At 25.6% G+C, this 57,671-nt stretch carries 46 protein-coding genes, 10 tRNA genes, 3 rRNA genes and 1 other RNA gene (1 of these 60 cut by a window edge); 58 read left to right on the top strand and 2 right to left on the bottom strand.

The features are described 5' to 3' along the window. From ACQH25_RS05995 to ACQH25_RS05780, 44 genes are all read left to right on the top strand, one after another. Nucleotides 1-7, top strand: the 3' portion of a protein-coding gene (locus ACQH25_RS05995) for a hypothetical protein (RefSeq protein WP_425381099.1). 272 nt of this gene lie to the left of the window's left edge; only the last 7 of its 279 coding nucleotides appear in the window; the start codon falls outside the window, past its left edge; it ends in the stop codon at nucleotides 5-7. Nucleotides 8-52: 45 nt separating this feature from the next. Next, a complete protein-coding gene (locus ACQH25_RS05990; RefSeq protein ID WP_425381098.1) occupies nucleotides 53-328 on the top strand; it encodes a BspA family leucine-rich repeat surface protein in 276 nt (91 codons plus the stop codon). A gap of 729 nt (nucleotides 329-1,057) precedes the next feature. Continuing rightward, nucleotides 1,058-1,825 (top strand): hypothetical protein, encoded by a 768-nt coding sequence (locus ACQH25_RS05985; RefSeq protein WP_425381097.1) that lies wholly within the window; start codon nucleotides 1,058-1,060, stop codon nucleotides 1,823-1,825. A 2-nt stretch (nucleotides 1,826-1,827) separates the two neighbouring features. After that, a complete protein-coding gene (locus ACQH25_RS05980) occupies nucleotides 1,828-2,589 on the top strand; it encodes a DEAD/DEAH box helicase (RefSeq protein ID WP_425381096.1) in 762 nt (253 codons plus the stop codon). Nucleotides 2,590-2,882: 293 nt separating this feature from the next. Beyond that, entirely contained in the window at nucleotides 2,883-4,229 is a 1,347-nt protein-coding gene (locus ACQH25_RS05975; protein ID WP_425381095.1) for a hypothetical protein, read from the top strand. A 280-nt stretch (nucleotides 4,230-4,509) separates the two neighbouring features. After that, a complete protein-coding gene (locus ACQH25_RS05970; RefSeq protein ID WP_425381094.1) occupies nucleotides 4,510-4,644 on the top strand; it encodes a hypothetical protein in 135 nt (44 codons plus the stop codon). Nucleotides 4,645-5,438: 794 nt separating this feature from the next. After that, nucleotides 5,439-5,678: a hypothetical protein gene (locus ACQH25_RS05965; RefSeq protein ID WP_425381093.1), complete on the top strand. Its 240-nt coding sequence runs from the start codon at nucleotides 5,439-5,441 to the stop codon at nucleotides 5,676-5,678. A 279-nt stretch (nucleotides 5,679-5,957) separates the two neighbouring features. Then, nucleotides 5,958-6,373, top strand: a transfer-messenger RNA (tmRNA) gene (gene ssrA, locus ACQH25_RS05960). 244 nt (nucleotides 6,374-6,617) lie between these two features. Further along, nucleotides 6,618-6,773 carry a lipoprotein gene (locus ACQH25_RS05955; protein ID WP_425381092.1) on the top strand — a complete coding sequence of 52 codons (156 nt, stop codon included), beginning with the start codon at nucleotides 6,618-6,620 and terminating at the stop codon, nucleotides 6,771-6,773. Nucleotides 6,774-7,055: 282 nt separating this feature from the next. After that, the gene (locus ACQH25_RS05950; RefSeq protein ID WP_425381091.1) at nucleotides 7,056-7,346 is read left to right on the top strand and encodes a hypothetical protein; all 291 of its coding nucleotides are present in this window, start codon (nucleotides 7,056-7,058) and stop codon (nucleotides 7,344-7,346) included. Nucleotides 7,347-8,433: 1,087 nt separating this feature from the next. Beyond that, nucleotides 8,434-9,174 (top strand): hypothetical protein, encoded by a 741-nt coding sequence (locus ACQH25_RS05945; protein WP_425381090.1) that lies wholly within the window; start codon nucleotides 8,434-8,436, stop codon nucleotides 9,172-9,174. A gap of 292 nt (nucleotides 9,175-9,466) precedes the next feature. Continuing rightward, nucleotides 9,467-9,542 (top strand) — tRNA-Cys (locus tag ACQH25_RS05940). A 100-nt stretch (nucleotides 9,543-9,642) separates the two neighbouring features. Beyond that, a tRNA-Arg gene (locus ACQH25_RS05935) sits at nucleotides 9,643-9,719 on the top strand. 1 nt (nucleotide 9,720) lies between these two features. Continuing rightward, nucleotides 9,721-9,797, top strand: a tRNA-Pro gene (locus tag ACQH25_RS05930). A 14-nt stretch (nucleotides 9,798-9,811) separates the two neighbouring features. Further along, nucleotides 9,812-9,887, top strand: a tRNA-Ala gene (locus ACQH25_RS05925). Between the two features lie 22 nt (nucleotides 9,888-9,909). Then, nucleotides 9,910-9,986 (top strand) — tRNA-Met (locus tag ACQH25_RS05920). 7 nt (nucleotides 9,987-9,993) lie between these two features. Next, nucleotides 9,994-10,070, top strand: a tRNA-Ile gene (locus ACQH25_RS05915). A 13-nt stretch (nucleotides 10,071-10,083) separates the two neighbouring features. After that, a tRNA-Ser gene (locus ACQH25_RS05910) sits at nucleotides 10,084-10,171 on the top strand. Between the two features lie 19 nt (nucleotides 10,172-10,190). After that, nucleotides 10,191-10,265: transfer RNA gene (locus tag ACQH25_RS05905), tRNA-Met, on the top strand. A gap of 1 nt (nucleotide 10,266) precedes the next feature. Further along, nucleotides 10,267-10,342, top strand: a tRNA-Asp gene (locus ACQH25_RS05900). 193 nt (nucleotides 10,343-10,535) lie between these two features. Further along, the gene (locus ACQH25_RS05895; RefSeq protein ID WP_425381089.1) at nucleotides 10,536-11,144 is read left to right on the top strand and encodes a hypothetical protein; all 609 of its coding nucleotides are present in this window, start codon (nucleotides 10,536-10,538) and stop codon (nucleotides 11,142-11,144) included. 21 nt (nucleotides 11,145-11,165) lie between these two features. After that, complete coding sequence (locus ACQH25_RS05890) at nucleotides 11,166-12,794, top strand: hypothetical protein (protein ID WP_425381088.1); 1,629 nt, start codon at nucleotides 11,166-11,168, stop codon at nucleotides 12,792-12,794. Nucleotides 12,795-13,034: 240 nt separating this feature from the next. Continuing rightward, nucleotides 13,035-13,490, top strand: a complete 456-nt coding sequence (locus ACQH25_RS05885; RefSeq protein ID WP_425381087.1) for a hypothetical protein — start codon at nucleotides 13,035-13,037, stop codon at nucleotides 13,488-13,490. Nucleotides 13,491-13,707: 217 nt separating this feature from the next. After that, the gene (locus ACQH25_RS05880) at nucleotides 13,708-14,328 is read left to right on the top strand and encodes a hypothetical protein (protein WP_425381086.1); all 621 of its coding nucleotides are present in this window, start codon (nucleotides 13,708-13,710) and stop codon (nucleotides 14,326-14,328) included. A gap of 16 nt (nucleotides 14,329-14,344) precedes the next feature. Further along, entirely contained in the window at nucleotides 14,345-15,922 is a 1,578-nt protein-coding gene (locus tag ACQH25_RS05875) for an AAA family ATPase (RefSeq protein ID WP_425381085.1), read from the top strand. 11 nt (nucleotides 15,923-15,933) lie between these two features. After that, nucleotides 15,934-17,427 (top strand): VWA domain-containing protein, encoded by a 1,494-nt coding sequence (locus ACQH25_RS05870; protein ID WP_425381084.1) that lies wholly within the window; start codon nucleotides 15,934-15,936, stop codon nucleotides 17,425-17,427. 79 nt (nucleotides 17,428-17,506) lie between these two features. After that, nucleotides 17,507-18,136: a hypothetical protein gene (locus ACQH25_RS05865; protein WP_425381083.1), complete on the top strand. Its 630-nt coding sequence runs from the start codon at nucleotides 17,507-17,509 to the stop codon at nucleotides 18,134-18,136. A gap of 289 nt (nucleotides 18,137-18,425) precedes the next feature. After that, on the top strand, nucleotides 18,426-19,613 hold the full coding sequence (locus tag ACQH25_RS05860) for a hypothetical protein (RefSeq protein WP_425381082.1): 1,188 nt from the start codon (nucleotides 18,426-18,428) through the stop codon (nucleotides 19,611-19,613). Between the two features lie 386 nt (nucleotides 19,614-19,999). Continuing rightward, a tRNA-Phe gene (locus ACQH25_RS05855) sits at nucleotides 20,000-20,075 on the top strand. Nucleotides 20,076-20,208: 133 nt separating this feature from the next. Continuing rightward, the gene (gene nagA / locus ACQH25_RS05850) at nucleotides 20,209-21,402 is read left to right on the top strand and encodes an N-acetylglucosamine-6-phosphate deacetylase (protein ID WP_425381081.1); all 1,194 of its coding nucleotides are present in this window, start codon (nucleotides 20,209-20,211) and stop codon (nucleotides 21,400-21,402) included. An 18-nt stretch (nucleotides 21,403-21,420) separates the two neighbouring features. Then, nucleotides 21,421-22,170: a glucosamine-6-phosphate deaminase gene (gene nagB / locus ACQH25_RS05845; RefSeq protein ID WP_425381080.1), complete on the top strand. Its 750-nt coding sequence runs from the start codon at nucleotides 21,421-21,423 to the stop codon at nucleotides 22,168-22,170. Nucleotides 22,171-22,186: 16 nt separating this feature from the next. Then, nucleotides 22,187-22,936 (top strand): triose-phosphate isomerase, encoded by a 750-nt coding sequence (gene tpiA, locus ACQH25_RS05840; protein ID WP_425381079.1) that lies wholly within the window; start codon nucleotides 22,187-22,189, stop codon nucleotides 22,934-22,936. 42 nt (nucleotides 22,937-22,978) lie between these two features. Next, nucleotides 22,979-24,355 (top strand): hypothetical protein, encoded by a 1,377-nt coding sequence (locus ACQH25_RS05835; RefSeq protein ID WP_425381078.1) that lies wholly within the window; start codon nucleotides 22,979-22,981, stop codon nucleotides 24,353-24,355. 17 nt (nucleotides 24,356-24,372) lie between these two features. Continuing rightward, nucleotides 24,373-25,908, top strand: coding sequence for a 2,3-bisphosphoglycerate-independent phosphoglycerate mutase (gene gpmI / locus ACQH25_RS05830; protein ID WP_425381077.1), 1,536 nt, complete (start codon nucleotides 24,373-24,375; stop codon nucleotides 25,906-25,908). Between the two features lie 169 nt (nucleotides 25,909-26,077). Further along, nucleotides 26,078-27,031, top strand: coding sequence for a hypothetical protein (locus ACQH25_RS05825; RefSeq protein WP_425381076.1), 954 nt, complete (start codon nucleotides 26,078-26,080; stop codon nucleotides 27,029-27,031). Nucleotides 27,032-27,068: 37 nt separating this feature from the next. Then, entirely contained in the window at nucleotides 27,069-29,369 is a 2,301-nt protein-coding gene (locus ACQH25_RS05820; protein ID WP_425381075.1) for a hypothetical protein, read from the top strand. A gap of 126 nt (nucleotides 29,370-29,495) precedes the next feature. Then, the gene (gene eno, locus ACQH25_RS05815) at nucleotides 29,496-30,815 is read left to right on the top strand and encodes a phosphopyruvate hydratase (RefSeq protein WP_425381074.1); all 1,320 of its coding nucleotides are present in this window, start codon (nucleotides 29,496-29,498) and stop codon (nucleotides 30,813-30,815) included. A 129-nt stretch (nucleotides 30,816-30,944) separates the two neighbouring features. Beyond that, on the top strand, nucleotides 30,945-32,000 hold the full coding sequence (locus tag ACQH25_RS05810; RefSeq protein WP_425381073.1) for an ATP-dependent 6-phosphofructokinase: 1,056 nt from the start codon (nucleotides 30,945-30,947) through the stop codon (nucleotides 31,998-32,000). Nucleotides 32,001-32,019: 19 nt separating this feature from the next. Beyond that, the gene (pyk, locus tag ACQH25_RS05805; RefSeq protein WP_425381072.1) at nucleotides 32,020-33,429 is read left to right on the top strand and encodes a pyruvate kinase; all 1,410 of its coding nucleotides are present in this window, start codon (nucleotides 32,020-32,022) and stop codon (nucleotides 33,427-33,429) included. A 45-nt stretch (nucleotides 33,430-33,474) separates the two neighbouring features. Continuing rightward, a complete protein-coding gene (gene thrS, locus ACQH25_RS05800) occupies nucleotides 33,475-35,409 on the top strand; it encodes a threonine--tRNA ligase (RefSeq protein ID WP_425381071.1) in 1,935 nt (644 codons plus the stop codon). Between the two features lie 295 nt (nucleotides 35,410-35,704). Then, a 16S ribosomal RNA gene (locus ACQH25_RS05795) occupies nucleotides 35,705-37,226 on the top strand. A gap of 192 nt (nucleotides 37,227-37,418) precedes the next feature. Continuing rightward, nucleotides 37,419-40,362 (top strand): 23S ribosomal RNA (locus tag ACQH25_RS05790). Between the two features lie 82 nt (nucleotides 40,363-40,444). Further along, nucleotides 40,445-40,551, top strand: a 5S ribosomal RNA gene (gene rrf, locus ACQH25_RS05785). Together the 16S, 23S and 5S rRNA genes form the textbook arrangement of a ribosomal RNA operon. Before the next feature lie 184 nt (nucleotides 40,552-40,735). Then, nucleotides 40,736-40,858, top strand: a complete 123-nt coding sequence (locus tag ACQH25_RS05780) for a hypothetical protein (protein WP_425381070.1) — start codon at nucleotides 40,736-40,738, stop codon at nucleotides 40,856-40,858. 10 nt (nucleotides 40,859-40,868) lie between these two features. On the opposite strand, the gene ACQH25_RS05775 is transcribed toward ACQH25_RS05780, so the two are convergent. Further along, nucleotides 40,869-41,183, bottom strand: coding sequence for a hypothetical protein (locus ACQH25_RS05775; protein ID WP_425381069.1), 315 nt, complete (start codon nucleotides 41,181-41,183; stop codon nucleotides 40,869-40,871). Between the two features lie 331 nt (nucleotides 41,184-41,514). Between ACQH25_RS05775 and ACQH25_RS05770 the strand changes: the two genes are divergently transcribed. The 4 genes from ACQH25_RS05770 to rplT all read left to right on the top strand — a co-directional run bounded on the left by ACQH25_RS05770 (nucleotide 41,515) and on the right by rplT (nucleotide 43,487). After that, complete coding sequence (locus tag ACQH25_RS05770) at nucleotides 41,515-41,799, top strand: ankyrin repeat domain-containing protein (RefSeq protein WP_425381068.1); 285 nt, start codon at nucleotides 41,515-41,517, stop codon at nucleotides 41,797-41,799. Nucleotides 41,800-42,361: 562 nt separating this feature from the next. After that, the gene (gene infC, locus ACQH25_RS05765) at nucleotides 42,362-42,904 is read left to right on the top strand and encodes a translation initiation factor IF-3 (RefSeq protein ID WP_425381067.1); all 543 of its coding nucleotides are present in this window, start codon (nucleotides 42,362-42,364) and stop codon (nucleotides 42,902-42,904) included. Nucleotides 42,905-42,923: 19 nt separating this feature from the next. Further along, nucleotides 42,924-43,112: a 50S ribosomal protein L35 gene (gene rpmI / locus ACQH25_RS05760; protein ID WP_425381066.1), complete on the top strand. Its 189-nt coding sequence runs from the start codon at nucleotides 42,924-42,926 to the stop codon at nucleotides 43,110-43,112. Between the two features lie 15 nt (nucleotides 43,113-43,127). After that, the gene (rplT, locus tag ACQH25_RS05755; protein ID WP_425381065.1) at nucleotides 43,128-43,487 is read left to right on the top strand and encodes a 50S ribosomal protein L20; all 360 of its coding nucleotides are present in this window, start codon (nucleotides 43,128-43,130) and stop codon (nucleotides 43,485-43,487) included. Between the two features lie 500 nt (nucleotides 43,488-43,987). Here the strand turns inward: rplT and ACQH25_RS05750 are convergent, their stop codons facing one another. After that, entirely contained in the window at nucleotides 43,988-44,134 is a 147-nt protein-coding gene (locus tag ACQH25_RS05750; RefSeq protein WP_425381064.1) for a hypothetical protein, read from the bottom strand. A 497-nt stretch (nucleotides 44,135-44,631) separates the two neighbouring features. Between ACQH25_RS05750 and ACQH25_RS05745 the strand changes: the two genes are divergently transcribed. From ACQH25_RS05745 to ACQH25_RS05700, 10 genes are all read left to right on the top strand, one after another. Beyond that, nucleotides 44,632-44,916: an ankyrin repeat domain-containing protein gene (locus ACQH25_RS05745; RefSeq protein ID WP_425381856.1), complete on the top strand. Its 285-nt coding sequence runs from the start codon at nucleotides 44,632-44,634 to the stop codon at nucleotides 44,914-44,916. Nucleotides 44,917-45,213: 297 nt separating this feature from the next. Beyond that, a complete protein-coding gene (locus ACQH25_RS05740) occupies nucleotides 45,214-46,086 on the top strand; it encodes a hypothetical protein (RefSeq protein WP_425381063.1) in 873 nt (290 codons plus the stop codon). Between the two features lie 21 nt (nucleotides 46,087-46,107). Further along, a complete protein-coding gene (locus ACQH25_RS05735) occupies nucleotides 46,108-46,611 on the top strand; it encodes a dUTP diphosphatase (protein ID WP_425381062.1) in 504 nt (167 codons plus the stop codon). Nucleotides 46,612-46,647: 36 nt separating this feature from the next. Further along, a complete protein-coding gene (locus ACQH25_RS05730; RefSeq protein ID WP_425381061.1) occupies nucleotides 46,648-47,355 on the top strand; it encodes a M48 family metallopeptidase in 708 nt (235 codons plus the stop codon). Continuing rightward, on the top strand, nucleotides 47,333-48,112 hold the full coding sequence (locus ACQH25_RS05725; protein ID WP_425381060.1) for a TrmH family RNA methyltransferase: 780 nt from the start codon (nucleotides 47,333-47,335) through the stop codon (nucleotides 48,110-48,112). The genes ACQH25_RS05730 and ACQH25_RS05725 overlap by 23 nt, the downstream gene beginning before the upstream one ends. A gap of 62 nt (nucleotides 48,113-48,174) precedes the next feature. Next, nucleotides 48,175-49,239 (top strand): phenylalanine--tRNA ligase subunit alpha, encoded by a 1,065-nt coding sequence (gene pheS, locus ACQH25_RS05720; protein WP_425381059.1) that lies wholly within the window; start codon nucleotides 48,175-48,177, stop codon nucleotides 49,237-49,239. A 24-nt stretch (nucleotides 49,240-49,263) separates the two neighbouring features. Continuing rightward, nucleotides 49,264-51,669, top strand: coding sequence for a phenylalanine--tRNA ligase subunit beta (gene pheT / locus ACQH25_RS05715; protein ID WP_425381058.1), 2,406 nt, complete (start codon nucleotides 49,264-49,266; stop codon nucleotides 51,667-51,669). Nucleotides 51,670-51,745: 76 nt separating this feature from the next. Then, nucleotides 51,746-53,167, top strand: coding sequence for an MATE family efflux transporter (locus ACQH25_RS05710; RefSeq protein WP_425381057.1), 1,422 nt, complete (start codon nucleotides 51,746-51,748; stop codon nucleotides 53,165-53,167). A 1,870-nt stretch (nucleotides 53,168-55,037) separates the two neighbouring features. Then, a complete protein-coding gene (locus ACQH25_RS05705; protein WP_425381056.1) occupies nucleotides 55,038-56,498 on the top strand; it encodes an HsdM family class I SAM-dependent methyltransferase in 1,461 nt (486 codons plus the stop codon). A 101-nt stretch (nucleotides 56,499-56,599) separates the two neighbouring features. Next, nucleotides 56,600-57,040: a hypothetical protein gene (locus ACQH25_RS05700; RefSeq protein ID WP_425381055.1), complete on the top strand. Its 441-nt coding sequence runs from the start codon at nucleotides 56,600-56,602 to the stop codon at nucleotides 57,038-57,040. The last annotated feature ends 631 nt before the right edge of the window (nucleotides 57,041-57,671 follow it).

Raw genomic sequence — 57,671 nt, 5'->3', positions numbered from 1 at the left:
TGTGTAAATTGGCTTTTATCAAAATGGCGAAGGAGAAGTACAAACAATTAAAATGCCAAAAACAATTGAAAAAGTACCTAATAAATTACCACCAGAAATAACAAGTACAAAAGATATGTTTGCTGTTGCAGAATCATTTAATCAAGATATATCGCAATGAGACACTTCTAATGTAAAAGATATGAATAATATGTTTGCTGGTGCCTTATTATTTAATCAAGATTTATCAGGATGAAATGTATCAAATGTAATAAAACATGAAGGCTTTGCTACTAATTCAAAAATTAATAATAGTACTATTAGTTATTTACCAAGATTTAAAAGTTAAAGTATTAAATATTAAATTTTATTATTTATTATTAAGACTTGAAAAAAAGTATAATCTTAAGAAAGATTGAATAAAGTATTTGGAGCATAAAGATAAAAACAAGAATTTATTAAATGATAAATTGATCAACCCGTTAAGGATTAATTTTCTTTTTAAGTAAATTTAAAAATAAAAGAAAGTGATAAAACTAATTACTAAACTTTATAAACTTAAAAGTTTAAATTATGCTTTGAAAAAAGTTTTAATTATATATAACCTACTTTATTTTAAGAATCAGGGTGTAACTCCCGCTTTAGTATTGGTAGTATAGGGAGACAATTTACTTGAAGGGATTATGCTAATAGTTGAGATGAATTTAAAAATAATTACAATGATTTAAGTTTAATTCTTACTTATGGATATTGGATTTGATTGATATAACGTTAAATGATCAATAGTTTTAGCCTTTATATTTTCTTAAGTAATATTACCGTGGGTAGGTGGCACTAATTAAATTGAAATTCATGAAGAAGTTCAAACTATTACTCAGGGTGCTCGATGAGATGCTTGTCATCCTGGATTATCTTATGATTGTTGAATCAGTGGTGATAGTATTATTATTCATTTTCAGGTAAAGACTTGAATTATTAATAACTATGTTAATAATTCAAAACTAATGTATAATTAAAGATAATAGAGGTTATACTAGTAATTAATAAAAGTGATTTAAGGTTAAATATGGATTTAAATATGAATAGTATAGATTTTTTTAGAGAATATAAGGTAAAAGATACTGTATTTTATATTAGTATAATAGAAATTGAAGATATTAATTTTGACTTAAAAACTAAACTTGATGAATATCTTCCTATAATTTGTGAAGGAACTACCAACGGTAATCTAAAGTTACTTAAAATAACTTTAAAAAAACTTTTTGAAAAGCAAACTGATAATTGACTAATGGGTGCAATAGCTGAATTTTTTGTGCATTTATTTCTAAATTTGATGAATTATAAACAAAATTGTTTATTTTTAAATTTAGAAGAAGGACAAATAAAAAAAGGCTTTGATGGTTTATATGTAAAAAATGAAGAAAAATGAATTATGGAAAGTAAATCAGGTTCCATTAATACAAAAAATATAAGTCATAAAAATAAATTAAAAGAAGCAATAAAAGATTTAAATGAAAAATTTTCTGGCAAAACAACTAATAATCCATGAAAAAATGCTTATAATCATGCTGCTGTGATGCCAATTAGAAATGATAACTTATTAGAAAGTATAAAAAAAATATCAGCTGATTTTATTAGTAATAAATTTTATAATATAACTGATTTTAACATAATACCTTCTGCAACAATTTTTTTAGAAAATTTATGGATCCCAATTCAAAAGGATAAAATTTTTCAAGATATTAAAGATTTATTAAATGATTTTAATTTGAAAAAAGCACATATTATTTGCATTTCCCAAAAAAGTATTGATGTGTTTAAAAAATATATAGTAATAAAGGATTAAAAATGGAGATTATAAAACATTTAATAAAAATAGAACCATTTAATAAAGTTATAAAAAAAATAGTACTTAGTGATATTAAAATGGATGAAAAAGAAAGAGAATATTTATTAACTATCGCCATTATTTTTTTAAAAGAATTTGATTTTAATAAAAATAAAGGTATATATTTAGAATTTGCATATTTTATAATATTAAAATATTCTTTAATATATAAAGATTTTTTACCACTTTATGATTTTTCAGTTAATTTTGGATTTTATCCTATAGTTTCAACAATTGTTGAAAACAATTTAATTGAATTTAATTCTTTAATTAATTTTAATTTAAAAAATGGTATTCAAGAGAATTTTAAAAATAACAACAATATTATAGAAACTTTAGAACAAAATAAAATGAGAAAGTTTCTTTTTAATAATAAAATTAATAAAAATATAAGTATAATTGCTCCTACTTCATTTGGAAAAAGTAATTTAATAATTGAAAATATAAAAGAAAATTTAAAATTATATAAAAAAATTGCTATTATTGTGCCAACTAAATCACTACTGGCACAAATTTATAAAGATATAAAAATACAAAATTTAGATCGAAAAATAATTATTCATGACACAATGTATCAAAAGGAAAATGAATTTATTTCAATTTTAACTCAAGAAAGAGCTTTACGTCTTTTAAACCAAAATTTATTTTTTGATTGCTTATACATTGATGAAGCACATAAAATTTTAATAAAGACCCAAGAGCAATATTTTTATCAAGATTAATAAAAATAAATGGTTCTAAAAATAAAAATCAAAAAGTTATTTATTTTTCTCCTTTAATTTCTAATAGTAAAAATTTAAAATTAAATAAAAACGAAGAAATAAATGAAAATCGTATTTCTTTTAATATAAAAGAACCTGAATATTACGAATATAGACTAGATGAAAAAGTTTATAAATATAATAGATTTTTAAACAAATTTTATGAAATAAATTCTAGTTATAATGACTTTTTTGATTATATTTTTTCTACTAAAAAAAATAGAAATTTTATTTTTCTTAATTCCCAAAAAAAAATGCAATTATTTGCAAAAACTTTATATTCTAAAATTATTAGTGAAATAAATGATATAGAAATTAAAAAAACTATAAAAATTTTAACCAAATATGTAGATAAGTATTTTTTTGGAAATGACTATTTACAAAAAGGTATTATTTATTTGCATGGTCAGTTACCCGATAATATTAAAGAATATTTAGAATATAAATTTTTAAAATTAAAAAATATTGTTTATTTAATAGCTAATAATGTAATTTTAGAAGGAGTTAATCTTCCAATTGAAAATATTTATATATTAAATACTAGAGGACTTTATCAAAAAGATTTAACAAATCTCATTGGAAGAGCTAATAGATTAAAAGAAATTTTTAATGGTAAAAATAATTTAGATAAATTATTACCACAAATTCACTTTATTAACACAGAAATTTATAATAATAAAAATAGCAAAATGCAAAGTAAAATAAAATTACTTCACAAAAATATGGTTGATGATATTATTGAAAATCCTTTATTATATAAATTTGATGTGCTTAATGTAACTGAAGATAAAAAAATAAAAGTTAAAAAAATTATTGAAAATGAAAACATTATTCTTAAAGAATCAAAAGATAATATTTTTTTATTGAAAAAGAAAATGATTGAATTAGGTATTAATAATATATTTAATATCACTGAAGAATTATGCAATAGTTTATTTGAAAAATTAAAAAAAGTTAATGAAAACGAAATAAATTGTAATAATATCATGGATATGATTTATAAAATTTTTATTGAACATTTAGAAAGTTATATTATTGATCCTGATTTTAAAAGATTAAGGAATATTGTTGCGATTAATTATTATCAATTATTTTTAGATTATTCTAAAAATAATAATTTAAAGCAAAATGTACATTTTTTAGTAAAATATTTTGAAAAAAGAATTGCAGATAATAATAGTATATTTTATTTTGGAAACAAATTTGGAGAAATAATTGCTTATGAAGGTTCAAGTAAAGTTTATATAGATTTAAAAGAAAAAAGTAAAAAAGAATTAATTAATTTAGCAATTGTTAAATTAAAAATGGAAAATGATTTTGTTTCTTATAAACTAACTTTATTTTTTGATTTTCTATTTGAGTATAAAAAAGTTAATATTGAAGAGTATAATAAATTAGTTTTTGGAACTAATGATAAAGAAAAGTTAAATTTAATAAAACTAGGAGTAAATTTAAATATTATAAATAAACTTCAAAAAGATAAACAATTATCTAACATTTTTATTGATTCTAATAATAACATTAAACATAAAATTGAGTTTGAAGAATATAAAAATACTGTTGATGATTTTATTAGATTTGAATTAGAAAAAATATTTTAAATATTATTTTTCAAAAAATACTTTTTTATTTAATAACTTAAAAAATCTCCAATATTTTTATGCTGACTTATTTTCACTTAAAAGTTATAATATTAAATATTAAATTTTTAATTTAGGGGAAAATAATGTATGACAGAAAATATAAATAATTATCAATATAACTATCATAATTTTAATAAAATTAAATATTTTAACTATAGAATGTTACTCAAATCAAAGAATACTAGTTGAAATTAAAAAAGACTAAGAAAAACTAGATGAAGAAATTGGTAATTCAAAAATGTGGAAACAAAAAAGTTACCTTATTAAAGGTTATACTCAAAGAAAAATAATTACTATATTTGGTAAACTTAAGATTATTAAAACTAAATATCAGTATTATAATCAAGAAGAGCAAAAAAATAGATCAGTTTAATTTTTAGATAACTATGCTCAAATAGAACGTTATAAATAATGAACCTGCATTTAAGTTAGCGATTATGGAACAATTAGCTACAGGGAAAAGTCAACGTGATATTGTTGTTTAACTCAAAACAACAGGAATCACTAGAACTAGTATTTTAAATTTAACAAGAACAATTGATACTAAAGATTTAAAATGAAGAATCACTTTATTGAGAATATAAACACCCGAAAGCAGCAAAAGATAAAAAATATATTTATCTTAATGTTGATGATACCTTTACTAGGTTACGAGAAAATAAAGTTAAGGGTGAATATTGAATTCATTTAACAGTTAGTCACTTGGGACATATTAATTAGAGATACTAAGCGTAGAGAATTACTAGAAAAGCGAGCATTTTATTTAATTACTAAAGTTTCTATGAGAAACTCTATCCTAACAATTGAATACGTTGAACAAGTATATAAACAATTAACAATATTGATGGTGATATTAGTGATAAGAAAATTGTTGTTTGTGGTGATGGTACTACTTGAATACAAGAATTAGCTAATTGTTTAAGTGCTGATTATGTTTTAGATAAATTTCATATTGTTAGTTTAATTTATAAAATATTTTCACATCAAAGAAAAAATAAAACCAAAATTAATGAATTGATTACTTACGTTGAAAATCATAAGATTGAAATTGATAATTATCAAAAATCATATTATATTGGTTCATAAACTGAAGCTATGATTTCTCACTTGGTAAAATCAATTAAAGGTTAGGGTGCTAAAGTTTATAATTTTAAAACCTTTGTTAATTTGCTTAATTTAAGGTTAGGATATATTAATAAATTAAAACCAATTGATATTTATTGTGATCAAACATTCGAAAGTGTTGAAATTAAAAAAAGTTATTTTGCTGAAAATTTATGAATTAAAGGTAAAAATAATAATTGAACTGAACCAATTGAACAATATGACATCTCAATTATGAATGGTAAAAATTCAAGAATTAGTACAATATTTTATTATTTAGTTAATAACACTAAGTTTTTTTAAAGTAAAAAAATTAATAATCTTATTTATGATATTGAAAAATATCAAATTTTGTATTTCTTAAATTCTTGTCAATAATCAAATTCATTGTTAAATTATTAAAATTATGTTTTAATATAAATAACTTAAATAGGATAAGGATTATTTTAATTTAATAAGTTCAAAAAATTAACCTTTTTAATCGGTTATATTTCTTAAACAATCCTTATGCTCCAAAAAAATTACTCAATCAATAAGAAAAGCAATATTGTTTTATCATAGAAAATAATGTATAATACTAATGGGGATGTTCTGGTTTCGACAGGAGTGAACAACTAATTGTGGCAGTGGTTTGGTAGACCATAATACTACGAGGTTTCATAACCGGAAAACAAACTAAAACCGTAGTACCTAACTGATTTACAACAAAGTTAAACAACTTTGGATTTGGTTTAGGAAATCAAGCAGTTTTACCTGCTTAATTACTTAAAAAGTAAATACTACCGTTGCTAATAGCAAGTTTATCATTATTAGTAACGTATTATACGATAAACTAGAAAAAATGATGTTAATAATTTTTTTCGAATTCTCATTAACTAGCTATTTATAATTTCGTATAATTTATTATTTAATGGTGATTTTTCTAAATTATACTAAACTGTAGATGCAGTTTGTCAGTTAGCTTTTGGACGCGGGTTCAATCCCCGCCATCTCCACCATTAATTAAATGCACAATTGTGCTTTTTTTTATTATTAAAGTTCATTAAGGTGTAGCATTTTCAGTTATTATTTTAGTAAATTTTTTTATGTAATTCAACAAAATATGTCTTAATATATCTTAATTAACTTAATTAAATTAAGGTTTGTTTTATTTGAATGTTATTTATAATAGTTTTAAATTAATAATTAAAAATATTATATAATGATTTTTAAGTAATAATTAAAAGATTAGGGTATTAAATTATGAAAAAATTATTAAGTATTTTTACAATGACAGTTTTAACTATAACAACAAATCCAAATATTATTGCATGTAATAATAGTAATGTTCCAGCAGTAATAAATACTGTTAAATTTAAGTTAATGGATGGAATAAAAGAAGCAACTACTTTGCAGTAGATAACAAAGATCATCTTTATACTAGTGATAAAAAAGGAAATATTTATAAATGTTTAGCAAATGAAACTAATTTTAATGAAGTAAAAAATTTTCAAAGACCAATTTGATCAATAGTTATTGATAAAAATAATAATATTTTTTTAAGTACTTTAAAGTATAAAACAAGATAGTAGTAAAATTTATAAATATTTAGCAGGAGAAAGTACTTTCAATAAAATTAAAAGTATTAATGATGTTTATCTTGGTGGTAAATTAGCATTAAATAGTAATAATAATATTTATATGGGAATAATAAGAACAAATTTTAAAAGTAATTTTTATAAATGTTTAACAGGAAAAAATAGTTTCAATAAGATTGCAGAAATAGAAAAACCTTTTATTGATTTTACTTTGGATAAGAATAATAATATTTATGCTATTGATAATGCAAAAAGTATTTATCAAATGTTATCAAATGATAAAAATATTCATGTGATTAATAATCAAATTTTTGGTAGTAATATAATAATCACAGATCAAAAAAATAGAGTTTATATTTCTAATTTATATCGTGGAGTTTATGAAAGTGAATAAATGTTTTAGTTTATTAATCATTTTTATTTTTTCTATATACAGTATAAAAAATAACTAGATAGTTATTTTTTTGTGTTTTTTCATAATTATGATATTAAAATATTATATTATGAAAATACTCACTAGAAACTTTAGTTCCAAATTTTTATTAATAAAAATTTTTTTATTTTTTTAAAAAAAGATTGTAAAATATCCAAAATTTGTTAAAAGAATAAGAAGAACTAAATATAAGTTTTAACCCATTGCTTTGTTTTAAAGTAAATGGGTTTTATTAATCATTATTAAGGAGAAAACAAAATGGTTTAATTTGTAAAAGAAAAACAAGAAAAATTAAAACAAAAAGCATTTATATTAACAAAAGAAAATGATGAATTAATTCAAAAATATCATTGTCAACTGAAAAAGAATTTAGAACAAAAATAAAAGAAAATAATGAAAATTATCAAAAAAAATTAAAGAAACTGAATCAGAATTTAACAATAAAATTGATAGTTTAGAAAAAAATATTAAAAGAATAAATCAAAACATTACTACTATCAAGCATGATATAAGAATAATGGAACGTGAAATTAAATATTTTCAATCAGAAAAATTTGTAAATGAGTCAGAAATTAAAAAATTACATACTAAAAATAGTGACATTACAAAAAAATAATTATCTTGGAAAAAGAAAAAAATAAAAAATATATTTTTTAATATAATCAATTTAGGTTTTTATAATCAAAAAAATCTATTTCAAATCAAATTAACAAATTAGAAACAGAATTATTAAATAATGATTTCTTAATAAGAAGTTTAAATGAAAAAATAGAAACTAAAAATCAATCACCAATTAATCAATTAGTGACCAGTGCAAATAGTGAAAATCAATCTTTAACAAGTAAATATAAACCAAGTTCATCATAAATGTAAAAATAATAAGATATTGCAATTTGTAATATCTTTTATCTTTAAAATCAATTTTAAGTCACTAAATTTGCTCATAGACAAACTTTTTAAAATTTTATATGGTTTTTTTGTATTCAAAAATAAAGAAATTCACTTTTAAATTACAATATATCACAACACAAAAAGGAGATAATCACAAATGGACAACCAAATAGAAAAAATTAACGAGGCACTTTTAGCAAAACAAATGCATGAAGAGTTTGAACAAAACAATTATATTCCAAATAAAAAATCTAAAAGATTTGATGTTCTTAGTAAAATTAAAGTTTCAAGAGCCTTACTTTTTTGAACACCAATTGTACAAATTATTGCTGCTATTACTTTTCTAATATTATTGATAGTTGATGCTGCTGTTGGCAAAAAAATGGGATTTGAATTTACTAAATTGCAACTAGCTTGATCATTATCATATGTTGGCGTAACAATTTTAATTATTATTATTTGTTTTATGATACCTGCTAGAATACTTAAAAAGAAATCTTCATTTAGAATTACTGCTATTTCAACATTAATATTATCAACATTAATATTAAGTGGCAGTTTTGTTTTTTGAACAATACCAGTGTTATTATTTTTTTCATTAATATCATTAATTGTATGAATATGTGAAGTAATAGCGGCAATTATTTTAATTTTAGCAGTTGAAGAATTACCTAATGAAAAATTAATGAAAGTAAGAAAAGCACAAATTAACAAACTAAATGAAAGCATAAGACAAGAAAGATTAAATACATGTAAAAATCACCATATTACCGAAGACAAAGGTGAAAAATGAGTAGCTATTAGTCTTATTTTAATAGGTTTGTGTTTAATACCTGCTATTATTGGTATTCCTATGTTGATATGTGGCATTGTAAAAGTATCCTGCTCACAAAAGTAAAGATACTGAAATTAATGTAAATGATTTAGAATTAGAAATTAAGAATTTAATGTTTAATAAAGAAGTATTAAATAAAGCTGGATATAAATTGCTTTAACAAGAAATGAAAATTATTTAAATTTAAAAACTAAATATTAATTGTTGGTAAATAATTTTGTAAAATAGTCATTAGTTAAATAAATAAGATAATTAAATACTTAAATATTTTATACGAATATATTGTAAAACAAGTTGCAAATAATAATTACTCTTGGTAATATTGAAAAGTCTTTAAATTTTTTTGATTATACTTGGAGCCGTGGCCAAGTGGTTTAAGGCATAAGTCTGCAAAACTTTGATCGTCGGTTCGAATCCGATCGGCTCCTCCAAAATATTAAATAATATTTGCAAATATACTTGTAAATATTACTTTTGATAAGTTATAATTTATTAGGTTTAATGATTTACTATCAATTTTGGTAATTAAATGCGCCTGTAGATCAATCGGATAGATCGTTTGACTACGGATCAAAAGGTTGTGGGTTCAAGTCCTGCCAGGCGCGCCATCGGGATGTGGCTCAGTTTGGTAGAGTGCTCGGTTTGGGACCGAGAGGTCGCAGGTTCGAATCCTGTCTTCCCGACCATTATTAAAATAAAAGGGCCCTTAGCTCATTTGGTAGAGCGCCTGCCTTGCACGCAGGAGGTGGTCGGTTCGATCCCGATAGGGTCCACCATTTAAATGTTTAAACTAAAATTGGCGAGGTAGCTCAGTTGATTAGAGCGTTCGGTTCATACCCGAGAGGTCATGGGTTTGAGTCCCATCCCCGCTACCATAGTCTAGGACCCTTAGCTTAGTTGGTTAAAGCTCCCGGCTCATAACCGGGCGAGCATTGGTTCGAATCCGATAGGGTCCACCATTACTTAATACTCGGAGGCTTACCCAAGTGGTTGAAGGGAACAGTCTTGAAAACTGTCAGTGCGCAAGTGCTCGAGGGTTCGAATCCCTCAGCCTCCTCCATTATTAAAATTTTATACATCGCGGAGTGGGGAAGTGGTATCCCGTCGGGCTCATAATCCGAAGATCATTGGTTCAAATCCAGTCTCCGCAACCACGGTCTTGTGGTAAAGTGGTTAATACGCCTCCCTGTCACGGAGGAGATCGCGGGTTCGATCCCCGTCAAGACCGCCATTTAAAAATAAAAAATAAGTAGTATTGATTATTAGGGAGTAAGTAAAGAGCCTTACTCTTTTTTATTTTGTAAAAGATTAGTTAAATTATTGATAATTAGTTTATTTTGTTGATTTAAAATTACAATATAAGTTAACTACATAGTTTTTAAGTAAAATACATTATAATTAATTTATAGAAGTGGGTGATGAATATGGATTCATTAGTTCAACAATTGTTAACTATGAGTAATGATATTGGTCAACAAGAGTTAAATAAATTAAAAGCAACGCCTTTACCTTCATCATTAGATTTAAGTTTAACAAGAGTTTATTTTACTAGTTTTGGTGATAGTTTTTCACGAATGTTTATTTTAACTATTCAATTTTTTTGAATTGGCTTGATTTTCTTTAATGGTATTGGTATTGGTCAAATAGTTGCTAATCTTCCTAATATCCCAGCAACACCAGTTTTTCAAAGAATAGTATTACAAGTAATAGCAATGTTAGTTACTATTTTATTTGCATTTATAATTTTAATTATGCTATTACCTGTTTTTTTAGCTAAAACTATTAAGGGTATTAATTTAACATGTTTAGTTTTTTTAGTAATTGGTACCATTATCAATTTAATAATTATTGGCATTAGTTTTTATATGTTTTATTATAGTGATAGTCCTTATCGGATCACGGTGTTAATTTTATCAATAGTAACAATTTTATTATGATGATTTGCTATTTTGTATTGATGATTAAAAACTATTGAGAATAGAAGACATTTAATTAAAAGCATTATTAAGATGTATGAATTAAGTTTTAAGTAAATAAATTTAGGTGATGAAAATATGGCAAAAAAGAAAGATAATGATAACTGAACACAAGTAAATGATATGACTAACTATATTATTAGTAAAGTAAAAACATCAAGGATAAAAAAAATTTTTTTAACAACATTTATTTCTTTAATAATGGTAATTACTTTAGCAATTAGTATTTTTTTTATTGCGCTTGCTATGGAAAGTGCCTTTAATATCAATACTTTTAAAGAAAAAATTCCAGAAGAATCAATTATTGTTGATATGAATCAAGTGCCGATTACTGCTAGTGATAAAAATTTACGTTTGTCCCATTTTGAAGAAGAATCAAAAAAACAAGTTTTTGATTTATTAATAAAAGAATCTTGATGAGATAATTTTTTTTCTACTGATATTAATGATTATGAATTTACTTATTATGAATCTAACAGTAATCAAGTGTTAGATAAGAGTTTAATTCAAACTGATGGCTTGACTAAATTTGATTTAAAACTAAAACTTAAATCTTCATTTATTGAACTTAAAATACCAGTAATTGCTGTAATTGAAAATACTAATAAATTTTATGAAAAATTTATGAGGTTTAATCAATTTGAAGGAAAATTTGATGAACATATTTCAGGGAGAATACCAATAATAAGTGGCGATAAATATTTGTCAGAACAATGATTTCATGGTTATTTACCAAATAATTTTTATTATCCTGAGGTAATAGATAATGTCATTATTTATCAAACTATTGAAAAAGCAATTGAAAAATTTACTAATGATTATCAAGAAGAATTTGCAAATACTACTCATCTTTTTCCAATAATAACAACAATTGCTTTGCCAGATATTAATTTTAATGATGTAACAACTATTGAACCATATTTTAAATTAATTAAAGATCCTAAAAGATATTATGTTGGCAAGGCGTCAGTGGGTGATGAATGTCAATATCTTAATCTTTATTCATATTCTACTAAATCAGATCCTTTTTATATAACATATGTTTCTAATCCAAATATTGTTTATGATTTAATTAAAAAAGCACCAACAAGTATTGCTGATGTTCTTAATTATTTGAAAGTTAATCCTATTGATTTTGTTCCTTTTAGTATGGTACAAACAGCAAAAGATAATACTGATACCTTGGTAGATTATAGTCCACAACATAAATTATTAGTTACTGATACTAGTGGTAACCATTTTCAATATCAAGAATTAGCACATTATTTTGGTCTTACTAATTCGATCAATAATGATGTTGAAATTATTGATAGTAGTAATTATCCTAATATTGGTGCTCTAGAAAAATTTTTGCAAAATAAATATTGACAAGCAATGTATGATTTTGCAGTGAAAAATTCTAATTTTTTTTCTTTACATTATCCCGATCCAACAGCTGATCCAGATGATAATTGAAAAAATGTTACTAATTCACTTGCTACTTTTCAAGACTACTTTAAGGAAGCTTTAAATGTAAAACCAGAAGATTTAACTAGTTTTACTTTTTTAGATATTAACCATCAATTATTACCATTAAATCCAAGTGATATTATTAATACTAATGATATTAAAAAAATTAGGTTTCACGTTGGAAAGAATAAAGTTACTAGTGATTTTTCTCCTCAACCACATAGTTTTAATTTCACTTTTAAGATAAATTGATGATAATTATTATTACTTATCCATATATTTACTATCAATTATATGATAAAATTAATAGCAAATATAAAATAATGACAAATTAAATTAGAAATTATATAACTAATAATTGTAAAAACTATATAAATTTGTTATCATCATTATATATTAAATTTGTTATTATCATTATATATAAATATAGTAGTTTTTTACCCATTGTTTGTTGAGATAAAAGCAAATGGGTTTTTTATTTTGAAAGGAATCATAGAAATGAATTTGCAAAAATATAAAAAATTAAAGTTAATAACTTTATTAGTATTAGTATTTATTTTCACTATTTTAATTATGACTATTGGTTTATTATTAATTGCTTTTGCAGCTTTTAATCATGATTCCTTAAATTTTATTGAGTTACACTGAAAACAAAAATTCATTGTAAACAACATAACAAATGGCTTTAGTTTATTAAATTATATGAGTATCAATTATCTTTTTACTCATTCTGCATCGTATATATGTTCGATAAATGATAATTATCAAGGATATTATGATTGAATTCAATTACAAATTGGAGTTATTTTTTGTGTAATCTTAGTTCCTATTTTTGCATTTGTTACCATATCATTAACATTTTTAATTATTGGTTTAAAAATAAAAATTGAAAATAATAATTTTTGAGATGGACTTCAAAATTGTGAAATAATTAACAATTATTACATTCATTAAATTATATTTTTGAAAATAAAAATTTTATTTTTGGATTTCATTATTTTATGTCCTTACTTTTAGTAAGTATATTTTTAATTAATAATTAATGTAGAACATCTTTTACATTATAATAAACACTTAAAATAATAATAAATTGTTAATAGCAAATACTATTATTAAGTTTTAGTAGCTAAAATAAGTTATAATATAAAATAAAAGATAAGGAGTGCTTGATATGGATGATAAAAAAGATGATTTAAAAAATACTCCATTGTCAAATATTGATGATAATATTATTAAATCAAATAATAATAATCCATCATTGAAAGATATTGAAGAGCAACGGTTTACTACTTATAATCCATTATTAAGTGATAGTATTAAATTTAAAAGAATGTATTGAAGTTCAAGAATCGAGATTATTGCTCGCATTTTATTATTATTAGTTTCATGTTTGCATTTAATTTTTTCATATTTTTTAGCTGATAATTTAGTTAATCAGATTTTGGCCAATAACGCTAGTACTATCAAACCCAATTACATAATTTATATATTTTTAGTAATAACATTAGGATTTAATTTTGTGTTTTATTTACCGTTAGCAATTGGGCGTACTGCTAATGCTATTTTTGGATGATCGGTTGTTTATATTGCTTTAGCAATTGGTTATTTTGTTGTTTTAGAAGTATTTTGTACAATTTTATTAGTTGTTGATGGATTAGTAAATGAAACTGTTGCTGTTGAAGTACCAATATTTATGGTTATTGTTTTATTAATAACTATTTTATGATTAGTTGCTGCTTGTTTATTAATTGTGAAAAGTGATGATGTAAGAAGAGAATTAAGTGTTGAATAAGTAAAAGGAGAATATCATGAGTATCAATAATCCGTTTGCAAAACGAATTAAACAATTAATTAAGGTAATTAGTGCTAATGTTTATGAAAAAGAAACTGTTTTTAAACTAGCTATTTTGGCATTATTATCAGGAGAATCAATATTTTTATTAGGTTTACCAGGGATTGCAAAATCACTAATTTCACGAAGAATTAAATATGCACTTCATGATGGACGAAATTTTGAATATTTAATGAATCGTTTTTCAACACCAGAAGAAATTTTTGGACCAATTTCAATTAAGGATTTATTAAAAGGTAATTATGTAAGAATTATTGATCAGTATTTACCTGCTGTTGACATTGCTTTTTTAGATGAAATTTGAAAAGCAGGTCCTTCCATTCAAAATACATTGTTAACTATTATTAATGAAAAAATATTCCGTAATGGCGGTGGTGATATTAAAGTACCATTAAAACTGTTAATTTCGGCATCTAATGAGTTACCAGAAAGTGGTAAAGGGCTAGAAGCATTATTTGATCGATTTATTATTAGAATGATTGTTTATGGTTTAACTAATGAAGAAAATTTTAATGATATGTTAGAAAGTGTTACTAGCTTAGAAATAAAGGTGCCACTTAAATTACAAATTAAAACTGCTGAATATGAAAAATGATTAAAAGAATTAGAAACTACGGTTAGTTTAAGTAAAGATACTTTAAATTTTATTTCTCGTTTTCGTAAAACTTTAACAGAAGCAACAGATGGTAAAGCTTACATTTCTGATCGAAGATGAAAAAAAATTGCTAAATTAATAAAAGCTTCAGCCTATTATAATGGTAGAAAAACTACTGATAAAGCTGATTTGTTAATTATTCCATATTGTATTTGAGATAATGAAGAACAAGAACAAGAATATACTAAGCTTTTCAATGAAGCGTATTGTCAAGAATTAACTTATAAATTAAAACAAAAGCAGATTGAATTAGAAAGTGAATTAGAAACACTAACTAATAATGCTGCAAATATTAAAGATAGTTATAATCAGCCATCGATTTACTCTAATCCATTTTCTGAACAAATTAAAGGTATCTATTATCGCTTATTATGACATAATGATAAATTTCCTATTTGCTTTATTAGCAGGAAAGATTTTCAAGTGTTATTGCGTCGTAATAAAAGAAGTCATAATATTCAATTATTTTATGGTAAAGGTTTAAGTCAATTGGATGGAAGTCAGAAATTTCAATTACAATTAAAAAGTTCTAGTGAAATAATAAATATGACAAATAATTCTATCATTCAAATTGAATTAAATGATACCAATGGTCAATCACAAATTGGCAATATTAATGATCAAATTAAAGATTTAAAACAACAAATTGCCAACTTAAAAGTTGACTTTCAACAAGAATATCGGCGTTTAAATAAAACAACTTCTATCTTTTTTGATGAACAGTTTAAAATGTTATTAGAAACAGCATTTTTTGATCAAGTTGCCCCAATTCCTGAAGTTAAAGTTGAAACAGAATCACCATCTTCAATAATTGCTCCTGCTTCACCAATAATTATTCCTAATGTTAATGATAGTAATAATGATGCTAATAATAAGTAAGGGTGATTAGTATGGAACAATGAATTGCATCGCATGTTTCACAACTACTGGAAGTTAAATTAAAGAAATTATTTTTAACAGAAACAAACTTAAGTAATTTTGCTTGGTTTAAAAAAAATTTTGCTTGATTAGCTGCAGAATTTGATCAGCAAATTAGTAATTTTTATTTAAACGAAGTTTTAACAAAAAGTAAAAGTATTGCTATTAGTTCATTGATTAAAAAAGAATTACAATTATATTTTTGGGTTAAGGTTAATGGTATTGATCGATTAAAAAATAATTGACAAGAAATTTACAATCGAGCAAAAGCTGTTGCTTCACCAATAATTAATTATTTTCATTATTTTCAAGATAAATTTAAAGATCGTAATCTTAATAGTAAATTAACATTTGATAGTTTTCTCAGATATTGAGAAAGTTTAATTATTGAAAGAATTGTTAACTATAAGTTATTTGCGACGATGCAAATGCGTCAAAAGTATTTAGCAATGTGAAGTAACAATATTAAGATTATTAATGAGGTGAGGCATCTTGTTGGTTTTGCTTGGAATTTTTTTGGTCGATTTTGAGAAGGTGATTTAAATGATTTTAAAAAAATTAATTTAAATACTATAATTCAATATGGTAAAATTCTAGATAAAAATCCTGCTATTATTGAAATTGCTAGATTACTTGGTCGTTGAAAAGGAGTTTCGAGTTTAATTGATAAGCAAGTTCATCAAAAAGTACAGCTTGAATATCAGTTAAAGCCATTGGGAAAATGACCAGAAGAAGTAGTTGGCATTACCGAAGGTAAGGATTTAGAACATTTATTACCATTAGAATTAGTTAATCTTGCTATTCCTGAGTTAAATGCTATTTTTTATAAAAAATTTGTTGAGGAAAAATTAGCAATTACTGAGTTTGAATCAATGGACTTAGTTGCTACTGAACGGCTGGTTGAAGAAATTGTTGAAGTACCAATTCCTGAAAGTGAAGGTCCTTTTATTTTATGTATTGATACATCTAAATCAATGAATAATAGTCCAGAAATTATTGCCAAATCAATTGCGCTTGCTATTAGTAAGATTGCTTTGCAAGAAAAAAGACCATGTTATATGATTAATTTTTCTGGTAAATTTGAAACTTATGATTTATCTAATTTAGTCTCATCAATTCCTAATTTAATTTATTTTTTAGGACATAGTTTTAAAGGACAAACAAATATTAATCCAGCTATTAGTCATGCTTTAGCAATTATGCAAACTAAAACTTATCGTAATGCCGATTTATTAGTAGTTTCTGATTTTTTAGCAGCTAATATTAGTAAAAATAATATTAATTTAATGGTACAACTTCAAGTGCGAGCTAATCGTTTTCATGCTATTAATATTGGTTCTTCGATGTTAGCTAATAATTACAAAAAATATTTTACTAATTATTGATACTATGATCCTCGTGATCCATTTGCTGCTCGCAAAATTGCTTTAAATTTAGCAAAAAATAAAAATAAAATTCATTCTTAATTTTGATCGTTATTTTTTGTTTTGATAGTGATAAAATATTATTAAGATAAAAAGTAAACTGATAATGAAAGATGAAAATATGAAAAAAAATAATTTGATTTTAAGCAAAATATTAGTAATGATTGCTGTTTTAATAGTGACAATTAGTTTATCACTTTTTTCATTATTTAGTTGGGGAACAGCATTAAAAAACAATATTGCTGTTATCATTACCTTAATTGTTAATAAAGAACCAATTATTAGTAGTTTTTATCAGCAGTTAATGGATAGTAATTTTATAGTTTCTTTATATACTTTTGGAGTATTATTAATTTTTAATTTAACTTATTTAATACCATTAATTTTTATTAAAAAACCTTTTACCAAATCAGTTTTTGCTATTTACATGTTATTAAAGACATTAATATTGGTACTTTTTATACTAATACTTTTTAATTTTTTTAATTTTAAAAGTTTTCAACATATTGCTTTTAATAATTTATGAATTATTCCTTGAGTAGGTATTGGTTTAAGTTTAGTTGCCATCTTTTGATATGGTTTAAAAAATTTATGAGTTAATCCACGACAATTACCAAAAAATGTAAATCCTAATAGTAAAGATAAAAATGTTAATAATGAAAGTTTGCCATCATATCAAGAGTTACAATTGCAATTAAAAGCGTTAAAAAAACAATTAAAAGAAGTTAGAAATATAAAAGATAAAAAATAATCGTTTATTCTTTTATTTATAGAATATACCTTATTTTGAAATTTAATAAAATATAATTATTTATTTTAATAATTTAAAAATTATTATAACCAAAAAAATATATAAGACCAAAAAAAATTATTATTTTAATAATAATTATCCTTTACAATTATTGATAAAAGTTGTACTCTTAATTAAGAATTATATATTTGTAAAGATTGAGCCCATTAATAATTTTTTTTATTAATGTGGTTTTTCTTTTTATATAATTCATAACTAAAATAAATTAAGTGTGTGAGGAACAATTTAAATGTCAGAATCAGATTTTTTTTTAAAAGAAACATTTATTGAGAAAATGCAAAAAAGTTATCAAATAAAAAATTATAATAACTTATTACTTAATTTTGAAGAAAGTAACTCTCAGTTTGTTGAATTTGTCGATTGATGTAATAATATTTCTTTTAATTCAAGAAATAAGCAAGATTTAATGATAATAATTAAATGAAAAAAATGATGGTATTCTAAAAAAATTCAATTATTAAGAGTAAAAAGAAATTTGGCAAATAAAAAGATACGTGCTGCAGATCGTAAGATATATTTTGAAATTTTATCACTATATTTTAATAATGATAATTTAGCTGGTAAAGTATTATATCGTTTTGAATATGAGAAATGAGCAGCAACATTGATTAAAGATGTTAAGATAGCAAATAGTAACTTAAAAGATTTAATTAAAACTTTATTTTGAGATGTGTTTCGTGATCAAACTTTTCAAAGAAAAACTGGATTAAAAGTTGAAAATCCAAAAAAATTATCAATAGAAAACTTTATTTATGAAACAATTAACAGTGAAAACATATTAAATTTGCAACAAGAACTTACTAGTCTTCTAATGAATAATTACACTCAATTAGAAGAATGATACTCAAGTTTACAAAATAATGATTTACAAATCCAAAAATTAAGCCAATTATTAGAAAAAAATGAAGCAAAACTTGAAAAATTAAAAAAAGCATGATTTTTTAAGAAATTAAGATGTAAAAGAATTAAAACAAACACTGAAATATTAAGAAGTAAAATTGTAACAAAAAAACACGATAAAATAATAGTTTTACAAGAAATAGAAAATTTTTATGCTAAAAGTTTAGATAATTTAAAAATTAAAGAAATAAAATCTAAGTTATATTCTAAGATATGAGAATTTTATTTAGCGCAAAAAGCAGATAAAAATTTATCATTTTCTGCATGTAAAATATCAAAAACAGAATTTATGACTACATATAAAACCTTAATGAAAAATCTTACACATAATCCTTGCAAACTAATACTAGTTAGTAAATTTACAGAAATTTTATTTAATGATATTTTGACAAATATTGAACGTCAAGCAAAAGACAGCATTAAAATTGTTAACAGCAATAATGTTGTGTCATCTTTAGAAAAAAATATTATTGATTCACTACTTCATTATAATAATAAATTGCTGACTTGTAACTAGTAAGATTGTTGTATATATGTTGCTGAAAACAGTGCTATATTTTAAAATTAATTAAATATTATTTGAAATAATTAATATTAAAACAAGTTGAGATTTATTTAGATTTTATCAATAAATTTTAACTTGATATAGAAATTAATAATAATTCAATCAAAATTTGAAAATTGCGGTAATGATTTACTTCAAATTTTAAGCATTTTCTTTTCCAAATCTATAATTTAAGATATGTAAGTTTAGAAAGTAATTAAACAAAAATTAAACCAATTATGGTTTAATTTTTTATTAAAAATAATTATATCTTAATAAGAAGATATTTAAATAAATTAAAAATAAGTTTTAACCCCTTGTTATTTTTTAGTTTTATATGCTATTATTGTATAGGTAACGGCTCGGTAGCTCAGTTGGTAGAGCATTCGCCTGAAGAGCGAAGTGTCAGTGGTTCGAATCCGCTTCGAGCCACCATTATTTAAAATATAGGCAATTAAGCCTTTTTTTAATTATTTTTTCTTAGATTTATGTTTAAGTTAAAATTTTAGGTATAATAATGTCATTAGCAATTTTAAACAATTAATAAATTCTAGAAAGAAGGGTATTAGTGTCTAAAATTTTAGTTTTAAGTAATGCGAAAATAATTAGCATTAAAAAAATAATAAATAATGGTTTTTTGGTAATTAAAGATAATTTAATTTTTCAAATTAATGAAGGGAAATATAATCATCAGTTTCAAGATGCGGATGTTATTGAATGTTATCAGCAAACAATAATACCTGGGTTCATTGATTTACATGTCCATGGTGGCTATGGATATAGTTTAATGGATGGTACTATTGAGTCAATTAGTAATTTTGCACAATTAGTACCAAAAGAAGGGGTAACGAAATTTTGTTATGCAACAGTTACTGCTAGTAAAAAAGAAATTGATAATATTCTTTCTGTTTTTGCGCAGTATATGAAAACCGAGAATGAAGGTAATAAAGCACGAATTATTGGTGCTTATTTAGAAGGTCCCTTTATTTCAGAATTACAAAAAGGAGCTCATACTGATTCATTACTTCATATTCCCGATCTTAATTGAGTAAAATCTTGAAATGTTATTAGTAATAAAAATTTAAAATTTATTGTTTATGCTCCTGAAATCGATCCTAATTTAAATGATAACGATTTAAATTTTATTTCTTTATTGCTTAAAAATAATATTATTCCTGCTGTTGGTCATAGTAATGCTCCATTTAAAACAATAAGTAAAACTGTTAAATACGGTTTAACATATATTACTCATCTTTATAATGCGATGAGCCCATATAATCATCGTGATCCTGGTGTTGTGCCAGCTGCATTATATTATAATCAATTAGTTACTGAGTTAATTTGTGATGGTATTCATGTTGATATTGATATTTTAGCATTAACATATAAAATTAAAGGTGCTAATAATATTTGTATGATTACTGATGCTATGAGTGCAAAGGGTCAACCTGATGGTAATTATTTATTAGGGCCACTACCTGTTATTAAAAAAAATAATAAAGTTACTGTTGTTGCAACTGGTAAATTAGCAGGCAGTATTGCCACAATGATTAATGGTTTTAAAAATTTGTTAAAAATTACTAATAATAATTGACAAGATTGCATTAAAATGGCTTCTTATAATAGTGCTAAACAAGTAGGAATCGCCAATAAGACAGGTGATATTGTTGTTGGTAATTTAGCAGATATTATTGTATTAACTAAAAATAATGATATTTTTTTAACAATATGTGAAGGAAAAATTGCTTATCAGCAAGAATAAATAAAGGGGTTTTGAATTATGAAATTAATTATTTTAAAAAATAAGACTGAGGTTGCTCAATTATTAAGTAAAATTATTATTGATATCATTAAAGTTAAACCAAATGTTGTTTTGGGATTAGCAACAGGTAGTAGTCCAATTGAGACATATGATTTATTAATAGCAGATGCTAAAAATAACAAAAGAGATTGATCAAAGGTAACAACATTTAATTTAGATGAGTATGTAGGTTTATTACCAGAGCATGAAAAAAGTTATCGTTATTTTATGAATCATCAACTATTTAATCATATTAAAAGTCTTAAGTTAGAAAATACATATCTTCCTAGTGGTATTGGTAATTTAGCACAAAATATAGTAGATTATGAAAAATTATTAAAAACAAAGGGACCAATTGATTTACAAATTTTAGGTTTAGGGACTAATGGCCATATTGCTTTTAATGAACCAGGAACTCTTGCCAGTAGTAAGACACACATTGTTAATTTAACTAAAGAAACAATTGAAGCTAATAAAAGATTTTTTGCTAAAATTGAAGATGTACCAACAAGAGCTATTACTATGGGTATTGATACGATTTTACAAGCTAAGTTAATTGTTTTAATTGCCACAGGAATAAACAAAGCAAAAGCTATTTGTGAATTAATTGAGGGAAAAGTTTCTATAAAATATCCATGCACCTTTTTACAAAATCATGATGATGTTACAGTTATTATTGATGAAGAAGCGGCAACATTGTTAAAATCAAAAATATCAAAGAAAAATTAAGTTTAAGGAGCAGCAAATGGAACGCAAAAAAATTATTATTGGAAATTGAAAAATGTATAAAAACATTGATGAAACTAAAGATTTTTTAAATGGTTTTAATAAGTTAATAAAAAATAAAAATATTAAATGTGATTATGGAATAGCAGCCAGTTTTACTAATTTATCTTTACTAAAAATAGATAAATCTTCTGCTTTACTTATTGTTGCTCAAAATTGTCATTATCAAAATGAAGGAGCATATACTGGTGAAATTTCAATTAAAATGTTAAAAGATATGGCAGTTAGTCATGTTATTATTGGTCATTCTGAACGTAGAATGTATTTTAATGAAGTAGATGAAACAATTAATAAAAAATTACAATCATTATTTAATGCTAATATGGTCCCAATTTTATGTTGTGGTGAAACTTTAGTTCAGTATGAAAATAAAGAAACTAATAACGTAATTAAAAAGCAAATTAAGTTAGCACTAGCAAATATTAAAGCAGAAAATATTGCGAAATTAGTAATTGCTTATGAACCAATATGAGCGATTGGTACTGGTAAAACAGCAACAGCACAGCAAGCACAAACAGTTTGTAAAATGATTCGTGAGTTTATTAGTGAATTATATAATAAAAATATTGCTGAGCAAGTACGTATTCAGTATGGTGGTTCAGTAAAACCTGATAATATTAAATTAATACTTGCTGAACCTGACATTGATGGGGCATTAGTAGGAGGTGCTTCGCTAATGCCACAATCTTTTTTTGATTTACTAATTTAACTCTATTTAAGTTAATAATTAAAAATAAGGAGTTAACTAAACATGGAATTATCAAAGATACAAATTAAAAGTATGTGAACAAAGCTAACAAAAAAAATTAAACATCGTGCTTTTCCTGCCACTACTTTTATTGCTGCTTTAAGCAGCAAGTCAGAAATTTTAGCATTATTTACTAAAAATGGTGAAGATACTAATCAGTTAGAACAAATTGGTTTTATCATTTGTACTAAAACTATATTTGCACCTAGTAGTGATGGTATTGTTAGTGATCAAGGTATTATTACTAATGAATATTTTACTGGTGAAATAATTGATGTTAATAATACGCTTATTGCTAATACTTATATTCATTTAGTTAAAGTTAATAGTGGACCAGTTGTTATTAATGATATTCCCTTATATTTAACTATGAATGAAAATTATCATCAATTATTAGTTAGTAATAAAATTGGTGCTAAGTTATTTGCTAATAATTTAGCAAAACAATTAAATTGTAAAATTTCTAGATTTAATTGTATTGTTATTAATGCCGAAAATTTTATTATCACTCTTAAAAATTTAAAGATAACTAGAAAAAAAATATTAAAAAGTGAATCAACTATTAATTTTTTATTAGCACAAAAATTGTCATTAGAACAGTTAGTTTTATGAAAAAATAAAAACAAGTATAATTATTTAAAAAAATTTAATAATGATGAGTTAAGAGAAATTATTAATTTGCAAAAAATAGCAGTGATTGCTATTAAAAATGATAGAAAACAATGAAAAATAACGCTAATTGCCGGTAATAAACAACGAATTGAAAATTTTTTTATTAATGTTAAAAAACCAATTATTATTGCCATTAATGCTATTAATAAAAAAATTAAAGCGATTAATGAGCCTGAAAGTATTCAACCAATCGCATCAATTACTAATGTTACTAATTATCAAGAGTTGTGGCAATTACAAAAAATTCATAAAAAATTATTAACATCATTTTCAAAATGACGAGTAGTTTCACAAGATATTTTAGAGAATTTATCACAAACTTTTGCTTATGGTTATTATTCGGAGGTAATTGATAATTTGAAGATTGCTCATTATTCTTTTAATAATGATTTATTAGATTATAATTTAATGGAAATTAAAGGTCGTAACTTATTAGTTAATGCTAATAACACTATTTTGTTTCTTTCTAATAATATTATTGATAATCCTAGTATGGTTATTTTATTAAGTGAAGATTTAAAAGCCATTTGTGATTTAAAAACAATAGTTGCTAAAATTGAAAAGAAACAACAAATTAAAATAGTTTTTAAAAATGATATTGTTATTTTTAGTACTAATAATTACCAAAATATTACTGATTTTATTACTAAAATGATTATTATTTTTAAAACTGATAATTTTAAACATCAGTTACAAGTTGTTAAATAAAATATGAGGTGAAATTTATGAAAGCAAAACAACCAATATTACTTTGCATTTTAGATGGTTTTGGTATTGCCAAATCTAGTGCAACAAATACTATTAGTTTAGCAAAAAGACCAAATTTAGATTATTTCCTTAAAACTTATCCACATACAGAAGTTTTGGCTTCTGGTTTGGCAGTTGGTTTACCAGAGGGGCAAATGGGAAATTCGGAAGTTGGGCATTTACAAATTGGTGCTGGTCGAGTGATTTATCAATCATTGACATTAATCAATAAGTCAATAAGCGATAAAACATTTTTTAAAAATCAAACAATTTTATCTGCCATCAATCATGCCAAAAATAATAATAGTCATTTGCATATTATTGGTTTATTAAGTGATGGTGGAGTTCATGCTCATATTAATCATATGTTGGCATTATTAGAAATTGCAAAGCAACAAAACTTTAAAAATGTTTATTTTCATGCTATTTTAGATGGTCGTGATACGAAAGCTGATATTTCTAAGATTTATATTGAACGATTATTAAAGACAATGAAGCAATTAGGTATTGGTACTCTTGCAAGTATTGCTGGTAGATATTATGCTATGGATCGTGATAAACGTTGAGATCGTTTACAAAAAGCATACGATGTTATGGTTAAACATCAAGGAATTTCATTTAGTGATCCTATTGCTTATATTAATGCAGAGTATAAGGCTGGTCGTAATGATGAATTTATTATCCCTGCTTATAATCTGCAAAGTAATAATGCAAGAATTACTGATAATGATAGTATTATTTTTGCTAACTTTCGTCCTGATCGTGCTATTCAATTAGCATCAGCATTAACAAATAAGCAATATGATTTTAATATTAATATGAAAATACCACCATTAAAAAATACTTTTTTTATTTCAATGATGGAATATGCCAAAAGTGTTAAAGCACAAGGTATTATTTTTCCACCTGTGGCAATCGTTGCTGCTTTAGGTGAGTGATTAAGTAAAAATCAATATCAACAGTTGCGAATTGCCGAAACTGAAAAATATGCACACGTAACTTATTTTTTTGATGGTGGTGTTGATATTGAATATCCACTATCGACAAGAATTTTAATTCCTTCACCAAAACTAGCAACTTATGATTTAAAACCAGAAATGAGTGCTCGTGAAATTACTGTTTGTTTAGAAAGTGAAATTGCTAAAAATATTTATGATGTTATGATTTTAAATTTTGCTAATCCTGATATGGTCGGTCACACAGGTATTTTAAAGGCAACAATTACTGCCATTGAAGTTATTGATGAGTGTCTTGGCAAATTATATCAAGCACTAAAAAAAGTTAATGGTATTTTAATGATTACTGCTGATCATGGTAATGCTGAAATTATGATTGATAAAGAAGGAAATCCTAATAAAAAACATACATCACAACCAGTACCATTTGTTATTTGTAAAACAGGATTAAAACTAAAAACTGGTGGTTGTTTAGCAAATATTGCTCCTACATTACTAGAAGTTTTGGATTTAGCTAAACCAGCAGCAATGACTAGTGAGTCGTTAATTAAAAAATAATATTACTTTGTTTTTATTGTAAGTGCTTGTTTTAATAATATAAAAGTATTAAAATATAGCCATATAAATTAAATATAGTGTTGGCCCTTTTATTTTTTTAAATAAATAAAGGGGTTATTATATTTAGTTTCTAGATTTTATTGTGCTTATTCAAATATGGAGGTAAAATATGCCATTATCAGAGCAATCAACAGCAATCGAAATTGAAGTTCTAAATAATTTTTTACAAGCATCACTAAGTTATCCAAAAGATAACTCATTACCAGATATAAACTTAAATAGTTTAGATTTTAATGATATCAGAAGGAAATTAGATGATAGTTTAAAGGAAAATATTATTGAGTATGTATATCTTGATCACGAAAAAAATTTAATAAAAGAAAGTAATCAAAAAAACGTTAGTAACGTTAGTGTTATTCAAAAAGCATCATTATTATCTGATATTGTTTTGGCGTTGTTGAAGCCATTAGTAATAATCAGAAGCAATTCAGATATTGCTCAAGCACACTTATATCGTAAATTAACGGAAAATAATCAAATTATTCTGGAATATTTAGGAAAAAAAGAACTACCAGCATTATTACTACCTATACAATCATCCCCCGATTTGGCAAATGATAAAGCAGATGAAGAAAATTTAAGAAGCGATAACATTAATATTATTCGTAGACCTAAACCAATTATGACTTTATCGTTTGCCGAAAATGGAACATGTTATTTAGTTATTGATAGTAAAGAGAAAACAATTGTTCCAACGGATGCTACTGCTACTCAACACTTTAAAAATTTTGTAGTAAATAATTGTCCTTGTAATGGTAGTTTAAACATCGAAGTAGATGAAAGTGGAAAGGTTATATGTGCATATACTATTAATAACGAAACAGCAAAGAAAAAGTACATAGAAATTAAGCAAGATTTAATTGATAAAATTGAAAAAGTAGTTGCTACTGCATATTCTTTACAAATGAATATTAGTAATGTACCTACTCCATCAAAATCACTAGTAACAGAAAATAATTCTTTTCCTGTCAGAGAAGTTAATGCTAGTGCATCTACTGTTACTACAACACCACCATTAAATACTAATACTAATCAAAATAACAAGATTCCAACAGCATCATAAATCTTTTTAGTTGGATAATATTAAAGGAGGAATAACAATGCCACGCATAAGTTTAAAAGTATTTAAAAAAATTATAAGTAGTAAATATAGTGAGCAATCAACTAATATTCAAAATGTTCTTATTGAAATAGGAGATGACTTATATGCAAAATCAGAAACACTTGCAATTTTAAAAACAGTAACTCCTGTTATTAATCCATTAACAGTAAAAAAAATAGTAAGTTTAAATAGTGATCAAAAACTAACGATTGATAGTGCAATATCTACTAATACCTTTATTCTTGATGAAGAGTTAACTGAGGATGAAAAGCATTTATTTCAAAAAGATCAATTACTTTTTGTTGAAGATGATCATGATAATACTAAGATTAAAGTATATAAAATTTTATTTAATGAATCTGAGGGTGAAAATTCTGCTGAATTAGTAGAGTTAAGAGCAATACCATTAACAACATTTAATGATTTATTTATAAATTCTGGACTTTTTAAAGATGATAATTTAATTTTTCAAAAGATTAATACATTATTACAAGATTCAAGTATTCAAAATTCATTTTATGAATTAGTTTGAAATCAAGAGCATTTTAATGCGATTGATTATTCTTCGAATATTGCAGTAATTAAAGATTTTAAAAAACACTTAAAACTAAATAATGTTGAAAAAGATTATTTTTTTTATCGTCAAGGAAACGAAGTTATTATTAAAAATATTAGTAATCCTAATGATACTTTTAAAGTCCAGATCAATGTTAATACTATTAACAATAATGATATTCTTTATTTAAATAAAAGTGCTGGAGAAAATGGCGAGGTTTGTTGAAAAGTTTATAAAATAACTAAAACAATTATTCCTGGTTGAATTTATAATAATGTAAAATATCAAGCATATGAGGTTCAAAGTTTAACTGACCAGGAGTTTAATGATTTATCAGATTTATTAAGTATTATTCCACAATCAGGATTTACTATAAGTGCAGAAAATGATAATGGATTAGCATCTTGTTTGACAACAGAACAAAAAAATATTGGTAGCGCTGGTGTTTTTTATTGTAAAAAAAGATGAGAAAATCCATCAGAACGGGAAACATTATCTGAACCTTTAGCAATTGCTGATGATAATGTTGCTACAATTAGGGCAGTATTTGCAAACAAGAGTCAAGAAGGTTTATATAGTTTAGTAATAGCAGATGATAAAGTAAAAATAACAGATCTTAAGTCAGAGCCAGAAAATCTTTTTTTTGAACAACCACTTTTTCCAGAAAATAAAAGGGATTGATCGCGATTGCTTAATACTAATAGACATTATAAAAAAGTATATTTTGTAAAAAATTTAAATAATGATTTAGTAGAAAAATGAGTAGTTAATAATGAACAAGATCAATTGCAATGCGTTCAAATAGTTGAATTAGCAGATTTAAGAAAAAATTTTGCTAATAATAACTTATTTTATGTTCCCGAGTTGATAGCTACTGAAGGTATTCATTTAGGAGAAAATGGAGCAGAAGTAGCAGCAAATGCTAGTCAACATCATGCTACAACTTCATCAGCAGTTGCTATTTATAATGTTATTAATTTAAAGTGAGATAATGGTATCAAAATGTGAAATTTAAATGTAACAACTCATGAAAATACATTAGATACAAAATTAAAATTTGAAGAAAAAGAAAGTTTAATTTTAAAAAAAATAATGACAGCAACTAATAATGCTAATACTGTTATTTTATTTAATAAATATGATGGCAAGTTTTTACGTGCATATTATATTAATGAAAATAATAAAAAAGTAAATTGTTCTAACATATTGACAACTGAAGAGAAAAACTGTCTTAGCAATATAAATAAAAAAGCAAAAGAAAGAGTAGAAAAACCAATAGTAGTAAATCCTAAATGTTATAGTAAGAGTAATGATAAGATTTTTAAATTAAGTTATTTTAATAATAAATGACATGTTTTATGTACTGAAAAATATGAAGTAACTAAACAAATAAAAGCTGAAATAAAACTTACTGAAGAAGAAGGTGATTTATTATCAAAATTAGTTTATTATTCTCGTGATATTGATATTACTTTTGATAAAAATAATAATTTTAAAGTGATAAAATATGTAAACTTTTTAGATAAAGATGAATCTAGTTTTATCAAAAATGATAGTTTATTAACTGATGTTAATAGCAAATTATTACAAAAAGTATTTACAGCTATTAATGATAAAGAAAATTTAAAACCAGAAAACAATGATCTACAATGAAAATTATGGGATTGCAGTACTAACACTACTGTTAATAATATTTCAGTTCCAGCAGTCACTGACTCTTCAGATATTCCCGTAACATTGTAATTAAATAATTAAATCCTTATTATTTAATAAGCACAAATAAAAAATATTTGTGCTTATTTGATTTTAAACAATATTTTTTCTGTATAATAATTAGTAAAATATTAAAGAAAGAAGGAACTAGCAAATATGTCTTGCATTATTGATATGAGAGCACTACAAGTAATAGACTCAAGAGGAAATCCAACGATCCAAGTTGAATGTTGAACTGAAGATGGAGGATATGGACTTGCTTTAGTACCATCGGGTGCTTCAACAGGAACAAGGGAGGCTTTAGAATTACGAGATAAAGATGCCAAAGTTTATGGTGGACTTGGCGTTAGTAAAGCTATTAAAAATATTAATGAAATTATTGCCGAAGCAATTATTGGTTTAGAAGTTACTAATCAACGATTAGTTGATCAAACGATGATTAAATTAGATGGAACAGAAAATAAAACAAAGTTAGGTGCCAATGCTATTTTAGGTGTGTCTTTAGCAGTTGCCAAAGCTGCCGCTGATGAGTTATACATACCTTTATATACATACTTGGGTGGTGTTAATGCTTGTCAATTACCAGTACCAATGTTAAATGTAATTAATGGTGGTGCTCATGCTGATAATAATATTGATTTTCAAGAATTTTTAATTATGCCAGTTGGTGCTAAAACATTTTCTAAAGCAATTCAAATGGCGTCTGAAACTTTTCATGCTTTAAAAAGTATTTTAAAAAGTAAAGGTTTAGTTACGGCAGTTGGTGATGAAGGTGGCTTTGCTCCTAATTTAAAGTCAACTGAAGAAGCATTAGATTTAATTGTTGAAGCCATTAAAAAAGCAGGGTATACTCCAAATAAAGATATCAAAATTGCCATTGATTGTGCTTCATCAGAAATTTATAAAAATGGTAAATATGTTTTTGGTAATAAAGATGGTAAAAGTAAAAATACTGAAAAGTTATTAACTTCAGCACAACTAGTAGATTATTTAGTTGGTTTAACTAAAAAATATCCAATTATTTCAATTGAAGATGGTTTAGCTGAAAATGACTGAGAAGGATTTAAATTATTGTTAGAAAAAGCAGCGGGTAAATTCCAAGTTATTGGTGATGATGTATTTGTTACTAATCCAAAAATTATTAAAGAAGGAATTATTAAAAACATTGCTAATTCAGTATTAATTAAGTTAAATCAAATTGGAACATTAACTGAAACTATGGAAGCAATTGAAATGTGTCAAAAAGCGGGATGAACAGCAGTAGTTTCTCACCGTTCAGGAGAAACTGAGGATACAACTATTGCTGATTTAGCAGTAGCTTTTAATACTGGACAAATTAAAACAGGATCAATGTCACGAACTGATCGAGTTGCTAAATATAATCGTTTATTAACAATTGAAGCTGATTTAGATGGCCAAGCTAAATTTTTAGGTAATGATGTATTTTATAATATTGATTTATTAAAAATAAACTAGTTGTTTATATTTTAATAAATTTAACCGCACTTTGCGGTTAAATTTACTTATTGTCCTTTTTAAGTTTAACAGAATTATACATATTATTACTAAAATAAATAATATAATTAGAAGAGAGGATGACTAAATATGCAAGAATTAAATAAAAGAAGAATTGGAATCTTAACTTCTGGTGGTGATGCACCAGGTATGAATAATGTTATTAATGCAGTACATAAAACTTTTCGTGGTATCAATCATGAAAATAGTAAAAGTACTACTGGTGATAAAAGACCGTTTGAATTAATTTTAATTAAAAATGGTTATAGGGGAATAATAACAAATGATTTTCATGTTATTGATAACAATTGAGCAAATTTAATTGATTTGGGAACTGAAATGGGGGGAACAATAATTGGTTCTGCTCGCTTTAAAGAGTTTGAACAAGAAGAAACTCGTAAAAAATGTATTGAAATTTTAAAAGCAAAAAATATTGAAGGATTAATTGCTATTGGTGGTGATGGTACATATACTGGTTTGCAAAAATTAAGTAATGAGGGAGGTATTCAATGTGTAGGGATTCCTGGAACTATTGATAATGATATTAGTTCCAGTGAATTTACTATTGGTTTTGATACTGCGCTTAATACAATTGTTGAAAATCTTGATAAGATTCGGCAAACCGCTAATTCTCATGCGCGAATTATGATTGTTGAAGTAATGGGTCGTAATTGTGGTGACCTTGCTCTTCATAGCGCTGCTGCTGCAAATTGTGATTTATTAGCAACTAAAGATTTAGGAATTGGTGAACAATCATTAATCGATATTATTAAACAGTTATATACTAAAAAACAACGTCGTTCATTAGTAATAGTAGTGGCTGAACGTCAATATGATGTTAATAAAATAGCAAAAATTATTGAAAAAGATACTGAATGTGAAACAAGAGCAGTAATATTGGGTCAAATTCAACGTGGGGGAAAACCAAGTGCATTTGATCGTTATTTGGCAACAATGATGGGTATTTTTGCTGCCGAAAGATTTGGTAATAATAGTAGTAAGTCTAGTGTTTGTATTGGATTACAAGATAATAAATTAGTAGCTATTGAAATTCAAGATGCGTTAAACACACCTACAATCAATAAAAATAATGTTACTAATAAAATATTACGTTTATCAGGAGTTCTTCTTAAGAAGAATACTTAATAATAAAGAGGTGAATAATTTGATATCAATTATAAAAAGAACTAAGTGTGTAACTACTTTAGGACCAGCATCAAATTCTGCTGATATTATTCAACAGTTAGTAGAAAGTGGTTCTAGTTGTGCTCGTTTAAATTTTTCTCATGGTAGTCATGATGAACATTTAGCAAGAATTTTAATGATTAAACAAGTATCAAAACAATTAAATATGCCAGTTGCTATTATGTTAGATACAAAAGGTCCAGAGGTAAGAACTCATACTTTTATCAAAGGTAGTGCTGAAATTAAAAAAAATGAAATTATTATGATCATTGACAATGAAGAAATTATTGGTACTCCAGAAAAATTTTCAGTAAATTATTCCAATTTAGCAAAAGACATTAAAGTTAATAATAACTTATTAGTAGATGATGGTAAATTAACATTGAAGGTTACTGCTGTTAAAGATCATACTGTTATTTGTCAAGCATTAAATACACATACGATTAAAGATCGTCGTGCCATTAATATTCCAAATGTTAAATTATCATTACCTTTTATTTCTGAAAAAGATAAAGCAGATTTAATTTTTGGTTGTCAGCAAAAAGTAGATTATGTTGCTGCATCATTTGTTTGTTCAGCAGCAGATATTAAAGCAATTCGTAAAGTTTTAGATGATAATGATGGTAAACATATTCAAATTATTGCTAAAATAGAATCGCAATTAGCAGTTAATAATTTTGATGAAATTTTAAAAGAATCAGATGCAATTATGGTTGCTCGTGGTGATTTAGGAGTTGAAATTCCTTTTGAAAAAGTACCTTTTTTAGAACGTGAATGAATCAAAAAGTGTCATAATGTTAACAAGCCAATAATTGTTGCGACACAAATGTTAGATTCAATGATTGATAATCCACATCCAACACGTGCCGAAGTTACTGATGTTTGAATTGCTATGAATTGAGGAGCAACATGTACGATGTTATCAGGCGAATCTGCTAATGGAAATTATCCAATATTATCAATTGCAACAATGAGTAAAATTCTTGTTGATGCTGAAAGTCATCAAGAACAAAGTAAAGTTGCAGCTGATTTATTATATGGAAACGATCAATTAGTTGCCAAAACTATTAAAATAATTATTGAAGAAAAACCACAATATGTAATTACTAATAGTCAAGATAGTAAATACATTTTAACAATTGCTAATGCTCATTTACCAGTTTATATAATTCCAATTGTTGAAAATGTTATTAATTATAATAAATTTGCAATAAATTCTGGAATTTATACTTTTTTAGCTAATGAAGGTGTTTCATCAATAGCATTAGGTAATCCTACACAACTAGTTAAAAGTATTAGTAATAGTTATATAATTCCTACTAAAGCAAAAGTATTAGTAGTAGATGTTAATAATAGTACTAAACCTTTTACAACTTTTATTGCTAAATAACCTAGTACTACTGAGGTAAATTAGAAAAGGAATTAGGTAAAAAATATGAAAATTAATGTAAGTAAACTAGATGGTAAAGTAATAACTTATCATATTGAAAAACCAATTACTGGTTATCAATTATTAAAACAAATCAAGGAAAATATTGATTCTTCAATTGTCGCTTTTACTTTGAATGGACAATTAAAGGATTTATTTTGAGAAATTACCGATGATGCTGAAATTAAGTTTATTAAAAAAGATGATGTTTTAGGATGAACTGTTTTGAATTATGGATGTGCTATGGTTTTAGTTCATACTATTAAATTAATGTATCCCCAAGCCTTAATCACTATTGCTGGTACTAATGAAAATGGTTTTTATTTAGATTTTGATTATCAAAAAAGACTTTCTAATGATGAATTAATTAAAATTGAAGCAAAAATGCGTGAAATTTTAATAAAAGATCTTAAAATTAAAAGTGTTTGTCAAACTAAAGAAGAAGCTTTAAAAACTTATCAAAATAACGCTTTTATTTTAGAGTATATTAAATTAAATCATGTTAATGGATTAAACTATTCATATTTAGTTGATAATAAAACATTAGTAGCAGCTTCAGGTGTTGCTGTTAATAGTTCTGCATTAATTAAAGATTTTAAATTATTAACCATTACTGGTGCCTATTGATTAGGAAATGATAAAAATAAACAATTACAACGTATTTCTGGCATTTGTGATTATTCAAAAATAAAATTAGTTGAGAAACTTGATGAACTTGAAGAACGTAAAAATCGTGATCATCGTAAATTAGGTAAAGAATTAAGTATCTTTACCTTTAATGATGATTGTGGTAAAGGTTTACCTATTTTCTTAGCAAATGGTATGGTTATTAAAAAAGTTTTACAGGAATATTTACGAAAGCAAGAATTTATGTGAGATTATCAAGAAGTAGCAACTCCAGTTTTAGGTTCTGTTGAATTATATAAAAAAAGTGGTCATTGAGATCATTATCGGGAAAATATGTTTTCGCCAATTAAAAAAGAAAATGAACAATTAGTATTAAGACCAATGACTTGCCCACATCACTGTATGATTTATAAAAGTATCCCTCGTAGTTATAAAGATTTACCACTACGTTTAAGTGAACATGCTTTATTATATCGATATGAAGCAAGTGGTGCTTTAACTGGCTTAGAACGAGTAAGAAGTATGGAATTAACTGATTCTCATATTTTTGTTAGACTTGATCAAATGAAAACAGAATTTAAACGTTGTTATCAATTAATTGCTGAAGTTTTAGCAACTTTAAATATTAATATTGATTATTTATCATTATCATTACGAGATCCTGCTGATAAAGAAAAATATTTTAATGATGATAAAATGTGAAATCAAGCAGAAACAGCATTGCGTGAAGTACTTGATGAATTAAAATTACAATATAAACCAATGTTTGGTGAAGCTGCTTTTTATGGACCAAAATTTGATGTTCAAATTAAAACAGCATTAGGTCATGAAATTACAATATCTACTATTCAATTTGATTTTTTATTACCAAAAAAATTTAATTTAACTTATATTGATGAAAATAATAATGAAACAAATCCAGTTATTGTTCATCGTGGCTTAATTGGTACCTATGAACGTTTTATTGCTACCTTATTAGAACAAAATAAAGGTGTTTTTCCACTATGATTAGCACCAAGACAAATTGCGATTTTACCAATAAATGAAAAAGTCAAAACTTTAGAATATGCTCAAAAAATATTGCAGGCATGTAAAAAACATAATTTACGTACTGAAATTATTAGTAGTGGCACTATTAGTAAACGAATTGTTGAAACACAAACACAAAAAATTCCTTATCAAATTATTATTGGTGATAAGGAAATCAAAAATAACAACTTAAGTTATCGTCAATATGGACAAAAAGAAAGTAAAGTTGTTGTTTTATCACAATTTTTAAAATTATTGGTAACACAAGTTGAAGATAAAATATAAATGTAAAATCATTTAAGATTAACACTTAAATGATTTTTTATTAATTATTATAGTTTAATTGTTAATGATTCAATACTAAAATTTACAACAAGTTTTTATATAGAAAAAATATTTATTTTTTAGTATTATTTTCATTGACATTAGGTTTTGTTTTCTGTAAGATACTTATTATGCCCAAAGCTAAGTGGGTCAATTAGAAAAAACGATCTTTGAAAACTAAATAGAACAAGAATTAATCCGTCAATTTTTATTTAAAATTAAATAAGTCAGACATTATCTTTTAACAAAAAACAATTTTATTGAGAGTTTGATCCTGGCTCAGGATTAACGCTGGCGGCATGCCTAATACATGCAAGTCGAACGAAAGTAGCAATACTTTAGTGGCGAACGGGTGAGTAACACGTATCTAACCTACCATTTAGTGGGGAATAACTGTTGGAAACGACAGCTAATACCACATATGTTATTTATTTGCAATAATAAGTAATAAAAGGAGCATTTGCTTCGCTAATTGATGGGGATGCGGCGCATTAACTAGTTGGTAAGGTAATGGCTTACCAAGGTAATGATGCGTAGCCGATCTGAGAGGATGAACGGCCACATTGGGACTGAGACACGGCCCAAACTTCTACGGAAGGCAGCAGTAGGGAATTTTTCACAATGGGCGAAAGCCTGATGGAGCAATGCCGCGTGACTGATGAAGGTCTTCGGATTGTAAAGGTCTGTTGTAAGGGAAGAAGTGCTAGCAAAGGAAATGATGTTAGTATCGACCATACCTTACCAGAAAGCCACGGCTAACTATGTGCCAGCAGCCGCGGTAATACATAGGTGGCAAGCGTTATCCGGATTTATTGGGCGTAAAGCGTGCGTAGACGGTTTTGCAAGTCTGAGGTTAAATTTAGGGGCTCAACCCCTAACCGCCTTGGAAACTACATTACTAGAGTATAGGAGAGGTTAGTGGAATTTCATGTGTAGCGGTGGAATGCGTAGATATATGAAGGAACACCAGTGGCGAAGGCGGCTAACTGGCCTATTACTGACGTTGTGGCACGAAAGCGTGGGGAGCAAATAGGATTAGATACCCTAGTAGTCCACGCCGTAAACGATGAGTACTAAGTGTTGTCATGAGGCAGTGCTGTAGCTAACGCATTAAGTACTCCGCCTGAGTAGTATGCTCGCAAGAGTGAAACTCAAAGGAATTGACGGGGACCCGCACAAGCGGTGGAGCATGTGGTTTAATTCGAAGCAACGCGAAGAACCTTACCAGGTCTTGACATACCTTGCAAAGCTATAGAGATATAGTAGAGGTTAACAAGGATACAGGTGGTGCATGGTTGTCGTCAGTTCGTGTCGTGAGATGTTTGGTTAAGTTCAGCAACGAACGCAACCCTTGTCCTTAGTTGCCAGCATTAAGTTGGGGACTCTAAGGAGACTGCTAGTGTAAGCTAGAGGAAGGTGGGGATGATGTCAAATCATCATGCCCCTTATGACCTGGGCTACACACGTGCTACAATGGCTGATACAAAGAGTCGCTAAACTGCAAGGTCAAGCAAATCTCAAAAAGTCAGTCTCAGTCCGGATTGAAGTCTGCAACTCGACTTCATGAAGTCGGAATCGCTAGTAATCGCGAATCAGCAATGTCGCGGTGAATACGTTCTCGGGTCTTGTACACACCGCCCGTCAAACCACGAGAGTTGGCAATGCCAGAAGTCGGTGTCCTAACCGTAAGGAGGGAGCTGCCAAAGGCAGGGTTGATGATTGGGGTTAAGTCGTAACAAGGTATCCCTACCGGAAGGTGGGGATGGATCACCTCCTTTCTATGGAGTTTAGTTTCAATTAAGAAACCAAGACAACAAGAAAAATTAGGTCGATGACTTATTGGAATAGTTCTTTTGTTCTATTTAGTTTTCAGGGATTGTTTTCTCTGAGCAATTGTTCTTTAAAAACTGGATAATAGACATCTTTTAAAAAAAATAAGATAATTTTTATCTTGCAATAGGATATTCTAAAAATAAATTATTAAGAGCGTATGGTGGATGCCTTGGAATTGGAAGACGATGAAGGACGCGATTACCTGCGATAAGCTTCGGGGAGCTGGAAATAAGCTTTGATCCGGAGATGTCCGAATGGGGAAACCCACTATCTTTAATCAGATAGTACTGTCCAATGAATTCATAGTTGTGCAGAGTGATACCTAGAGAATTGAAACATCTTAGTACCTAGAGGAAAAGAAAGCGAATGCGATTCCCTTAGTAGCGGCGAGCGAAAAGGGAGCAGCCTAAACCAGTCATCAGATTGGGGTTAGAGGACTGTCTTATAGGTTTGGCCTATAAAGAGTTACAAAATTTATATATAGCAGAAGTTGTTGGGAAGCAACGCCATAGATGGTGATAGCCCAGTATGTGAAATGTATAAATCTCTTTGACAGCATCCTGAGTACGGCGAGGCACGTGGAACCTTGTCGGAATTTGCGCAAACCACTGCGTAAGGCTAAATACTAACCAATTACCGATAGTGAACCAGTACCGTGAGGGAAAGGTGAAAAGTACCCCGAGAGGGGAGTGAAATAGTTTCTGAAACCATATGCTTACAACAAGTCGGAGCCCGTTAATGGGTGACGGCGTGCCTTTTGTAGAATGAGCCGGCGAGTTACGATTACATGCAAGGTTAAGTTGAAAAGACGGAGCCGAAGTGAAAGCGAGCCTGAATAGGGCGTTTAGTATGTGGTTGTAGACCCGAAACCAGGTGATCTAGCCATGAGCAGGTTGAAGTTAATGTAACAGTTAATGGAGGACCGAACCAACGTTCGTTGAAAAGACCGTGGATGACTTGTGGCTAGCGGTGAAATTCCAATCGAACCTGGAGATAGCTGGTTCTCCCCGATATAGTTTTAGGACTAGCGTCAGAATTAGTGCAATGGAGGTAAAGCTCTGAATGTATGATGGCCCCACCTCGGGGTACTGAATGCAATTAAACTGCGAATGCCATTGTTATATGTCTGGCAGTCAGTCTATGGGTGATAAGGTCCATGGACGTGAGGGAAACAGCCCAGATCATCAGCTAAGGTCCCCAAATCAATGCTAAGTGGAAAACGATGTGGAATTGTTCAGACAGCTAGGAGGTTGGCTTAGAAGCAGCCATCCTTTAAAGAGTGCGTAACAGCTCACTAGTCGAATGATTCTGCGCGGAAAATGTACCGGGGCTAAGCATTGTACCGAAGCTATGGGTCTATATATATGTTGTTTACATATATTGTGGGCGGTAGGGGAGCGTTCTAATCGGCGACGAAGTTAGACCGGAAGGACTAGTGGAGCATTTAGAAGTGAGAATGCCGGCGTGAGTAACGATTGAAGGTGAGAATCCTTCATGCCGATTGACCAAGGTTTCCTGGGCTAGGTTCGTCCACCCAGGGTTAGTCAGGGTCTAAGGCGAGGCCGAAAGGCGTAGTCGATGGATAACAGGTTGATATTCCTGTACCACCATGGTGACTGATGGAATGACGGAGAAGGCTAAAATGTCCCAGTGGTTGGTAGTGCTGGGCTAAGTACAAAGAGGGTTGTGTAGGCAAATCCGCACAGCGTTAACCTTGAAGTATAATGGGGAGTGAACGGTTCGCTTAGTAACGAAGCATTTGATGCCAAACTTCCAAGAAAAGTTTCTAAAGACATCATCATGGTGCCTGTACCGAGAACGGACACACGTGGTCAAGGAGAATATCCTAAGGCAAGCGAGATAACTATAGCTAAGGAACTCTGCAAAATAACCCCGTAAGTTAGCGAGAAGGGGAACTCATATTACTATGAGTCGCAGTGAAGAGGTCCGGGCGACTGTTTAGCAAAAACACAGCTCTCTGCTAAGTCGTAAGACGATGTATAGGGGGTGACGCCTGCCCAGTGCTGGAAGGTTAAAGCGATTTGTTAGCGTCTCAGCGAAGCTTTGAACTGAAGCCCCAGTGAACGGCGGCCGTAACTATAACGGTCCTAAGGTAGCGAAATTCCTTGTCAGGTAAGTTCTGACCCGCACGAAAGGCGTAACGATCCGGACGCTGTCTCGGCTATAGACTCGGTGAAATCTTAGTACCTGTGAAGATGCAGGTTACCCGCGATTAGACGGAAAGACCCCGTGGAGCTTTACTACAACTTGATATTGAATTTTGGTGTAGTTTGTACAGCATAGGTGGGAGACGGTGATATGCAGACGCTAGTAGGCATGGAGTCACCATTGGGATACCACCCTTGCTATATTGAAATTCTAACTTGAGACCATAATCTGGTCTAAGGACAGTGTCTGGTGGGTAGTTTGACTGGGGCGGTCGCCTCCTAAAAAGTAACGGAGGCGCCCAAAGGTACCCTCAATATGAATGGAAATCATATGTAGAGCGCAAAGGTAAAAGGGTGCTTGACTGCGAGACATACAAGTCGAGCAGGAACGAAAGTTGGGCTTAGTGATCCGGCGGTGCTGTGTGGAAAGGCCGTCGCTCAACGGATAAAAGTTACCCCGGGGATAACAGGCTAATCTCTCCCAATAGTTCATATAGACGGGGAGGTTTGGCACCTCGATGTCGGCTCATCGCATCCTGGAGGTGTAGTCGCTTCCAAGGGTTGGGCTGTTCGCCCATTAAAGCGGTACGCGAGCTGGGTTCAGAACGTCGTGAGACAGTTTGGTCCCTATCTGTCGTGGGCGTAAGAAATTTGAGGAAAGCTGTTCCTAGTACGAGAGGACCGGAATGGACCTACCTCTGGTGCACCAGTTGTCACGCCAGTGGCACAGCTGGGTAGCTATGTAGGGCATGAATAAGCGCTGAAAGCATCTAAGCGCGAAATCAGTTCCAAGATGAGATTTCTCATTCGAAAGAAGTAAGATCCCTTGAATACTACAAGGTTGATAGGTCAGGTGTGTAAGCATAGTGATATGTTCAGCTAACTGATACTAATAGATCGAGGATTTATTGAAGAATACATTCGCTATTGCAAATCAAAAGTAATCAAATTTAAAGATGTCTGTTTCTAGTTTTTAGGGAGCAATTGCTAAACTATTTGGTGTCCATGGCGGAGTGGTCACACCTGTTCCCATCTCGAACACAGCAGTTAAGCACTCCAGCGGCGAAAATACCAGTACTGGGAAAATAGCACGATGCCAAATTTTTTTATTTTTTTACTAATCTTAATTTTAATATTAAGATTTTTTTATTTTTAGAATTAGTAATCAAAGTTAAGAAAGACTATTTTATTTGTATTATCACTGAAAAAATAGAAAAAAATGTTAATATTTATGTAAAATCAGTAGTTAATTATTATTTGTAACAGTTTAAGGAAGAGATGATTTTATGAATAATGATAAAAAGGGAATTTTACACCCTTTTATTAAGTATTTAATTGAAACTAAACAGTTAGAAATAATTATTGAAGAAGAATCTAATAATTTATTTATTGAAAAAAATGAAGATTAATATTTTATAATTATTTTATTTTGCTTATACGTTCTGCTATTGATAAATCATTTTTTGTTCATCAATAAATAGTAATAATAAGTCCAATTATTGATAAATAACTTATGTATTGTAGTAAACTAGCAAATCCATAAATTAATTTTTCTTTATGATTTGCATTAACATTAATTCCTGTAATAAGTTCACCAATCGAATTAATATTAAAAATTCATAAAATAGCATTAATAATAAATAAAAAGTTATTAACTAAACTTTTAATGAAACGTTTTAATTTCATTTTTACTCTTCCTTTTTTAAAATTAATTGATGTTAATAATTTTAACATTTTTTTAATTCCAATATATTTATTATTTAATTTTTTTATTTTAAAATTCAATAACTATTTAATACAAAAAGTGTTAAAACAAATTTATATTAATCAATAATAAACTAATAAGTTGATTAATAATATAAATTTCTATTATTAAGATTCGATTAAGGAGAACGAAGGAGAGATAGATTTTGTATTATTTCAATAATAGTTTTTGATCTATTGTTTTAGTTTTAAACAAATATGTTTTTAATGGGTAAAGGAGAAAAATGGATGATTGAAAAAATTAAAAAATATTAAAATTAAATAATAAATAGTGATGATGATGAAAAAAATTCATCAATTAATGTTAAATATGAAAATTCAAAATAACATTATTAGTTTGTTAAAAACTGTTAATTTTAATGAATTAAAAGATTATGATTATCATATTTTAATATTAGCTATTGAAAATAATTGTATCGATGTCGTTAATTATTTAATAGCAAATAATATTAACGTTAATTATTTTAATGAAACAGTTTTAATGATAGCAAATCGAAATCATCACATAAGAATAGTGAAAATAATTAATCAAGTAAATAGGTTAAAAGATAAAAATTTATTAAATTCTAAAAAAAATAATAAATAAAATTATTAGTATTTTAATAGATAAAAAATTGGGATTATCCAAATAAAATTGAAGCAAAAATCTTTAACATAATTTATAAAACTGAACTTTATTTTAATAAAAAATTTAAACAACTATTAAAAAAATTTATCGACAAGAAAAGGATATGATACTTTGACACCATTAAATATAAAAGATTAATGTGATAATGATAATAGATTAAATATTTTAAAGTATTATCATATTTTAGATAATAATGAAGAATCTTTTAAAAAAGGTAAATGCTATCAATTTACAAAACCAATCGCTCTTGTTACAAGTAAATATCAATTATCATCTTCAAAAATATAAATTTAACAATAAGTAGTAATGATTTTATCTATTGCTATACAAAAAATGTTGTAATTTATTAAAAATCTATTATAATGATATTTGTCATAAAGAAAGTAGTATTTTACGCTCACCTGATAACTAAGTTGTTATAGGTTCAATGCTTTAAATTTTTATTTTGAAAATAAGGTTTTGTAATGGTGAGTGTGCAATTTAAGCACACTTTTATTTATGCAAATTAAAGGAGGTATGTATGGCTTTAAAAAATAATGATAATTTGTGAAATAGTAGTATTCCCTTTTATGAATTTTTAGTAATTGGTAATGATGGAGTTAATTATGGTTTAATGAAAAAGCAGGATGCTTTAAAAAAGGCAGAAGATTTGGGGTATGATCTATTATGCATATCACCAAATACTAAACCACCTGTTTGTAAAATGTTTAACTTTGATACTTATCGTTTTGAACAACAAAAAAAAGAAAAAGAAGCTAAAAAAGCACAAAAATTAACAATTATTGAAGAAAAAGAAATTCGATTAAGTGTTGTTATTGATAATAATGATATTAAAACTAAAGCAAATAAAGCCCGTAAATTTTTAAGTAATGGTAATAAAGTAAAAGTTACATTAAAATATCGTGGTCGTGAATTACATAATCCTGAAGCAGGTATGGAAGTACTTACAAAATTTTATAAAAAATTAGAGGATGTTTGTATTTATGATAAAAATTTTGATAAAAAAGAAAAAAATATACAAACTATTTATCTTTTTCCAAAAAAGAAAAATCAAGAAGGTTAATTATTAGGAGGTAAAAAATATGCCAAAAATGAAAACAAAAAAAGCTTTAACAAAACGAATTAAAGTAACAGGCAGTGGTAAATGAATGCGTAGTCGTGCCTTTGTTTCTCACTTAGCACAAAATAAAACAACAAAACAAAAACGTCAATTACGTGGTTACAGTGAAGTATCTGCTTCTGATTATAAACGTTTAAAAGATTTAATTTAGGAAGGTGACAGTAAAATGGCTCGAGTTAAAGGTGGTTATACAACTAATCATCGTCGTAAAAAAGTATTAAAAGCAGCAAAAGGATATTATGGAGCAAAACATAGTTTATATCGTACCGCAAATGAACAAGTAATGAACTCATTAGTTTATGCTTATCGTGATCGTAAAAATTGTAAGCGTGAATTTCGTAAATTATGAATTCAGAGAATTAATGCCGTTGTTCGTAATTATGATTTATCATATTCACGTTTTATTAATGGTTTAAATAAAGCTAATATTAATCTTAATCGTAAAATATTATCTGAATTAGCAATTAATCAACCAGAAGAATTTGAAAAATTAATTTTAGTATCAAAATCTGCATTAGCAAAATAATAAAAGAACATCTATAGTAGTCTCAATATAGATGTTCTTTTCTTTAATTGCATAAGTGTTGACTGTCATTTAACACATACTTTAATTGGATGTAGCAACATAACATAGTTTTATAATATATTTTAATCATTTAATATTTGCTGTATAAAAAATATATAGATAGCCATGTATTTTGATTTAGAAAAATATTTATTATATATGTATATCTTTATTATTTACAATTGATATGAAATTGTAAATGTGCTTTTATATTTAAAATTATGATTAATTTGATTTATTTTAAATTGATTAGCAATGTACTAACTCGAATTTTAGTTTCTTTTGAAGAATGGTGACATATATGTTAAATATATGTCACCATTATATTATTAGGATAATAAGAACTAGGTTCAGTTCTGACATAAAATTTATTTAATTGAAAGCTATCTTGTTCTATTAAATTAGCTAAATCTTCTAAACTAAGCAGATTTTAGGCATATTAATTTCTTGTTTGGCGTTTTCTAATATAAAATTAAATTCTTCATTAAACATTTGATTTTCTTTTTTAGAATACTATTTGTTTTAATATTTGATAAAGTTGGTACTGCAATAATTGATGAACTTGACAATAATCCAATAGTTTCAAAAATACTTAGAAATTTTTTCATAGTTTTTTATCGCCTTTCATTAATTTAAATTAATAACTTTTTTCTTTAAAAACTTTATCAAAAATATAATTAACATTTATTAAAAAATATGTAATATAACATTAGTGTCTTTAATAAGAAAATTGTTAAAAAAATATTTTTTATCGTTATAATTAGAAAAAATGAAAGTAATAAAAAAATCGTTACGATGTGGTAACAATTAAGTATGATAATTAATTGTTACCACATATAGTGAATAACTTTAGAAGAACAAAGAACGGAACATGATTTAGCATTGTGCATTAAAAAAACAATTTTAAAATATAGTCAATCATTAAACGTAATCAATTTAAGTCAATTTATTTAAAGAAATTATTAATTACAACTTGTAAAATATATAAAATTTGATATTATTTATCATTATTACACATATAAGTTTTTAATTCTATTATTTTACTTTTAAAATAATAGAATTTTAATGTTAAAAAGAAAATAGAAAAAAGGGAAAAACTGAAAAATTAATATCAGCTGTTAAAGAAGATAATTTGGAAATCATTAAAGCATTAATAGAAAATAAGGCTAATGTCAATCATGTAAATAGATATGGAAATACACCTTTGATGGAAACTACTAGAAATGGTAATTTATCAATAGTTAATTTGCTTGTCCATAATGCTGATGTTAATCAGTATGGTAATACTGCTTTAATGAGTGCTGTTCAAAAAGGTAATTTAGAAATTGTTAAGGCATTCAAAGAAGTTTTAATTTATCAAGAATATGAAAAAATATGAATCAAAATTTAGAATCATTAAATTTACCAAATAATTTAAAAAAGACAAAAATTAATCATCAACAAATAGGTATGATAAACTCTCAGCTTCAAAATCACAAAAAAATGTAAACGAGAGAAAGTATTACCATTAAGTTGCAATAATTACTCTAATGAAAAACTAATTAAAATTGTGATATTTTTAATGATTATAAAAAAATATTTTTTATCACAAATTTTGTTTTATATTAATTTAATGGTAAAATTAAAAAATAAATTTGCTTCTTATACTATAAAGAAAAAAAATTTAAAAAATATTTAGGGGCTATTTATGCACATTGTTACTCTCGGATTTTTTGATGGTAATCCACAAACAGTTATTAATCCTTTATTTGGTATGTATTATTGAATTGGATTAACTATTTCATTTATTTTAATAATTAGTTTATTTATTTTTAAAAAATTTTATGTTAATTTAAGTAAATCTTATCTTTTTAAATGAAATTTAGGTATTTTTCAATTATTTTTATATATTAGTTTTTATGTTGTTCACGGTTTGAGTGGTGATAATTATTATTGATATGATTATTTTCCCTTTCAATTATGTTCAGTATTAAATCTTACTAGTTCAATACTGTTAATGATACCTAATAAAAGTTTATTTAATATGACTTTTCCATTAATTGGTCCAGTTATTTTGGCATTTTTATTACCTGATAAAGCTAAATGAGTATTTGGTCCTCAACATTTTCTTTATTGAAATTATTACTTAATTCATATTATTATTATGTTTTCTTATTTATTATTATATTTATATGGTCATATTGAATATGAGAAAATATATATTAAAAAAAGTATATTATATTTAACTTTATTTGGTGCTGGTGTTTTTATTTTTAATACTTCTTTTGGCACTAATTACTTATTTATTGGTAGTGCTGGCTATACAGCAGGTTTTGGTAAAAAAGTATTAGATACTTCAGTGTGATTACCAATTTTTCGTTTTATATTTATGTCGACTGTTGGGATTTCATTATTAGGGTTAACATATATTTTTATTATAAAAACGTTTGTTCCTTTTTATATTGAAAAAGGAACAAAGATTAATCCTATTTATGAAAATAAAAAAACATTAATAACAAAATTTTCTTCAAAGTTTAAATTTTGAAGAAAAAAAGGCAAAAAAATGTTAATTAATAGTTAAAAATAGAAAGTGAGTTATTTTATGCTAAATGCAAAACAATTTTCAACAATTATTAAAATGCAAAATCAATTAGATAAAAAAATAATTATTAATCATAATCTTAGTGATAATGGAACGTTAACTGCTAGATTCTTAGCACTTTTAGTTGAATTAGGAGAATTTGCAAATGAGCAAAGATGTTTTAAATATTGAAGTACAAAACCAAGTAGTGAAAAATCAATAATGCTTGAAGAATATATTGACAGTCTTCACTTTATTCTTAGTATCGGTACTAGTCTTAAGATTAATTTTGAGAATTTTAATTTTTTAGAAAAAACCAATTATCAAGATCTTAATCTAGCATTTATTGATTTATTTAGTTTGGTTACAACTTTTTTTAGAACAAAATCAAGTAATGATTTTTTTGAATTATTAAATATTTATTTTACTATTGGTAAAAAATGTAAATTTAATAGTGAAGACATTATTACTTGCTATATTTATAAAAATGAAGTAAATCATTTACGACAATCACAAAATTATTAAAAGAAAACAAATAAAACTATTATTTAGGGGAATACAATGACTAATGTTAAGATTTTTCATTATAACGATAAAAAATGAGAGTATGTTATTACATATAAACAACAGAAACATATGTATTTAAAAGTACGTAATGATCAAATCATTATTAGTGCTCCATTTTTTGTGCAAGAAAAATTAATTGAAGATTTTATTTTAAAAAGTTTACCCAAAATTTTAAAAAAGAAAACTATTTTAAAACCTAATATTGTTCTTAATAATGATGATAGTTATCTTTATTTTTTAAGTAAAAAATATCAATTAATCACTAAATATCATGCCAAAAAAACTATTATTTATTTTGAATTTAATAATTTAGTAGTATGTACCAAAATTCAAGATCATAAACAAATATTAGTTAAAATTCAAAATTTTTTAAAACAAGAAGCAAAGGAAATTTTTATAAATCGTTTGCAATATTGATCAGAAATTATGAATATTGAATTCTCAGTGCTTAAGATTCGTTCAATGTTAAGCAAATGGGGAGTTTGTCAACCACATAAAAAAGTTATTACCCTTAATTATAAATTAATTCATTTTGACTATCAAATAATTGATTATGTTATAATTCATGAATTAGCGCATATAGTTCATAGTCATCATCAAAAATTATTTTGAAATTTTGTTGGTCAATATTGTCCAAATTTTCAAGAATGTCAAAAAATATTAAAACAAGGAGTTATTGATGAAACAAATAACCTCGCTTAAAAACCCAATAATTCAACAATTAGTATTATTACATGAAAGCAAGCATCGCAATCTCAAAAAAATGTTTTTAATTGAAGGAGAACATTTAATAAGTATTGCTTTATTTAAAAAAAGATTACTAACAATATATATTGATGAAAAATATTTAGATAAATATGATAACTTATTAAAAAAGTGTTATAATATTGAAATTATTATTGTTAATAGCATGATTATTAAAAAAATTTCCCAACAAAAAACACCACAACCAATAATTGGTGTTTGCAATATTATCAAACCGGTAACCTATTTTAATGTTGCTAATATTATTCTACTTGATACAATTCAAGATCCAGGTAATTTAGGAAATATTTTACGTAGTGTAAGTGCTTTTAATATTTCTGAAGTTTATTTGTCAAATGAAAGCGTTGATTTATATAATCACAAAGTAGTTAATGCCAGTCAAGGAGCTATTTTTGATACTAATGTTTATTATGAAAATTTTGATCAATTTTTATTAAAAGTAAAAAAAGAAAACTATATGATTTATGGTACATTTTTGCATGAAACTAATAGTACTAATTTATCTGATATTGTTTTTAAGAAAAAAAATGCTTTTTTATTTGGCAATGAAGGACAAGGAATTAATAAAAAGTATAAAGATAAAATTGATACTAATATTTTGATTGCAACTTCTACTACTGTTGAATCATTAAATTTAGCAACAAGTGTGGCAATAGTAGGATATTGCTTATTTACTAGTAATATATTAAAATAAATTATACTTATTTTGAATTATAAATTTAATTACATGTATTAATAAATTGATGGAGGAACATAATGTTAGAGGTTAACGATTTAAAAAAAAGATTAGAGATTATTAAACAACAAGCATTTAGTAATATCGATAAAGTTACTGAATTACATCATTTACAAATTTTAAAATCACAATATTTGGGTAAAAACTCAGATATTAATGGCATATTAAGTTCATTAGATAAGTTTCCTCATAATTTTAGAATTGAAATTGGTCAAGCAGTTAATAAAGTAAAAAAAGAAATTAGTGAGTATATTATAAATAAATCTAATGAACTTGAAAAAAAAAATATTAATGAACAACTTAAATCTTCAAAAATTGATTTAACATTGCCAGGTATTGATTTTACCATTGGTCATGTTAATCCCTTATTAAAAACTGTTACTGAAATATCTGATATATTTAAAAATTTAGGTTATCAAATTGTTAGTGGTAATGAGGTAGAAAATGAAGAATATAATTTTAACCGTTTAAATTTACCAATTGATCATCCAGCCAGAGATATGCAAGATACTTTTTATCTTGAAAATGGTAGCGATAAAGTTAATTGTTGATTATTAAGAACACATGCCACAAATATGACGGCACGAATTCTTAGTGAACAAAATAAAGACTCAAAAGTAACAACCGCTATTATTAGTTTAGGAAATGTTTATCGTAAAGATGATGATGATGCTACTCATTCACATCAATTTATGCAAGTTGATGGTTTTTTAGTTAGTCCTAACATTACTTTTGCAAATTTAAAGTGAACATTAAATTATTTTTGTCAGCAATTTTTTGGCTTAGAAACTAAAACAAGATTGCGTCCCAGCTATTTTCCATTTACCGAACCTTCAGTTGAAGTAGATGTAAGTTGTCCAAAATGTAACACCGAAGGTTGCTCATTATGTAAATATACTGGTTGAATTGAAGTTTTAGGTGCTGGTATGATTCATCCCAATGTCTTTATGGCAGCAGGTTTGGATGAAGCAGCAGCAGGTTTTGCTTTTGGCGTTGGTATTGAACGAATTACTATGATTAAATATGGGATTGATGATATCAGATTATTCTATAATAATGATTTGCGTTTCTTAAACCAGTTTTAAAGTTATAAAGGAGTTATATAAAAAATGATAGTTTCACGTAAAATCATGTCACAATGGTTGAATATTAGTAATATTAAAGATCATGAGATTGTTAATGCTTTAAATAGTTTAGGTTTTGAAGTTGATCAAGTAAAAAATTTAATGTTTACTAATACAAACTTAGTTGTTGGCCAAATCACTAAAATTACTAAGCATCCTAAATCAAGTAAATTAAATATTTGTGAAGTAACAATTGGTACTGAAATGTTAAAGATCGTTTGTGGGGCTGCTAATATTACTATTGGTATTAAAGTTGTTGTCGCAAGGATAGGTAGTATTCTAGGTAATGGTCTTACTATTGTCGAAAGAACAATTCAGGATGTAATTTCAGCAGGAATGCTTTGTTCATTAACTGAATTAGGATTAAATGGTAATGTTCAAAATAAAGAAGAATTAAGTGGTATTATTCATTTACCAAATGAGGCAATCGTTGGTAATGGTAATCCATTACAATATTTAAATTTAGATGACACAATTTTTTTTATTGATTTAACAGTAAATCGTAGTGATTGTTTAGGTAGTTATAGTATTGCTCGAGAATTAAGTGGTTATTTTAAAATTGCTTTAAAAAATATGGAAGTTAGTAGTATCACCAATTTAGATAGTAAAAATCAAGTTACTGTTGTTAATGATAAAATTGAAGCATTAGCAACATTAAAGCTTTCATTTAATGAGAAATGTCCAATTACACCAATGTGAATTAGAAGAATATTACAACTGGCTAATATTTCACCTAAAACTTTAGTAGAGGATATTATTAATTTAGTTATGTTAGAATTGGGCCAACCCTTAATTGCTTTTAGTGCTGATGTTTTACAAAAACCATCTTTAAATATTTCGCCGAAATCATATCCAGAAGGAAATTTAAAAATTAAAGAGGGTGATTTGCTATTACATGATAAATACTTAGCTTTTAGTGTGTTAGGTGTTAGTCATAATGTTGAATATGAAGTTAGAGCAAATTCACAACAAATTTTTATTTTTTCAATTAATCCTGATGTTACTTTAATGAGTAAACAAGTAAAGCGACATGCCGCTGTTACTAATATATTAATTGAACGTTTAACGCGACCAGTTGTTCCTGATTATTATTTAATTGCTTTACAACGCTATTTATTTATTTTAGGACAATTACAAGTTAATTATCGGATTATTGGTTTTAGTAATGATGTACCTTATCAAACTAAAACAAAAATAGTTAATTTTAATTTTAATCTTATTAATAAAATTTTAGGAACGAATTTTGCAATTAATGAAGTAATTAATTATTTAACTATTATTGGTTGTCAAATTGAAGTTGATTTAAAAAATCAAGGAATGTTAAAAGTAAAAGTTCCTAATCATCGTAGTGATTTAAATAATGTTAATGATTTTAGTGAAGAAGTTGCTAGAATATTTGGTTATGATAAATTGCCAGTTATTAAACCACAATTTAATATAGTTCCAAAGTTACCAACAGTAATGGAAACTTTAATGATAAATTGAAGACAACATTTAGCAAGCTATGGTTTTAATCAAGTAAAAACGTATAGTTTAACAAATACTCAAAAACTAGATGAATTTAATTTTTTTAATTATCAAACACCAGTAAAATTAGAATCACCATTAACATTAACAAGAGAAGTTATGCGTTTTAGTTTAACAGAAAGTTTATTAAAAATTTGTCAGTATAATTATGCTCGTAAAATAACACAATTAAAAATTTTTACTGATGAAACTATTTATACAAGTGATGAAAATGAAGATTGTCATCATTTAGCATTTATGATTATGGATAATTTTTGACCAAAAATAACTACTAATAAAATTACTAATAGTACTTATTATTTTGTTAAAGGTTTTATTGATGGTTTTTTAGCAAAAATTATTCCTCATTTATTTGATTCAATTGTTTACAAAGCTAATAATAATCCTCTAATGCACCCTTATTTAAGTGCAGATATTTTTCATGAGCAAGAACATATTGCAACAATTGGTGCACTTCATCCACAAACAGAAAAAGTGATGGCTGTTGAAAAAATATTTTTAGCAGAAATTAATTGTAGTAAATTACTTAAAATCATTGAAGGTTCGCAAAAAATAGTTTCTAAATTTAAATTTTGATCAAAATTTAATGCTTTAAGTCGTGATATATCAATTATTGTTAGTCATAATATTAAATTTTCTGATATAAAAGATACTATCATCAATGCTAATATTGTTTTTTTAGAACAAATATCTTTAATTGATTTTTATAGTGATGAAAAATTAAAGTCACAGCTTCAACATTCATTAACTTTTAATTTGAAATTTAATAGTCAAACAGAGCAATTAGATGAAACAAAAGTAAGTATCCAAATTAACAATATTCAAGAATTATTAAAGCGAAAATTTAAAGTAATTATTCGTTAAATATATAATAATAAGGTTAACATTATTATTGAATATAATTTTACTGTATTAAAATTTTAGATTTAGGTGAAATACGATGAAAGTTTTTAAAAAAAATAATTTAAATTTTTATAAAATGGCATTATTATTTATGATTCCAATTTGTGCGCAATCTTTAATTGAAACATTAATAAATTTGATGAATAACTTTGTTGTTGGTCAATTTGGAAATGATGATGCAATTGCGGGAGTAGCATCATCAAGTAATATTTATGATATGGTTTGATATATATTTTTTGCGATTGTTGTTACTGGTAATATTTTTACTGCTCAATATTTAGGTGTTAATAATAAGAAAAAAATTCAAGAAACTAGTAATATAAAATTATTTTATACTTTACTTTTTTCAATATTTTTTGTGGCAATCCTAGAATTATTTAGTAAACAAATTATGGGAGCAATTCTTGGTGCTGAAGATAATTCTCATCAAGCTGCGATTAGTGTTGCTGAAGAGTATAGTAAATTAATTGCTTGAAATTATCCATTATTGGGTTTTGCTTTTATTATCTCAATCACGATGAATACATGTGGTAATGTTAAAACACCATTAATAACTTCTATTTGTTCATTATTTCTAAATACTATTTTAGTTTGTGTTTTATCATTACCATATGCCAATGGACCAAATTTAGGCATTGAGGGGCTAGCAATAAGTTTAATTGTTTCACGAGCAGTAGAATGTTTGATCTTGCTAGGTTATTTAATTTATAAAAAACCAATTTATTGTCCTAATTGAAATATTTTTAATTTTACTAAAGATTTACATAAAAAATATATTATTACTTTTATTCCCTTATTTGCTAGTCAGGTTTTATTTGGATTTTCGGTTGTTATGTTAACAGCTTTATATTCTCATTTTGGTAATACTGATGTTGTTGCTGCTGTACAAATTGTTGGTACTGTTGTTGCTATTTTTTATTCTACTTTTAGAGGTTATAATGCTTTAGTCGGTTATGCTGTTGGTAGCAAGTTAGGATCAGGCGAATTAGAACTTGCCAAAGAAAATGCGAAGAAAATATTAAAATTGAGTTTTATTATTTCAACTATTATTGCTTTAATTATCGTAAGTTTTGCCTTTTGAGTACCAAAAGTATTATTTCCAAAATTATCTCCTGATGCTATGGAACTTGCAATTTGATATATGGCTTTTTCCGCAGTTACATATTTTTTTATTAATATGATGCAACCATTATTTAGTTTTCTTTATGCTGGTGGTTATACTTTGATTATTAGTATTGCTGATTTATTTTTAATTTGATTTGTTGATATTTTTATTACTTTTGCCTTATTACAGTGAACTGATTTAAGTATTAAAATGGTAATTATGATTTCTTGTTTAAGTAAAGCAGCTGATTTTATTTGTGCTTATATATTTTATAAAGTAATTCCCTGAAATAAAAATATTATTAATCCGAAAGTAGAAAATGTGCCACATCCAATCTTTGAGCCACATGGATAATAAAAATATGTTTTAGCATTATATTTTAGTAAATAAGTTTCTATTTATAGTTTTATTTTCATTATAAATAATATATGATTATAGTTACTAGTGTCATTTTAGAAAATAATAAAAGTAATGATTTTTGATAATTAAAGGAGAAAGTAAATGTTACAATTTTTAAAAAAAATTTATCGTAGATATTTCAAAAATAAAAATGTAGAATTGCAAAATTTTAAAGAAGAATTTAATACGTTAAGACCAGAAGTAAAAAATTAACAACGGAAATAAATAAGTTAATAATAGAAGCAAATAATTTAACAAAAAAAATAATTGAGTTAACAACAGAAGTAAATAAGTTAAGAGAAGATAATTTATTAGTTAGTAATAAAAGTAGTGATATATCATCAGTAAATAATCCTTACTATTTTGTAGAAAATAACCATATTTATGCAGAAGTAATGCAAGATAATTATGAAATAGAGTTATCACAAGCAATTAGTAGTGATGTTCTACCACAACTTCCTCCAAGAAATAAAATAAAAAACATTAAGTTTTAATGTTTTTTATTTTACTTGTAGTTTAAAAATGTTATATAATTATACTTTTATTTATAAAGTTAAAGGTTGAGTAAAGTTATTTTCAGATAAGATATAACCCCTCAGAGTTTTATTATCCAACCCCTTAAACATCTATACAATGTAAAAAGGAAAGGTAATATCAAATGGCAAAAACTTATAAAGTCTATAGATTCTTTAATATTTTTTTATAATATTGTTTTTATCATTACTTATAAGTGTTATCCTAACAATAGTATTTTATTATATAAAATCTGATAAAGATTACTGATATATGTTTTTTAGTTTATTAATTTTTTTGGTTTAAAAATATTGTAATTTTAGGATTAATTAAATCCCTATCATAATATAAAAATTCAAATTTAGTCAAATTGAAATATTTTTCTTTTAATGGTATAAAATTGTTGCTGGTATTATAATAGGTACATCTGTTATAATAAGATTAGTTTATGTTAAATTTTGAAAGAAAAGTAATACTTTATTTATAAGGAGTGATGAGTAATGGAAAGTGAACCAGATAGGCAGAAAACAAATAGTCAAATATGAGTTATAATATATGTCGACACATACGCGTTATTATTTATTTTAGTAACAACATTAATAAGTATGTTTAATTAATAAAAAAGATGTGGATGAATTGTTGGTAACGTTAGTGATTGAGGGATAATAGGTAATCCTAATGAAAGGAAAACACAAGAAAATAAGATAATTAATAGTTTGTATAAACAATTAATTAGGAATAATTGAAATTGCTGAGATAAAACTTATATTAACATAACTTATTTTAACAAAAAACGATTTAGAGATTAGAAATGAAATCAATTATTTGAGAAAAAATATGAACGATTGAGTGTTTGTTTTATCGTAACATTTTCAGTTCAATTACATCTATTCATTTTTAAAATCCTTTCTCAATAATTGTTTTGATTTTCTACGATGTCATTGTTAAACATTTCTTTATTTTCATTACAACAAATACATTTAATTGTCATAATCACATCTAAATAATATATTTTGAAAAAAATTACATTTCATTATTTATTTTCACAATGTGTAATTTATAGTATGTCATAGAGGGATGGTAAAGGATGTCAATAAAAATAAAAAATATAATACGACATATTAACATTAAATTCTGCTAAAATGCTATTAACATTTTTTGGAGGTTATTTATGAAAAATAACATTAAAAACCAATATGACAATTTAACCATATATTATGCAAACTAATTAGCGAGAAAATATTGTAAATTCTCATTAGAAGAACAAGTCATTAAAAAATATTCATATAAATAAATTTTGGAAGAGGATATTATGAACAAAAACTTAGGACAAATTTTTACTCCAAAATGAATAGTGAAATTAATATTAGATAATTCAAATTATTTTTCACATTCAATAATTGACAAATCTGTTTTAGAGCCTAGTTTTGGTGATGGAGCATTTTTGGTTGAAATAGTTGATAGATTTATTATTGAATGTGAAAATAAAAAAATAAATAAATTTAATATAGTTAAATTATTAGATAATTTAATTCATGGAATAGAAATTGATAAAAATTTTTATCAAAAAGCAATAACAAGATTAAATGATTTATTGATTAATAGAAATTATCCAACTTGTAAATGGAAAAATTTAATTAATGATAATGCACTTATTTTTGAATTTAATAAAAAATTTGATTTTATTTTTGCTAATCCTCCATATATTAGAGTTCATAATTTGTCTTTAGAATTTAGAAATTTTATTAAAAAAAAATATTTGCTTTCATCTTCTGGTATTATTGACAGTTATATTGTTTTTATTGAATTAGGATTTTTATATTTAAAGGAAAAAGGAGTATTAGGTTATATAACACCTAATACATTTTTTAAAAATGTTTCTGCATTAAAATTACGTACATTTTTGTTAGAAAATAAATATATAAAATTATTGATTAATTTTGGACATTTGCAAATTTTTAAAAATATTAATACTTATAATGCAATTTCAATATTTCAAAAAAATGAAAGTGATTATTTTTGATATAAAAAATATATTAGTAATAATAAATATGAGAATATAAAAATACCATTTAATTTTGTTAATAGTAATTCTTGAAATTTTTTTGAATCTGATGATATGTTAAAAATAAATAATATTTTAAAAAATCCAAATAAATTAACTAATATTAGCAATATTCAATATGGTTTAGCTACCTTAAGGGATAAAATTTATATATCATCAAATTTTAAAATTTTAAAAAATGGGAATTATTTATTTAATAACTTTGAAATTGAAAGTGAGCTTTTATTAGATATAATTAAAGGTGTTGATGTTATTTATAAAAAAATAAATAAAAAAATAATTTTTCCATATTTTTATAATAAAGATAATAATAAAGTTGAAATAATACCAGAAAAGGAATTGAAAGAAAAATATCCTTTATGTTATTCATATTTTCTTTTTCATAAAGAAGAATTACAAAAAAGAAATATTGATAAAAACAGTTTATGATATGCTTATGGTCGTAGTCAAGGGTTACAAAATATTTTAAAAGAAAAAATAGTACTAAATACTATGATTAATGGTAATATTAATTTAATGAAAGTGCAAAAAAATATTTTAGTTTATTCTGGAATATTTATTACAGTAGATAATAGAGAAAATATGAATAATATAGTATATATATTGTCAACAGAAAAATTTTATAAATATGTAGTAATGACTGGTAAAGATTTACAAAATAATTATAAAACTCTTACCACAAAACAAATTAAAGAATTTAGTTATTAAGTTGGAGAAAAGATGATAAAAGAACATTGAAATATTGATAATGAATTTTTAGATTTATTACGGGCAATTATAAACAAAATGGAAATAATTATTTTGAGAATATGTTAGGTGAAACTGTCAATATCAAAAGAGTTGGCATAAAATATGCTCAAATTATAATTATTAAAGAAAAAATTCCATATTTTAGTAGTGATAAAAATTTATTTACAAAGATTGAAAGCATTAGTGATAATGACTTAAAAATATATATAATATTGGATTTAGAAAAAAATGAATTTGCACATAAGCCAGATTTGATTTATATAAATTTAATTGAAACAGGTGATGAAAAGATTATTGAAAATAATTTAAAAATAAAAATAGATAGAAAAATATTTAATCAAAATATATTATTTTCTAGTATAAAGTGTAAATTTAGTGAAATAAAATTGTCAAATAATTTTAGTCTTAAAACTAAAGAATATTTAATTAAACATTCAAATTTAGAAAATTTTTTAATTGCCTTTTCAAATTATATTAAAGCAAATGAATATGGTAAATAAGTACTTATATTTAGGCTCATATTTGCTGTTTTTAGCGATGTTTTATTTTTGAATAGTTAAAAAAAGTATGGGGGTGAAGCAATATTAATGTGTCGGAACCAACCAGAGCCTTAGGTTGGTTGGCACGGGTATAACATTACCGGTTTGTTGGGGTGATGAGAGTTGTGAAGCAACGAGAGGCAAAGCCCCTATAAACTTGATTAAGATGTAACATTTTCAGCTATCCTTATCTAGGATGCTTAATTACATCTTAAAATAAATTATTACTAAATTAAACTTATAATTAATTCAATAAAAATATGTAGATAAAACCAAAAATAAAATATTCTTAAATTCATTTAAAACACCCTTAATTAAGGGTGTTTTAAATGAATATTATATAAAACCATATAAAATTTAAAACGTTTGTCTATAAACAAATTTGATAGTTTAAAGTTGATTTTAAATATAGAAACAATTAAAATTATATACCTGCAATATTACAAGCTCCAGAAGTAGTAGTTGCAACAGCACTACCAATAGTTCCAATTATAGGAATAACAGAAACAACAGCACTAGTAATAGTTACTATATTAGTACAATCTCAATTTGATATTTTTTCTAAGTTTGTAACTCTATTTTCTAATTCATT

Origin of the sequence: Spiroplasma endosymbiont of Polydrusus pterygomalis, assembly GCF_964030825.1 — a bacterium.
Classification (GTDB): domain Bacteria; phylum Bacillota_I; class Bacilli_A; order Mycoplasmatales; family VBWQ01; genus Spiroplasma_E.
The sequence above is the reverse complement of the archived record's forward strand: the minus strand, read 5'-3'. Positions and strand labels throughout refer to the sequence as shown.